General features: G+C 29.8%; 38 protein-coding genes and 2 CRISPR repeat arrays. Of the genes, 8 read left to right on the forward strand and 30 right to left on the reverse strand.

Features of this window, described 5'->3' with window-relative positions:
- Positions 1 to 232: 232 nt before the first annotated feature.
- Positions 233 to 1,519, forward strand: coding sequence for an O-acetylhomoserine aminocarboxypropyltransferase/cysteine synthase family protein (locus MRU_RS05760; protein ID WP_012955948.1), 1,287 nt, complete (start codon positions 233 to 235; stop codon positions 1,517 to 1,519).
- 187 nt (positions 1,520 to 1,706) lie between these two features.
- Here MRU_RS05760 and MRU_RS05765 read toward each other — a convergent pair whose 3' ends face one another.
- The 12 genes from MRU_RS05765 to MRU_RS05820 all read right to left on the reverse strand — a co-directional run bounded on the left by MRU_RS05765 (position 1,707) and on the right by MRU_RS05820 (position 14,353).
- The gene (locus tag MRU_RS05765; RefSeq protein ID WP_012955949.1) at positions 1,707 to 2,354 is read right to left on the reverse strand and encodes a hypothetical protein; all 648 of its coding nucleotides are present in this window, start codon (positions 2,352 to 2,354) and stop codon (positions 1,707 to 1,709) included.
- Between the two features lie 75 nt (positions 2,355 to 2,429).
- The gene (locus tag MRU_RS05770) at positions 2,430 to 4,664 is read right to left on the reverse strand and encodes a zinc ribbon domain-containing protein (protein ID WP_012955950.1); all 2,235 of its coding nucleotides are present in this window, start codon (positions 4,662 to 4,664) and stop codon (positions 2,430 to 2,432) included.
- Positions 4,665 to 4,830: 166 nt separating this feature from the next.
- Positions 4,831 to 5,577, reverse strand: a complete 747-nt coding sequence (locus MRU_RS05775; RefSeq protein ID WP_012955951.1) for a hypothetical protein — start codon at positions 5,575 to 5,577, stop codon at positions 4,831 to 4,833.
- A 134-nt stretch (positions 5,578 to 5,711) separates the two neighbouring features.
- Entirely contained in the window at positions 5,712 to 6,536 is an 825-nt protein-coding gene (locus tag MRU_RS05780) for a hypothetical protein (protein WP_143714316.1), read from the reverse strand.
- 12 nt (positions 6,537 to 6,548) lie between these two features.
- On the reverse strand, positions 6,549 to 6,995 hold the full coding sequence (locus MRU_RS05785) for a hypothetical protein (protein ID WP_012955953.1): 447 nt from the start codon (positions 6,993 to 6,995) through the stop codon (positions 6,549 to 6,551).
- A 16-nt stretch (positions 6,996 to 7,011) separates the two neighbouring features.
- Positions 7,012 to 7,371: a hypothetical protein gene (locus tag MRU_RS05790; RefSeq protein WP_012955954.1), complete on the reverse strand. Its 360-nt coding sequence runs from the start codon at positions 7,369 to 7,371 to the stop codon at positions 7,012 to 7,014.
- 274 nt (positions 7,372 to 7,645) lie between these two features.
- Positions 7,646 to 8,077, reverse strand: coding sequence for a hypothetical protein (locus MRU_RS05795; RefSeq protein ID WP_012955955.1), 432 nt, complete (start codon positions 8,075 to 8,077; stop codon positions 7,646 to 7,648).
- Between the two features lie 764 nt (positions 8,078 to 8,841).
- The gene (locus tag MRU_RS05800; protein WP_012955956.1) at positions 8,842 to 9,243 is read right to left on the reverse strand and encodes a hypothetical protein; all 402 of its coding nucleotides are present in this window, start codon (positions 9,241 to 9,243) and stop codon (positions 8,842 to 8,844) included.
- A 94-nt stretch (positions 9,244 to 9,337) separates the two neighbouring features.
- A complete protein-coding gene (locus MRU_RS05805) occupies positions 9,338 to 11,173 on the reverse strand; it encodes an ATP-dependent DNA helicase (protein WP_012955957.1) in 1,836 nt (611 codons plus the stop codon).
- A 109-nt stretch (positions 11,174 to 11,282) separates the two neighbouring features.
- A complete protein-coding gene (locus tag MRU_RS05810; RefSeq protein ID WP_012955958.1) occupies positions 11,283 to 12,983 on the reverse strand; it encodes an ATP-dependent nuclease in 1,701 nt (566 codons plus the stop codon).
- A 309-nt stretch (positions 12,984 to 13,292) separates the two neighbouring features.
- Positions 13,293 to 14,018 (reverse strand): ImmA/IrrE family metallo-endopeptidase, encoded by a 726-nt coding sequence (locus MRU_RS05815; RefSeq protein WP_012955959.1) that lies wholly within the window; start codon positions 14,016 to 14,018, stop codon positions 13,293 to 13,295.
- Positions 14,019 to 14,020: 2 nt separating this feature from the next.
- Entirely contained in the window at positions 14,021 to 14,353 is a 333-nt protein-coding gene (locus MRU_RS05820) for a helix-turn-helix domain-containing protein (RefSeq protein WP_048812439.1), read from the reverse strand.
- Between the two features lie 285 nt (positions 14,354 to 14,638).
- Between MRU_RS05820 and MRU_RS05825 the strand changes: the two genes are divergently transcribed.
- The 3 genes from MRU_RS05825 to MRU_RS05835 all read left to right on the forward strand — a co-directional run bounded on the left by MRU_RS05825 (position 14,639) and on the right by MRU_RS05835 (position 18,895).
- On the forward strand, positions 14,639 to 15,760 hold the full coding sequence (locus MRU_RS05825; RefSeq protein ID WP_012955961.1) for a hypothetical protein: 1,122 nt from the start codon (positions 14,639 to 14,641) through the stop codon (positions 15,758 to 15,760).
- A gap of 228 nt (positions 15,761 to 15,988) precedes the next feature.
- A complete protein-coding gene (locus tag MRU_RS05830; RefSeq protein ID WP_012954927.1) occupies positions 15,989 to 17,485 on the forward strand; it encodes a transposase in 1,497 nt (498 codons plus the stop codon).
- Positions 17,486 to 17,752: 267 nt separating this feature from the next.
- Positions 17,753 to 18,895, forward strand: coding sequence for a hypothetical protein (locus MRU_RS05835; protein ID WP_012955962.1), 1,143 nt, complete (start codon positions 17,753 to 17,755; stop codon positions 18,893 to 18,895).
- Between the two features lie 2 nt (positions 18,896 to 18,897).
- Here MRU_RS05835 and MRU_RS05840 read toward each other — a convergent pair whose 3' ends face one another.
- On the reverse strand, positions 18,898 to 20,268 hold the full coding sequence (locus MRU_RS05840) for a zinc ribbon domain-containing protein (RefSeq protein ID WP_012955963.1): 1,371 nt from the start codon (positions 20,266 to 20,268) through the stop codon (positions 18,898 to 18,900).
- A 326-nt stretch (positions 20,269 to 20,594) separates the two neighbouring features.
- On the opposite strand from MRU_RS05840, the gene MRU_RS05845 reads away from it, so the two are divergent.
- A complete protein-coding gene (locus MRU_RS05845) occupies positions 20,595 to 23,306 on the forward strand; it encodes a DNA methyltransferase (RefSeq protein ID WP_012955964.1) in 2,712 nt (903 codons plus the stop codon).
- An 86-nt stretch (positions 23,307 to 23,392) separates the two neighbouring features.
- Here MRU_RS05845 and MRU_RS05850 read toward each other — a convergent pair whose 3' ends face one another.
- The 5 genes from MRU_RS05850 to MRU_RS05870 all read right to left on the reverse strand — a co-directional run bounded on the left by MRU_RS05850 (position 23,393) and on the right by MRU_RS05870 (position 32,631).
- Positions 23,393 to 24,310: a BsuBI/PstI family type II restriction endonuclease gene (locus MRU_RS05850; protein WP_012955965.1), complete on the reverse strand. Its 918-nt coding sequence runs from the start codon at positions 24,308 to 24,310 to the stop codon at positions 23,393 to 23,395.
- Entirely contained in the window at positions 24,307 to 25,779 is a 1,473-nt protein-coding gene (locus MRU_RS05855) for an Eco57I restriction-modification methylase domain-containing protein (protein ID WP_012955966.1), read from the reverse strand. Before MRU_RS05855 ends, MRU_RS05850 begins: the two co-directional genes overlap by 4 nt.
- Positions 25,780 to 25,919: 140 nt before the next feature.
- Complete coding sequence (locus MRU_RS05860; protein ID WP_012955967.1) at positions 25,920 to 28,247, reverse strand: serine/threonine-protein kinase; 2,328 nt, start codon at positions 28,245 to 28,247, stop codon at positions 25,920 to 25,922.
- A gap of 13 nt (positions 28,248 to 28,260) precedes the next feature.
- The gene (locus MRU_RS05865) at positions 28,261 to 29,637 is read right to left on the reverse strand and encodes a hypothetical protein (RefSeq protein WP_012955968.1); all 1,377 of its coding nucleotides are present in this window, start codon (positions 29,635 to 29,637) and stop codon (positions 28,261 to 28,263) included.
- A 135-nt stretch (positions 29,638 to 29,772) separates the two neighbouring features.
- Complete coding sequence (locus tag MRU_RS05870) at positions 29,773 to 32,631, reverse strand: MrcB family domain-containing protein (RefSeq protein ID WP_012955969.1); 2,859 nt, start codon at positions 32,629 to 32,631, stop codon at positions 29,773 to 29,775.
- A gap of 151 nt (positions 32,632 to 32,782) precedes the next feature.
- Here MRU_RS05870 and MRU_RS11935 point away from each other — a divergent pair, with 151 nt between their 5' ends.
- From MRU_RS11935 to MRU_RS05880, 3 genes are read left to right on the forward strand one after another with little or no spacing between them, the layout of a single operon-like run.
- Positions 32,783 to 32,923, forward strand: a complete 141-nt coding sequence (locus MRU_RS11935; RefSeq protein ID WP_012955970.1) for a hypothetical protein — start codon at positions 32,783 to 32,785, stop codon at positions 32,921 to 32,923.
- 9 nt (positions 32,924 to 32,932) lie between these two features.
- A complete protein-coding gene (locus tag MRU_RS05875; protein ID WP_012955971.1) occupies positions 32,933 to 33,286 on the forward strand; it encodes an ATP-binding protein in 354 nt (117 codons plus the stop codon).
- Positions 33,283 to 35,172 carry a hypothetical protein gene (locus MRU_RS05880; protein ID WP_012955972.1) on the forward strand — a complete coding sequence of 630 codons (1,890 nt, stop codon included), beginning with the start codon at positions 33,283 to 33,285 and terminating at the stop codon, positions 35,170 to 35,172. The genes MRU_RS05875 and MRU_RS05880 overlap by 4 nt, the downstream gene beginning before the upstream one ends.
- A 634-nt stretch (positions 35,173 to 35,806) precedes the next feature.
- A CRISPR array of direct repeats spans positions 35,807 to 36,566; the repeat unit is 37 nt; unit sequence GTCGCAATCCTTGTTTTAGTAGATTAGCTTTTGCAAT.
- A gap of 327 nt (positions 36,567 to 36,893) precedes the next feature.
- Here MRU_RS05880 and cas1 read toward each other — a convergent pair.
- From cas1 to MRU_RS05935, 12 genes are all read right to left on the reverse strand, one after another.
- The gene (gene cas1 / locus MRU_RS05885) at positions 36,894 to 37,898 is read right to left on the reverse strand and encodes a CRISPR-associated endonuclease Cas1 (protein WP_012955973.1); all 1,005 of its coding nucleotides are present in this window, start codon (positions 37,896 to 37,898) and stop codon (positions 36,894 to 36,896) included.
- 143 nt (positions 37,899 to 38,041) lie between these two features.
- Complete coding sequence (locus MRU_RS12150; protein WP_012955974.1) at positions 38,042 to 38,167, reverse strand: hypothetical protein; 126 nt, start codon at positions 38,165 to 38,167, stop codon at positions 38,042 to 38,044.
- A 35-nt stretch (positions 38,168 to 38,202) separates the two neighbouring features.
- Positions 38,203 to 38,481: a CRISPR-associated endonuclease Cas2 gene (cas2, locus tag MRU_RS05890; RefSeq protein ID WP_012955975.1), complete on the reverse strand. Its 279-nt coding sequence runs from the start codon at positions 38,479 to 38,481 to the stop codon at positions 38,203 to 38,205.
- 1,111 nt (positions 38,482 to 39,592) lie between these two features.
- The gene (locus MRU_RS05895) at positions 39,593 to 40,267 is read right to left on the reverse strand and encodes a CRISPR-associated endonuclease Cas6 (RefSeq protein ID WP_048812440.1); all 675 of its coding nucleotides are present in this window, start codon (positions 40,265 to 40,267) and stop codon (positions 39,593 to 39,595) included.
- Positions 40,268 to 40,391: 124 nt separating this feature from the next.
- A complete protein-coding gene (locus tag MRU_RS05900; protein ID WP_012955977.1) occupies positions 40,392 to 41,759 on the reverse strand; it encodes a CRISPR-associated protein TIGR02710 family in 1,368 nt (455 codons plus the stop codon).
- Positions 41,760 to 41,851: 92 nt separating this feature from the next.
- Complete coding sequence (gene csm5, locus MRU_RS05905) at positions 41,852 to 43,054, reverse strand: type III-A CRISPR-associated RAMP protein Csm5 (RefSeq protein ID WP_012955978.1); 1,203 nt, start codon at positions 43,052 to 43,054, stop codon at positions 41,852 to 41,854.
- Entirely contained in the window at positions 43,051 to 44,046 is a 996-nt protein-coding gene (gene csm4, locus MRU_RS05910) for a type III-A CRISPR-associated RAMP protein Csm4 (protein WP_012955979.1), read from the reverse strand. The genes csm5 and csm4 overlap by 4 nt, the downstream gene beginning before the upstream one ends.
- Positions 44,047 to 44,136: 90 nt before the next feature.
- The gene (gene csm3 / locus MRU_RS05915) at positions 44,137 to 44,904 is read right to left on the reverse strand and encodes a type III-A CRISPR-associated RAMP protein Csm3 (RefSeq protein ID WP_012955980.1); all 768 of its coding nucleotides are present in this window, start codon (positions 44,902 to 44,904) and stop codon (positions 44,137 to 44,139) included.
- Between the two features lie 13 nt (positions 44,905 to 44,917).
- Entirely contained in the window at positions 44,918 to 45,349 is a 432-nt protein-coding gene (gene csm2, locus MRU_RS05920; RefSeq protein WP_012955981.1) for a type III-A CRISPR-associated protein Csm2, read from the reverse strand.
- Between the two features lie 4 nt (positions 45,350 to 45,353).
- Positions 45,354 to 48,011, reverse strand: a complete 2,658-nt coding sequence (cas10, locus tag MRU_RS05925; RefSeq protein ID WP_012955982.1) for a type III-A CRISPR-associated protein Cas10/Csm1 — start codon at positions 48,009 to 48,011, stop codon at positions 45,354 to 45,356.
- A gap of 299 nt (positions 48,012 to 48,310) precedes the next feature.
- The gene (locus MRU_RS05930) at positions 48,311 to 53,008 is read right to left on the reverse strand and encodes an ATP-dependent DNA helicase (RefSeq protein ID WP_012955983.1); all 4,698 of its coding nucleotides are present in this window, start codon (positions 53,006 to 53,008) and stop codon (positions 48,311 to 48,313) included.
- A gap of 304 nt (positions 53,009 to 53,312) precedes the next feature.
- Positions 53,313 to 54,509: a cold shock domain-containing protein gene (locus MRU_RS05935; RefSeq protein ID WP_012955984.1), complete on the reverse strand. Its 1,197-nt coding sequence runs from the start codon at positions 54,507 to 54,509 to the stop codon at positions 53,313 to 53,315.
- 154 nt (positions 54,510 to 54,663) lie between these two features.
- Positions 54,664 to 57,376: a CRISPR direct-repeat array (repeat unit 37 nt; unit sequence GTCACAATCCTTGTTTTAGTAGATTACTTTTTGCAAT).
- Positions 57,377 to 57,671 lie beyond the last annotated feature (295 nt).

Genomic DNA, 57,671 nt, shown 5'->3' on the forward strand with positions numbered 1-57,671 from the left:
TATTGCCAAATGTTTTTTTTATCATACAATGTTTGATTCAATAGTCTAATATTATAAAAAGGATGATTGATTCAACTGTCAAATAATTAAGATTATTAATGCCTAATTCAATTGTCCAAATAATTATGATTATTAATCAAAAGGAATATAATAATATTAGTTATACAAAATTAAATAAAACATTTTAGTATAATTAATTTACAATGATATAAAAATGATTAGGAGATAGAATATGACTAAAAAGTATGGAGATAGAACCTTAGAAGTGCATGCAGGTCAGGAAGAGGCAGATCCTTTTACCGGCGCAAGGGCTGCGCCTATCTATCAGACAAGCTCATATGTATTTGAAAGCGCTGAATATGCAGCAAACATATTTGCCCTTAAGGAGCCTGGAAACATCTATACAAGACTTAACAACCCTACCAATGAAGTCTTTGAAAAGAGGGTTGCAGCAATCGAAGGAGGCGTGGGAGCACTATCCCAAGCAAGCGGAATGGCAGCAATCACCCTTGCAATACTAAACATCGCTCAATGCGGAGATGAGATAGTTTCCGGAAACAACCTTTACGGAGGAACATTCAACCTATTTAAAAATACCTTAAGCAAGTTTGGAATAAAGGTAAACTTTGTAGATTCCCAAGACACCAAGGCCTTTGAGGATGCGATTAATGAGAATACAAAGGCACTTTACTGCGAATCAATCGGAAACCCTAAGCTGGATGTTCCGGACTTTGAAGTTCTAGCGGACATTGCACACAGGCATGGAATTCCTTTGATGGTGGACAATACCTCTGCAATAGGCATGGTAAAGCCAATAGAGCATGGAGCAGACATTGTAGTCCATTCAGCTACAAAGATCATTGGAGGACACGGAACTTCCCTTGGAGGAACAATTGTTGGATTCAGGGTAACTTTCGACTGGGACCAAACGGCAAGTTCCCCAGAGTTTACAGAGCCTGATGACAGCTATCATGGATTGATTTATACTGAAGCATTCGGCAATGCAGCATACATTACAAAGGCACGTGTTCAGATGATGAGAGACCTTGGTACATGCATAAGCCCATTTAACTCATTTCTACTTCTTCAAGGACTTGAAACCATGTCCCTTAGGGTTAAGCAACATACAGAGAATGCCCTTGAAGTTGCAAAGTTCTTAGACAATCATGAGCTTGTATCATGGGTCAACTATCCTGGCCTTGAAGACAATCCAAACCATGAGATTGCTAAAAAGTATTTAGGAGACAAATTCGGCTGCGTTCTTGGATTTGGAATAAAAGGAGGAATAGAGGAAGGCAAGAAGTTTATTGAAAGCGTTGAACTATTATCCCACCTTGCTAACATATGTGATGCTAAGACATTGGTTGTGCATCCTGCTTCCACAACACATTCCACATTAAGCCCTGAAGAGCAAATAGCAAATGGAGTGACTCCAGACTTTATTAGGATGTCTGTGGGAATTGAGAATGTGGAAGATATCATTGCTGATATTGATCAGGCGTTAAAAAAAAGCGGTTGAATAGTTTTAAGACTATTTAAGAACTAGTGATTTTTAAAAATAAATAATAGAGGATAAAACCTCTTTAAAAAATAATTTTCTTTTTTTTATATAAATAATGACTTTAAAAAGTAATTTTCTTTTTTTAATTAGAAAAATAATGACTTAAAAATTAGTTTTCTCTTTTTTATAATAATGATAAAGTCATCTAATATAATTGTGGCCCAGTATACTCATTTTCCTCTGTATATACTCTAATTAAGGTATCTACAGTATCAGCATACATCAACCTATATCCAATGGCCCCTCCAAACTTGCTTTCTAGATTATTTAAAGACTTGTTGGCAGCATCGCTTCCATTATTGATTACATACCACATTCCATGTGGGGTATAGATGAAAAGCTCTCCATAGCCATCTTCTGCTCCGTTTTTAAAGCTGTCTGCAGGGTCATAGATCTTTGTTGAATGGATTGCAAGTCTGGACAGGTCTTGTTTTGGCTGTGTTCCGCTTTTAAATAGCATATTCAACCAATTATAGCATTGGTCCTTAAACTGAACCTTTTTTATAGGGTCAGACATTTTCTCTTCAATATTTGCCCTTCTTTTTGCAAGAGTGTTTGTTATTCCAAGTATCTCTTCAACCTTGGCAACATCTTCCTCCAGGCACCTGTATCCTTCAGGCCTTCCTGTTACCTTGATATTGCCTTCTACAAAGTCCATTCTTTTCCATTTTCTCATATAGGGCTTTACCTTTTCCCAGTCTTCATCAGGTATCTTCTTATTCAATCCATAAAGGTAGCCATATTCACAGGCATCATAGCACTTTGTTTCCAGTTTCAATTCATTATCTGTCATTTTATCTCCTGCAAGTATGTTTATAAATTAAAAAATAATTTTAATTTTAAGAATTATTTATCTATATTAATCCATTTAATCAATATTAATGTTAATGCTTAGCTTTTCACCGCAATTGGTACAGTATTTAGCATCTTTTCTAATCTTAGCACCACAATAAGGACATTCTATCTTGTTTTTATCAACTATGCCCCTAATTAAGCCTTCTACGTGAAGCTTGCCCTCATAGAAAGCGATTCTTTTTCGAACTCTAATCAAGTCATAATTGATTAGAAGGTGATCGATCTGCTCTTCCTTAGTGGCATGGAGAGGCAATTTAAAGTATGTGGCTATCTCAAAGAAGACATCATCATCGGCTAATGATCTTTTTATCTCTCTAATGTCATCTAGAACCATCTCCAATCTGGATTCTATATAGCCATAGGAATAGTTGTTTATGATATAGTCTATCTTTTCAAAGCGATTGAATGAATTAGGAACAGTTGAAAACTCTTTCAAGAATATGTTGAATGTGGCATCATCCAAGGCATCTAAACGAACATAGTGGTCCTTTTTAAATGAGATAAGCTTGATTCTATCTTCTATTTCGTAGTAGTTGTAGTTAGATACGATATGGTCTATGATAGATACCTTATTGTTTTCTACAATTGCTAGCTTTTTAGTTAGAATCTTGAATACGTCCCCATCCAATTCATTTAGCATCTTTGTAAATTCTTCTTTAGATACTTCAGGACGTGAACTATCTTTTTCAGGTGCTTGTGAAGCTTGTGTTTCTTCTAAGTCTTCAGAAGAATTTGAATCTTTATCTGATTCATCTAAATTTTCAGTAGAATCTGAATCTTCATCATCTGAAATTTTTACTTCAACTTCATCTGATTTTCCATCATCTGCTCCTTCAATATTTACTTTTACAGTAGAATCATCATTAGAACTAATATTATCACTCTCTTTATTATCAGAATCATCTATATCATTAATATCACTATCAGCAGGATTATTAAGATTAGAATTTGATATGGAATCATTCATGCCCTCTACAAGATTGCCATCGCTGTCCACAATCACATTAGGGAATGAATTAAGCCCTTCTATTATGTCTTCCTCAGACTTGTTCTTATAGATATAATAGGCAATCTCTTCCTTTGGAGACAATTCCAATGGATTTATGTCAAAGTAATTGATACCAAAGAGATTGTTTCTTTTTACTTTAGGCTCTTCCTCTTTTTCTTCCTCTTCATCATCTATATAAAAGCTGATTATATGGTTCTTTGGGTTAACGTCATAGTCCTTGAAGATATTATTGTCAAAATCAGAGACCTTTATCCAGTTTTCTATCATTTCCTCTGGAGCATTGAGATAATTTGCAAGGAACAGCAGCTTAATGTCTTCCAGGTTTCTAAGCTCATCATAGGTCTTAAAGCTTTCCCTTGCCTTGTCCATTTCAATATAAATGATATAGTCTGAATAGTTGATCATAAGGTTATATATTATGTCAAGGCGGTCTAAAAAGAAGCTGTATGCATTCATGTTCTTTATAAGGATTCTAAATAAGACCTCATCCAATGAGTCCAGGCTGTTGAAGAGGTCTATCTTTGCAAAAAATTCACTGGCCTTTTGGTGTAGCTCAGTTGGAGAGTAGTTTGAAATAAGATAATATGCCTTATCCTTACGGCTCTCTTTATTTTCCAAAGCCTTGAGGTTATTATAGTCTAGAGAGGAATAGTTAAAGCATATGAATGAAAATACGTCATCATCAAATCCAAGCATATCATTATAGAAGACCATCTTCTTATCTGCTATCTCAATTGCAGTTTTCATTTGGCTTATTGAATAGTTATCAAAAATGCAGTTAATGAGGGTTTCCCTTTCCCCAATCTCATCAGATAGGTTGAAGTGGCAAACAATCAGATTGAAGTACTCATCATCCAATTCCTCCAGTTCAGCTATGATTTCCCTTTTCAATTCAGCTTCATATATGGCGTATTCTATCTTATCCTTGGAGTAATTTGTGATTATATAGCTAATCTGCTCCTCCTTGTCGTCCTCTGGAACGTCAAGGCCCATTGCAACTAGACCAAAGATATCATCTTCAAGAGAGTCTAAAGTTTCTGTTGCCTCTATTTCAAATGTATTGTATTCGTCTATCAGGTCATCTATTGTGTCCTGGCTGTAGTTGGATGTGATGAATTCTATCTGTTCCTTTTTTGATAGATCGGATGGAACTTCAGAGAGATTATCTAAAATAAAATTAAAAATATGTGGCTCTAGGTCATTCAAGAGCTCGTTGAATTCTAAATTATCATCTTCCATATTTTCCCCTTTATATAATTTTTAATAATTTTTCAATATAAGATTTTTTTTCTAATTAGTTGTTACTTTTTTAGTTCTTATATTTATATTTATATTAAAAACTAATAAATTTTGGTAATTTTAAAAACCAGGTTAAGGGTTAAATATTTATTCTATTAATCTTCAATCAATTTTTTAAAAGTTCATCCAATTCATCGCTATCTATCATTTCTATATAATAATTGAAATCACCATAGGACTTTCTTAATTTAACAAAGTCTGGAAAGAGTTTATATTTATAAATACTATAGTTTTCATCATTATTTCCGTCTTTTAGATAAATATTTCCACAGATTGAAGTTAAATCCCAATATTCATGATCCCAATTATATTTTAAATAAATTTTTGCCTTTGGAAAATGATTTTTTATAAGATTAACGCTTTCTATGATTAAATCAATGAATTCTTCTTTATAATCAATGAATTCAAATATTGAAGAAGGATTAATTAGTTCCATATCTTCAATTGACCCTATTTTCTCTCTTAGCCTTCTTCTTTCAAAGAAGCATTCCTCATTAAAGAAATATTCCCTATCGCATTTTCCTTTGCATCTTGGAATTTTAGATAGATCAATGCCATTTTCCAGCTTAATAGTATCTTCTGTAAATGAGCCTAGAACCCCAACATCCATTGAAGCATTGAATTTATTTATTACTCTAAGATCAGAATTTTCCTCTATCCATTTTGTAAATTCATTCCCTTCCAATTCGATGTTCCAGCAAATAAAACATGGTTCAAAATCATGACATGCCTGAAAACGTTTATTTTTGGTTTCAATCTCCTCACAGACATATTTATAAGCATTTATTATGATACTTTCAAATTCCTCTTGAGTATAGGGTTTTGAAGAATAATAAACGTCTTTTAAGTCCACATCATAAGTTCCGCCCTTTAAGATATAAAAATAGATATTATCACCCCTCTAATTCTTTAAGTTTCTATTTAAAATTAACTATTCGCTCTCTAAATTCTTTTACATTAATCTTTTATAATTAACTTTGAAATTAACTATTCGCTTTCTAAATTCTTTTCAATCAAACTTTTATAATATTCATCACTTTTTGTTAATTTAAGGATAAGGTCATGTATATCGTAATAATCAATCAAGGCCCAGTTTTCCTCTGTAAATTCCTCATTCTGGACTAAAAAAGAATAGTCATAGTCTCCATCGGCATCATATATTACAGCTGAAAGAATGTCATAGGTTTCGCATTCAGGGTCTGGACTAAACTGCAAAATAACTACAGCCATTGGAAAATGCTTTCTAATCAAATCCATAGTGCTTTCAATATAGTCAATGAAATTGTCCTTCTTAAGTACAAACCTGTAGATTTCATTTGGATTTACCAATATCAAACCTTCAATGGAGTTTAATCTTTCCTTGACCTTTTCTCTTTCCCAGTAGCAATGCTTTCTTCTCCAGATCTTTTCATAGTCCTCATTGTTTGGGCATTCCAACTTGCAATCAGGCATCTTTGCATAATCTATATTATCAAGAAGTTTATATGTATCATATTTCGGACTGAAGGGGTTTCCTATATCCATTGATATTTCAGTGCTTCTTAGAATTCTTAAATCAGAGTTTTCCTCAATCCATTTATTTAAATACCCATTGACTCCTTTGGCAAAGCAAATCCTTTCAAAATTCAAATCAAAGCCACAGCGAGTAAAGTTGGAAAGATTAGGAATAATCTCTTCACAGACATATCTGAATGCACCGATAATTATGCTTTCGAATTCATCCCTTGTATATTTGCTTTCGCTATAATATATGGCTCTTTTTTGGAGAGTCTTTATATCCACCTTCCAAACTGTAGAAATAGATGTTATCAACCCCTTTTCTAATCATCTTACTATCTTTAAAAACCCATCAAATTTATCATTTAGCCTATTTCTAAAAGGCTCATCAACAGACACCATATCTAAAAAATAATCCATTTTCCCATATTGCTTTTTTAATTCTCTAAATTCAAGGGATAAATCTTCAAATAAATCCATATTACAATCATAGGAATTTGTACCATCATAAATATTGGCAAAGATTGAATTCAATCCCTCATATTCAGGGTCTTGATTAAATTCCAAATATATGGTTGAATCTGGAAAATATTTTTTTATTAATGTGAAACTAATGTTAATTAATTCTATTAAACTATTATTTTCACCTATAAAATCATAGATTTCATTTGGATTTATCAAAAGAAAATTCTCATTGATCTTACAGTGAAAATTCAAGTCTTCGACTTTGCTTTTTGCAAAATGTCCTTTTAAAAAATTCTTTAATTTATACATAATATTGGCCCACCTATTATTTCAATTTGTCAAGCAAAGTAATAATGTCCTTATATCTTTTTTTGATGTCATTTAAATCAGCAAAACGGAATTCCTTATCATAATCCGCATTATTACGTCTTCTTCTTAAATTTCTCAATTTAGTGCCCAAATCTTTCTCAATATCCTTTTTTGACTTTTCAAAAAATGTTATTACAGATTCATGAGATACAAATGTTCCCTCAGGCACTTTGGCCATATCATAATAGATGTCTCTTGCTATTAAAAAACAAGTATAATAATAACGACCAACTGCTGTCCTTTGATACTCTTCCCTATTGGAATAGTTTCTTAAATGTTCAGCCACATCTATAAATCTTTCCCAATCAAAGCTCATAATTATCACTCCATATGAATGAACTTTAATCAAAGATTGCATTTATTATTTTATTTCAACCCTATATAAATATCTTTGCCTTATTTTTAAAAATAAGAACAATTCATAGGCTGATTTACTATACAACATATATAGTAAACTTTTTTGGTTATATATGGTAAACTATACATTAAAATCAAGAGATTTTTTATACATAGTAAACCATACATAAAAACCAAAATTTTTTACACCGATGAAAGGTGAAAAAATCCAATCTGTGATTAAAATTTCCAAATCAGTCTTTATGAGGTCCTATTTCCCCCTGCGTATATCTCTTAAATTCCAGAGGATCGCTCACTTCAACAAGATTTATCATAAAGGGAAGCTTTGAGCCATCATTGATCCTATCGGAAATCAGAGAGCGTATATGGGACTTGGACATCTCATGGCCATCATCCTTCTTCACAATGACTGTCACCAAAAAGCAGCAGCTTTCAAGATCGCTTTTTAGGGTAAGATTGAAGAAGTAGAATACCACATCATCATAGTGCTCAAGGACAAGATCCTTCAACTCTAAAAGCTTATCCACAAACCAGTCCTCTTCAAAGAGCATCATTAGCCCAGCAAAGCCTTCTTCAAAGAAGTAGTACTTTTCTACAATTTGATCCATCTCAGGACCTGTTCTTTTTGAGTGCCTACCAACCACCATTCTAGTTTTGTTATTCATGTTATCACCTACTTAAATGTCTTGTTTTTCTTTATATTTAAGTTTAATCTTAGTATGATAAGTAAAAATTGATGTGAGAGTGTAAAATTGCTTTTAGAGTAAAACAAAATTGATTTCATTTCGTAAAATTGATGTCATCTCGTAAAATTTACTTCAAAGTGTAAAATTGATGTCAAAGTGTTAAATTGATTTCATTTCGTAAAATTGTCGTGACCGTGGAATATCTATGGAGAGCTGACTAGAGCTTAAGATTTAATCTATGGATTGTTTTTATTAAAAAATAGTTGATGGTTGTTTATATATAGTTTTTAGTTATTATTAAAATTCCTTATATTAAAAATAAATTTTTAGATGATTAAAATAAGTTAAAATAACTGAATTTAGATTAAATTAAGAGAATTCAGTTTAATTATGAAGATTAAAAAATTGAAATTTTATAAAAAAGTAAAAATTGCTTTTTTATGATAAGTTAAAAATTGTAGAATTTCTTGAAAAAATAATTGAAATTAATGTAAAAATAGAATTTTTATTATAAAATTTTTAAAATGATGTAATCAAAATTGACTCTTGTTTACACCCTTGATTTTTGATATATTTTAAATTGATTTTTGATTGATTAAAATTAAGGTTCTATGTGTTGATATTAAAATAATTAATCAAACATTTAATTTTCCCATTTGTATTATAAAAATATTAAATTTTGATTAATGTATGGTAGATAATAGAAAATAAATTATATAAAATAGATGAAAATTGACATCTATTTATTTTTCTAAAAAAGACTCTATGAAAGACTTCATATAAGTCATTTCAATCGGATGGTATTCCTCTTTCATAGTCTCCCTATTGAAGACCACATCACATATCTCAAAGGATATTGTTATTTCCTCATCCTCATCCATAAGCTTGCCATCCTTCCAGGAAGCCCATGTTGAAAGCTCTACAAAGTAGTTGAGCTGAGGAACAAGCATCTCATCCTCACCTTCAAACTCATGCTGGCTGGTAAGCTTGCTGAACTCTCCAACTGTAGTCTTTAGAACGGACTTTGCATATATTGGATCAAGTTGGGTTAGGTTGTTTTCGTTTAGCCATAAGACAAATTGGTAGCTTATATCATCCAATTCCAATATTTCTCCATTTTCCTTTTTAGCTATTGCCACTTGCATATTATCACTTTTTATAAAATTAAATAATAGTTATTCTTTAAATTTAATCATTGCATTTAATAATTAAACATCCCATTTAAACTTAAATAATTAATTAATGAATCTTATCCACTACTATAGGGTTGGGATCATCATGTACCCTTTTATAGACATCATAAAGATTGAACAGTACTGAAGTACAGATAGATTCATCTATTTTATCATCAGACATAGTCTTAACTTTTTCAATAAACTCCATATCCTCTTGTGGAATGAGGAATTGGTTAGAAATAATTTGAGCTATCTTTTTTATCTCAAGTAAAATCATATCATATTCATCTACCTGATATAGGGCATAGGCATAATCAACCAGCCTATGGATTGTCCTATTCACCTCATTTTCAGCTTGGCTTTCTGTCTCATGCAAAAAGTCCTCAAACAAATCATTTAAAGGAGTCTTTTTAGAGATTAATACTTCTTGAGAGCCAATTGAAGAGCCATCCTCTGGAACATCAAATTCTCTATTCCTTAATGAATCCAAGAATTGAATTATCCTTTCATCTATAATAATATCACTAAAAGCGATAGGCTTTGTCAGATACAAGCCCTCCAATTTCTTCACACGACTTAAGGCAACATATAACTGTCCTGAAGCAAAAATATTGCTTTTCAAGTCCAAAACCATTTCAGGAAAGCTTTGGCCCTGTGACTTATGTATGGTGAATGCATAGCCTAGCTTTAATGGGTATTGTTTAACACGCTGAATATAAGGTGTCTTACGTCTTAAGCTATGGGATGTAGGATCATATTCCATTTCATACTTATAATCCACAGCGCTGAAAGCGTCAAGAGTTACAGAGACTACCTGATTATTCTTTTCCAATTTCACTTTAATGATTTCTGTTATGCTATCATCATAATCCCTGATTATCTCCCTATCCACTATAGTGCCGAAATCTCCATTTTTACCTCCGCCCATAACAGATCCGGTTAACATGACACGAGCCCCTATCTTATATCTTAAGAAGGCTTCGAATCTGGAAGGAACTTCAATTGGATAATATTTTTGCATGTCTATTTTCATAGGGTCTTCGCTGTAATAAAATTCCAAATAATCCTTTGAATCCAGCTCCTTAATTCTGAAATGAGCTCTTGAAGAGAATTCCTCTCCGGAAATCTTATCCAACTGCCTTCTGTTGATTCTGTTTGCTTCAGCATTGGAAGGAGTTATTGCAGTGATATTCTCTGGAATCTCATCGGGAGAAACGACACGGGTGTTGATCTTTTCTAAAATAGGAAGGACCCTTTCAAACTTAGGCACTTCACGTAACATATCTAACATATTTACCCAATCGGAGTCATCCTTATGTCGCACTGACTCGTTCAGCTCATAGAACTTGATTTGGGAAAGATTATTACGAATTACATGGCTGTCAAAGAAGTACAGCCCGCCATATTCATTTTTCAGATATTCATAGGTTTCCTCGGATTCTACAATCGGAGGCAGTTGGAACATGTCTCCAACAAGTATCATCTTTATTCCACCAAAGGGACTGTCGTTCTTAAGAGCAGTTGATAGAATCTTATGTATCATCTCCATAAGGTCGGATCTGACCATGGAAACTTCATCAATTACTATTATCTTTGTAAAGGCTATGTTTCTGAGGAAATAGTCATTTCGAACCCCATCATAAGCCTTAGGGTTCTGATAGCCTTCTTCAATTTTATCAAACTCATGAAAAAAGAAGGAATGTATTGTTCTTGCATTGCGCCCATATAACTGCTTTGCAAGATTTGTAGGGCACAATATCTCATCTATCTCCAATAGATTGATGAGCTCATTGATGAGGTGGGTCTTTCCGCTTCCCGCCTTTCCTTGTATGAATGTGATTGGTGCAAGCTCTCTGCACATATCATCTGCAATTCTTTGCTGTTCTGCTGTTAGTGTCATAATAAATCGTTTATTTTTTATATTAAAAATAATTTTTTATTGTTTAAATAATAAGGCCTATTATGAATAATTATTTATTGTTTTAATGATTAAGCTAAACAATTTTATGTTAATCGCTAATCAATTCAAACAATTTAATTATCTTCTCATCTATGTCCTCTTTCTCTGCAAACATAGCCAGATACTGTGCAAACAATGGCTTTTTAAAGTTTTTATATGTCCTCCTATTAAAGGCCTCTCCTAAAACCTTTGAAAACTTATCTGAATGTCTTGCATTTTGAATGTCCCTCATGCTTGCCTCAACAGCATATCCAAGGGTATCTGACATGTACTGGCTTAGGGCCTGCCTTAATATATCATCGCTGAAGGTGTCTTCAAACTCCACATCTCCTATTTCAAAAATATTGTCCCTATGTATCAGGTCACCTTCAACCATCTTCTCTATCCTTTCCTCGGTAAGCTCATCTGCATCATTGTCCATGAGGACAAATATGTCTGTCTTTGAAAAGGACTTCTTGATTACACGTATGAAATTAGGTATGTCCCTTATGCCATCTGCCTTGACTATCTTTATGAAATTCTGGCTTATAGGATAGCCATAGATCTTTTCATACATTATAGGTATAAAGTTCTGTTCGCTTTCCCCTTCAACAATAAGCAATTTGTTTGTAAAGAAGAGATCTATATTGTTTATTCCCAAATTGCTCAATGCGACTTGACTTTCTTCGCTGCTGTTAAGGGTAGATACCTTAGAGCCTGTCTCCTTGTCAATGCTCATGAGATGTATCTCGTTAAGGTTTACTTGGTTTATGAGGAATGGGGAGTGTGTGGTTATTATTATCTGCTTATTCTCTTTTGTAAGGTCCTTCAATAGTTTGAGAATGTCCAATTGGGCCTTTATGTGAAGGTGTGTTTCTATTTCATCAAATACATATACAAGGTCCTTTTTGTCCTTCTTATGCTTGAAGATGGCCATGGTTGTACGGCGGTTGGTTCCGTCTCCCATCTTCTCTATCATTATCCTCTGCCCTGAGCTGTTGAGGATTTCGACATCAACGTCCAGGCTAAGCTTGGCGCTTGGATTGACTATAGGGTTTATCTCCTTGAAATCGGGCATGAATTCCTTAAGTTGGGCATTGAGCTCCTCTGCATCCTGATTGGAAAGCTGTTCGTTTTTGAACTCTTCTATATAGTCATCTATATGCTGGTTGAGGGTCTTATCCCCAATATGTATGTTCCATATCTCCTCCTTCAGCTCCTTGAAGAAAGTGTTTTCAAAGAATGAGTCTATGTTTTCAAATTCGCGGCTTCCCAAGAAGCTTATTGGATAGCTAAAGCTTTTAACCTTGGTGTATTCATCAGATTCCATTGATTCAAGTATCTTTGACTTGAGGTTTTCCATAATACTGTTGGAGCGATAGCTGATGTCGAAGATGGAGCAGTACTCCTTAAGCATCTTTCTTGCCTCGGCTTCCTTCAGTTCATCCATCCCGTTTAGGCGGGTCTTCATTTCATTTATTTTATCTTCGGTGGGCTTGAGATAGAATGTGTTTACCACAGTGTCCTCCACTATCCTTGATTCAAGGCAGTAATGGAAGTTTGACTCATCAAGAGCTATTGTTATTGGACAGCCCACTTCGTTATAGTCATTTATATCTATCTTCTTCAGCCCAAATAGTATTTTTAGAGAGTCTATTAAGGATGTCTTGCCTGCATCGTTCTCTCCTATTATTACATTTAGGCCTGGATTGAAGTTCATTTCAAAGTCCTTGAGTGATCTGAAATTTTTAATTTTAATGTTTATTAGCATATTTTAGCCCCATTATTCTAATTAAAAAATTTAAACTTTCAATTTAAAAATAAATAAATTATTATTTTTTGACAATTTGAGTAAAATTATAATTTTCCCTTTTGATAAATAAATCTAATCATTTTATATTTCTAATATTTCTAGATTAAAATTTTTATCTTCCAATTAAATCCAGACCATTTATTATTATTTTTTAAATGTCAATGGTATTTTTAGTTAATATTCAAATAGCATCCATTCTAATCCTGTCCAAGTTAACAAAGTTGAACATTATAAAAAAAACCACTAATCCAAGTGTTATTGAAGTAATCATAGAATGATTTCTTCATTTAAATTATATACAATGTCTTCACGAAAAGCATCCAATAATAATTCCTCCTTTTTTCCTAGCGAAATTAATTCATTTTCAAATGCTTTTTCTGTTAATTGGATGTAATTTCCAATGGTTAAATAGTCCTTATTTAAATATGGAGCGTATAAGCTTGAATCATAACCTCTAATGGATGCATTACGATTAATATCTTCCTTAAATGCCCTATACTGTTCATAGGTTATTTCATTCAAGAAGTGTCTTAGTCTCCAGAGCAATGCTTGATGTGATATCTGGAAGTATTGCTCAGCATCAATTATTGAATCCAAATCCCATTTTTGAATATTATTATTTAATTTATAGGTTTCTAAAGCTCCATGAGGCATTAAAAGACATGATGCAAAAAGATCTGCCTTTTGCTCTGTTTCATCATCACTGTCTATTCCACATATATTGAAATTGTTTTCATCATATTTCAAGTGATACAATGCATGTGCTATTGTAAAGGCCTGTCTTCCTTTACTGTGTCTTGAGTTTACAAATATTATGTTTTCCTTATCCAATCTTAGACAGGCTCCGCTTATGTCATTATCCATTACTTTAAATACTATTGTCAAGTTCTTTATTTTATTTATGGCAAGTGAGAATATGTCAATGGATTCATTTACATCTATTTTCCATTGTCTTCTGCAAGCACAAGCCAATTCATTCATTTCCAAATACATGATTACTCCTGTTTGTCTGTAATTCTTGATAGGAATTCCAAATTATTGATTATCCTGTTCATCTCTGCAATATCGTCCAATGATAGATTTTTATTGTTTGATCTGAATGCCATATTAGTTTTGGAATACTCTCCAATACCTAATATTATATATTCTGGAGAGCATCTATAAAGATTAGATAGTTTGATTATAGAATCACTCCTTAATATTCTTTTATTACTTTCTAATTTAGCTATTTGTCCTTGTTTAAATCCAAGATATTCTGCTATTTGGTTTTGAGTGAAATCATGTTCTAATCTTATTCTTTTTAATCTATCACCTACTGTTTCTACCATATTTTTAAACCCCATAAGTCAGTTAATAATATATTGGAATATTTTATTATATAAATCTAACTAAAAAATATTCCAAATACTAATATTCAAATAACACTAATCTGATATAATCTAAACACAATATCAATTAGATTTTTTTTAATTAAAAAATATTTATAACACTTTTTAACAAAAAAAATAAGTTAATTTTCTAAAATTTATTATCTAAAAAATATAAATTAATAATTAAATATTTTATTATTTCAAAAAGAAGCATAGTAATTAAAAAGAGGATGGAGAATAAAAATGATTATTCAAGAAATTTTCTATGATTGTGAAAAATTTTTAACAATTGTTCATAATGGCATGGATAATGATATTAAAAAACGAGTTATCCAAAAATCAATAGATGTTTCAAGACATGAAATCCTATTAAAAGAGCGTTATATTGAAAAATATCAATTGGAAAATGATAATTATGAATTTTTTATTAAAGGATTTCTAGATTGTGAAAATGAGAAAAACCCTTATACGAACTATTCAACATATTTTAAGCAATATGTTTATCCTAATAAAAATGATGAAATTGATAATTTATCATTTAAAGATTTTAAAAAAGTATATGATTTTATTTATGAATATACAAATTTTAAATTTACAAAATTAAATATTAATAACATTTTCCTATTTTTTCCTACGGATATTTTAGTGAAAAGCATTAAATCTGAAACAACATCTTACTTAATTATCAAAAGTTCTGAGAATATTAGTAACATTTCAGTAAAATTCAAACTAAATGATATTATAAAAGAATCAATTAATTTAACTGAGATTCCTAATGATAATAAAATCAAATCAAGGGAAAATTGGAATAATTATGAAATAGAAATATTTGATAAAGATAAAATTATCTATAAATCCCATACTTATGTAATTATGTCCATAAATTTTAATATGGGAATAACTACAAAGATAAAAAAGATTAAATTAAATAAATTTGATAAAATGGTAAATTCTTCAAACTTAAAAACCGAAAAATTCACAATTTCAGAGGAAAATGGATTAATTAATATTTCTAATTATTTACTTGAAGAATCTAAAAATAGAAATGAACTTAATGATGTGACAAAAACAGAATGTATTTTTTTAAGAAAGAATGAACGGGAAAAAGCTTATGAAATCTTAGAAAAATTAGTGAAAAACGATGGAGAATTATTTATTTTTGATCCCTATTTTTTAAAACAAAGCGAAGGAAAAGATGTGTTAAAAGATTTGCTGAATACTATTTTAACTCATAATGATTTAGTTAATATTATCTTTTCAAAAGATATTGGAGAATCTTTTGAGAACTTTAAAAATAGTTTAACTGTTGATGAAAAACTTTTTTTTAAGAATATAGGAGGGTCCGCCAAAAAGCTATTTTTTTAAAAAAGTTTAAAATTTTCAATTTTTTAAGTTATTTATTTTAGTTATTTTTTTAAAATTCGATGTTTTTTCTATTGTTTTCTTTTAATTTTGGTGCTTGCACCTTGAAAAAATTTTTTACTTGTTAATTATTCTTTAAATATGAAATAAAGCAATAATATTATAGTAAACTTTATATACTACTTTAAACATAAATAATATCAACAAAGGGTTAATATTTTGGTGTTATTTATGGTTAAAAGAATTCCTGATGAAGAACAAATAAAATTAGGCATTAGAACTTTAGATTTTAACATTCCAGAGGATCATATTTCTCGTTTTGTTGTGGATTTCATTGACGAATATTATCCTCTTTTAGGAATCAAAGAAAATAAAAAGAAGAAAGGGCGTGACAGTTTTCCTGTGAAAGAGATGTTAAAATTGCTTATTTATGCTAAAATCGAGCATATTGATAGTATGAGATTCTTAGCAGACATGGTAAAATATCATGACGTATATAAATTCGTTGGAAATGGAATTTGTCCTTCAGAACGATCATTACAACGATACAGAGAAAAATACGGCAAATATTACAATGAATTGTTAAAAGCAACCTTAAAAAAAGCTTCAGATGTGGATTACACTGATTTCAACGAAGTTTCCATTGACGGAACCATCAAAAAAGCATACAATTCAAAAAATAAAGTGATCACAGAAAAAGAAACTGAAATATTAACCCGTTACTTCGAAGGAGGCCGTGTAAGTCAGGAAGAGCTAGATAAACTCCATAAACCGGCCCGAGAGATTCTTGAAAATAAAAAAATCAGCAACCAAGAAAAATTATACCTCTTGGATGACATTAAAACACAATTCACACTGTCTGGTCAAAAATCAGTGCCAGTAACCGACATAGAAGCACGTTGGATGAAAAGCAAGAAAGGAAACTCACAAATAAGCTATAATATCCAATCTGCAGTCGATTACGATACAAAAATGATTTGTGCAATAAACGTCGTACAAGCCCCTACAGACCATTACCAATTGCCAAAAATCGTAGATAAGGCAATAAACAACACAAACGTAATACCAAGATTCGTATTGGCAGATACAATCTATCTGAATGAAGAAAGCTTATCATATCTTGCAGATAATCAAATAAATGGAGTTATACCAGATAGAAAGCAATCCAAGGAAAAAATCGGAAGATTGAACAAGAACCCATATCACAAGGATCACTTCAAATACTTCCCTGAAATTGATGCATTTGAATGTCCAGAAGGCCAAATAATGTATTTTTTCAACAAATACACTGAAAAAAATGATGATTTGGACAAGCCAGACAAAATTAAGCGTTTATATTCCAATTATGGTGCTTGTAAGGCTTGCAATTGCCGTGAAAACTGCCTTTCATCCACCCAAACCCACAGAACAATCACCGAATATGGCGGAAGTTTAAAGAAAGCAATGTGGGAAAAAATGGAAACAGAGGAATATAAGGAAGAATATGCAAAAAGGTCATCTGTCGAAGGACCTTTTGGCATTTTAAAGGAACAATTCCATATAGAAAGCGAAGTAGTGATAGGAAAAACAAAGACAGAAGAAAGAATACTATTAGATGCCGTGGCTTATAATTTAATACGATTATTTAACTTAGAACAAGAAATAAAAAATGATAAAGAAGATATAGTTGATTTCTGTGAGAAAATTTCTGTCCAAGAGAAATTAGAGGTCAGAGCAACCATATTTTAACTGGTGTTGTCAAAATTTTATTTTGGCGGACACCCATAGGTATAGAAAAAATTAAATTCATAAATTCACAAGAAAGGTTCCATGATCGATTCATATTCCTACAAAATCAAGAAAAATTAATTGGATATCAGATAGGAACCTCATTAAATTCATTTGGAGAAAATTATTCTAACTTAATAAAATTAAGTGAAAAATGTTCTAAAGAGATTTTTAATATCCTGAAAAAGGATTTAATTTCCGAAGAAGTTTATAGGATGGATTATTAATATGAATTTTTATGATTTAAACAAAATTAGAATAAAAATTGCTGAAGATGAAATTGATATTAAAGAAAATGATTTTTTATACGAACTGTATGATTTAGATAATTTTGATTCTTTATTTGATGAATTGGATATATTAATTAATAAAATTGAATATCATCAATTTGAATTTACATTAATTTGGTATGTTGGATTTTTCAATATAATTAAGTATGAAGATATTGGGAATTTACCAAATATTAGTAAATTAAAGTCATATAATTATTTAAAAGGAGGGTTAATAAAATATTTTAGAGGGCATTTTCATTTAACTAATTATACAATGGAAATAAAACCTTATAGAAACTATTATTCATTTATAGAACATTATGTTTTAAGACCATTTCAATATAGGGCAATAACTAAATTGTTAAATTGGATTTATATTTATGATAAGAAATTCTTTTTTGAATTACACTATTTTGATAAAAGTAATTTTCATTTCTTAAGATTATTTAAACTGCATGAAATCAAAAATTTTGAATTAGAAGAGAAATATATTGATTTTAACTGTGAAGACGAATTAAAAAATTACATACTTTTTAATTACATTATTACGGAATATATTCATAGTGTAGATAAAAATTTGCCTAAGGATATAAAAACAAAAATTGAATCCGATTTTAAATTAATTGAAAAAATAGAAGTTAATATACTTATAAAAATTATATTAGACTATATTAGATTCGATGAAACAAAAAAAATACCTTGTTATTTTTTAGAAACTATAGAAGAAAATGAAGAAACTTTCTTTACAATATTTGAATCGTTAGAAATTTATAATATTAATGAATTAAATTCACTAGTTAACCCATTGAAAGAAATTCATATTAATCAGGACAGATTATTTCAACAAATGATAACAAAATTAGAAAAGTTATTAACAGAAGAAATCATTACTATTGATAATTATGAATGGGAACATTTTTTAAATATTATTCCTGAAAAATATGTTCTAATGATAAATGGTCTTCTTCGAAAAACAATTGGGGATTTAACTTTTATTTCAGAACTCGATAGAGAAATAAGAAGTAAAAGATATTTCTCAGAAAAAAATAAAGAAAAAAAATTAAAAGAATTAATAGACATTGCAAAAAATATAAATTAAAGTTATTCATTCAAAATACTTAATAATTCAACTCTTCTGTTAAGATCAGTTTTATTAAAATTGTCTAAAATAAATTTATATTCTTCATTATTATTCAATTCACCACTCCAATTCAATAAAAATAAAATTAAATAATCTACAACTAATTTAATTATATTCCTATCATTAATTGTTATTTCATCTTTAATTTCATGAACAAGCCTATTCCTTTTAATTCTTAAAAAAGGTATTCTATCTTGGATATAATTTGCAAAACCAAAATATTTTAAAATTTTTTTCATATATCTAACCATAGACTCATCATTCATTTGCCCAAAAGTTGCTTTTAAAATCTTTTCAGCAAGTGTCCAAAATTTAATAAATGAATTTTCCAAATCGGATTTAGTTGAAGCAATATAATACAATCGTAAATATTCTTCTATATTATGTAATACTACTTCATTTTTTACATCATTTTTAATTGATTCATATAAATTTGTTTTAAACGGAATATTGGTGAATTTAATCAAATCACTTTTGTCTAGTTTAATTTCTGTCCTTAAGATATCTAAAGATTCATGTATATCTAAAAAATTATTATTCTTATCTAACTCAATCATTGCCGAAGCATTTAAATCTGAGATTTGATGATTTAATGTGAATCTATTAACATGCCATTTTTCATTTAATCTACCAAATCGATGAATAAAAGTTAAATATCCAAATAATAAATACAATTGATTTAATGCTTTTTCTTCTTTATTTGATATATGATTCTCAGCTGAATTATACTCTAAAATTAAATATTTTGATTTGAATTTAGTTTTAAAATTTTCTGGAAATTCCGGAGGGAACTTAAAATCATCATAAGAAAAAACTTTAAAATCAAAATATTCTAAAATTTCTAAAAGAGTGTTTTCAATATATTCTCTATTATTAATATTTGTATAAAATAAATATTTTCTAGTATTATTATTATTTTTATTTTTTAAGTCTGAAAAAATCCGGTTTATTTCAAAAAGAAATTCATTTGATATAATTCCATTAGGATATTTGCTAACTCGATTAATAAACTCTAAAGAATGATAAACAAAATATTTTTCATTTAAATCATATTTCTTTAATACTTTCAAAAAATTTGTAGTTTCAACTAAATAAGAATAAATTGTATCATAAATTATTTGAATTTGAGTTTTTGCACTTAAATTACCATAATTATCTTCTTCTATCAGATTAGAAGCTTCTTTAATAGCTTTTTCTAGTAATCTAATTTTTTCATATTTTTTTGGATCAAATTGAATTTCTAAATTATTTAATTTCAGGTAAGAATTACAATTATCACAATATTTTGCTTTATTTCTAATTTTATTTCCACAATAACTACATGTTTGCATATATATAAATATGTTTTTAAAATATTTATTTTTAATTTTAATTAGCAGATAATTTAAAAAAATAATATCAAAAAATAAAAAAATGAATTCTTAAAATTTTCAAAAAAGGAATGAATCATAAAAAAGCACAAACAAGAAATCCGAGAAAAACTTTATAAAAAATAGCAAAAAAGTTTTTTCTACAATCTTTTATTAAATAAAATTAATCTATTGAGTACTTTTTCTATCTTCTCCAATCAATAAATGAAAATTAGAATATTTAAGTATACTACCATTTTTTATAGTTTTAAAATAAATATATAATTGAATAAAAAGGGGTTTTTCATATGGTACTAAGTCAAAGTGAAATGAGAAGAAGGGCTGAAAAATTTATTGAAACTTATAAGGAAGTGTCTGATGAAAGAAGTTATTCTCAAATGTTCTGGAGAGACTTCTTTGATATTTTTGGAATAAGCTTAAATGATGTCGCTGTTTTTGAACAAGCTGTAAAAAAATTTGATGGAACACAAGGTTTTATTGATTGCTTTTGGAAAGGAAAACTTGTAATTGAACATAAATCAGAGGGAAAAAATTTAAACAGCGCATTTCAACAGGCATTAGGTTATCTGGATACATTATCTTCATTGGAAAAACCTCGATATATAATTGTTTCTGATTTTAAAAGAATTCGTTTAATCGACTTGTTTGAAGACAAAAAGACAGAAATATCATTGTTTGATTTGAAAGACAACATTCAGATGTTCAACTTTATTTATTTAGATGGTGTGAAACATCATGAAAAACAAGAAGAACTGAATATTGAAGCTGCTGAACTAATGGGCAAATTGCATGACTCTCTCAAGGAGTCAGGATACGTTGGTCATGAACTGGAACTCCTTTTAATTAGATTGCTTTTCTGCGTTTATGCAGAGGATACTGGGATTTTTAACACTTATCAATTCTTTGATTATATTGGTGATGAAGAAGATCCAATTAGTGTTGGACCGAAAATTCAACAATTATTCAGAATCTTAAATCAGCCCGAATCTCAAAGACAGACTAATTTGCCGGAGGAGTTGGCTAATTTTCCATATGTGAACGGTAAACTCTTTGAAGAACCTATTGTCCCTCCATACTTTGATTATGAAATGTACAATCAATTAAAGGAAATCTGTAAATTCGATTGGAGCACTATATCTCCAGCTATTTTTGGCTCTATATTCCAGTCAATAATGAATGAAGATGAGAGACGACAATTAGGAGCTCATTATACAAGTGAATCAAACATTTTGAAGGTAATAAATTCTTTATTTATGAATGATTTATGGGAGGAGTTTAGAAAAGCTAAAAAGAATTCTAAAAAATTAGAACAGTTAAGAGATAAGATGGGAAAATTAAAATTCTTTGACCCTGCCTGTGGTTGTGGGAACTTTTTAATTATAGCTTACAGAGAATTAAGATTATTGGAATATGAAATCTTAAATATTTTACATAATATAAAAAGTGAACGAGATACTCAAGTCCTATTCGATTCCAAGGAGTTAAGTAACATTAAAATTGAAAATTTTTATGGAATTGAAATTGAAGAGTTTCCTTCCTTGATTGCTAAAGTTGCTATGTGGTTCATTGAGCACCAGATGGATTTAAAATATGAACAATTAAACATACATAAAAGCAATTTACCATTAATATCTTCCGCCAATATTATTCAAGGAAATGCTTTAAAAATAGATTGGACACAATTTTTACAGCCTACTAATGAAGTATTTGTTTTAGGAAATCCTCCTTTTGTTGGTTCAAGAGAACAAACTAAAGAACAGAAAAAGGAAATGAAAGAAGTATTTAAAGGTGTTAAAAGGAATGGTTTGCTTGATTATGTTTCTGCATGGTATCTTAAAGCAGCACAATACATCCAAAATACAAATATAAAAGTTTGCTTTGTTTCTACTAATAGTATTTGCCAAGGAGATCAAGTAGGAATATTGTGGGAAGTTTTGATGAAAAAATATGATATCCATATTAATTTTGCTCACCAATACTTTAAATGGAGTAATGAAGCTCGAAATGCTGCCAAAGTATATGTTGTAATTATTGGTTTTTCTACTGTTGACATATCTCCAAAACATATTTATACTTATGAAACACTTGATTCTAAACCAGATTTAGAAATAGCTACTCAAATTAATCAATATTTAATTGATTCAGAAATAGTTTTTATTAAATCTAGGAATAACCCTATTTCAAATGTTTCAAATATTATGAAAAAAGGGAGTAAAGCGTATGATTATGGGAATTTGACTCTAAGTTTAGAAGAGAAAAATGAGTTATTAGATGAATTTCCAGAAATGGAAAAATGGATAAAAACATTTTTAAATGCTCGTGATTTTTTAAAAAGCACTGAAAGATATTGCTTATGGTTTGCTGATATAACCCCTTGTGAACTTCAACAATTGCCTGCACCAATTAAGTTAAGAATAAATAATGTTAAAGAAAAAAGGGAAAATAGTAGTGATTCAGGTATAAATAATATTGTTAATGTTCCATGGTTATTTGAAAATAATCAGCCTAAAAATGATTTTTTAGCCATTCCTGTTGTTAGTGGTGAAAAAAGAGATTACATTCCTATGAAATTTTTATCTAAAGAAATCATTGTAACAAATGCAATATATACTTTTGAGTCTGCCACTTTATTGGATTTTGCATTTTTAACTTCTAAAATGCACATGGCTTGGATGAAGTATGTTTGTGGACGGCTAAAAGGAGATTATAGATATTCTAAGAAAATAGTTTATAATAATTTCCCTTTCCCTAATGAATTATCTGAAAAGGATAAAAATAATATCATTAAAAAAGCTCAAAAGATTTTAGATATTCGTGATGAATATAAAAACGAATCTTTAGAAGTTTTATATGGAGAATATATGCCTAACTCATTACAAAAAGCACATATCGAATTAGATAAAGCTATTGATAAAGCGTATAGTTCTAAAAAATTTAAAGATGATAATGATAGGATGAAATTCCTATTCAATCTTTATCTTGAATACACTTCAGATTAAAATTTTTATTTTAACTAAAATGTGAAAAAATATGATTAGAATATTTTTATTTCCTAATCCTTTTTTCTCATTAATTAATAAAATTATTACCTTGGACCTAAGAATTTATCTCCATTCATATGAATCATATGATCAGGAAAACTAGCTACCCATATCTCAGTTTCCCAAGCAATCTCTTCAGAGAACTTTTTAAAATCCTTCATATCTAAAAAAGCAGTCACAAAAATTTTCCCTGATTCAACTTCTTCAGTCATCTTTTCAATCTCATTCACTCTCTTTTGACTCATAGGACCTACACTTGTTACAGCTTCAACAAAGTAAATCCAATCATTCTCTTCTGAATACAATACGACATCAGGCATTTTATCATGCAAACTGATCTCAAACCCTAATTCCTGCAATTTTTCAGTGTTCTTTATCAAATCTTTTTTAGTTGTATCCCCAACATACAGACATTCTGAATTAGGAGCAAATCTTGGAGCAAACTCTTTAATGATTAATATTTGAAGTATATTGTGTTTTCCTGGTGAAAAGGTCAAATCTTGTCCATTAATCTTTACAGGCATTTTCCTCATCTCTTTCTTGGAGGAATAAATTTCAATTAGGGTTTCATGATTTTCCTTAAATGAACTTAAAGCAGAACCCCAGTTAGAAGTATTATAACTAATAACAACTTCCAATAATTCATCAGTTATCCTATATTTGTATCTTGGAGAGTTAGTAGGCACACCATTGTCTTCAATAAAAGCTGCATCTCTAAAAGGGTGCATTGCTGTCTTTCTAATAGTTTCTCTACTGTTTTCTGCATATACCACACCATAATTATTCTTTATGAATTGGATGACATCATGAATTCTGATCCATTCATTAGTTGAATCTTCCCACTTTGTATCTTCTGAAACAGACAGCAAAGATAAAAATGTATATACGCATATATCTGATTGTTGTTTATCAGGCACTTCCAAATTTTTTAAAATTGATTTAGCTTCATAAAATTTACTCATAAAATACTCTCCAATATTTCATCACAAGATTCTACAGAATAATCATTTTTATTAATTAAAATTCTTCCTAAATTTTCTAAACTAGTTCTAGAAGGAATATTCAATGAATTGATTTCATTAGCATTGACTTGTGTGCTTCCATTTAAAATCCTATAATATTTATCATACATTGTTGAATTGAAAATAACAAATAAGCCATAAATCTGCTCTTTTGACAAATCATCATCATTAGTGGACTCAATGAAATTAATTTTATTTTCAGTTGATATATAATCATAGTTTGGAAAATCTTCTTTAAGATAAATTGCTGGTTGCAATCTTCTTTTTTCTTCCTTTGAAGTAAACCGTTTAAGAAACAGATAATCTTTGTTTTCTTGAATTAAACCCTTTTTTGCCATATTAACATATTGTTTTTTATCATGTTCGACAGGAAAAGTAATGAAATTTTTGTTAAAATGGAAAGGATAAATTAAAGGAACATTATCTTTATTTGGTTTTTCTTCCAAATAGCTCTTATTTCTAAAATCTACAGTTAGTCCAGTACGTAATTTGATTTCTTCTGTTAAAAAAGAACTATCAAATTTATGAACATCATTTAAAACTTTTACCTCCCCCTTATTGGTAGGCAGATAAACAAAATGATTTTCATCATTGGAAATTGCTAAATCATAAGGGACTTCAAATTCATCAATATCACTAAAATCATTATTGGATGATGAAGAAATCTTTATAGATTCCAAAGGCTTTTTAGATTTTATTACATGAATAATTATTGTTTCCTGCAATACATTCTGCTTATTGAAAACATTATCTCTACTGACAAAAAGATGGACTTGATTAATTTTTCCAGCACTTAAGAGATATTCTCTAAATTTTTTAAAGTATGCTCCTGAAGTCCAACTTCTAGGAACAATGAATACCATTTCTGAATCTTTTGATAAGTGATGTAAAGACATTGCCATGAATAGGAAATAGATATTGGGCGCTCCATAACATATTGATTCCATCAATTGAGCTTCTGGTGCTTTTCTTGATATTTTAAAATAAGGTGGATTGGCAATAACAAAATCATACTCTTTTTTGCAAAACTCTTGAGATTCAATGCTGAATGAATTGTTAAGTATATAATTTTCTTCAATGATTTCATATTTTAAATTTATTGATGTGTTTTCTGAGATGAATTTTAAATTATTCTGAAGTAAAGGCAAGATGCGAGAATCATTTTCATATAAAGTTAAATTTATTGAATCAACATCAGTATTTTCTAATTGTGAGATAATGGCAGCAGAGAGTATGCCAGATCCTGCTCCAGGATCTAAAATATCTAAATGTTTTTTAGTAGGAACATATAATTGGGCCATAAACTTTGCTACATCAACATCTGTAAAGAATTGGCCTATTTTTTTCCTTTCTTCTTTAGAAATTGAATTAAGAAATGAATTAGTTTCGTTTGATACATAATTTAACACAGAAAATCACCATCATTTTAATATATTAATTTCATTATTTTTAATTATATTCTTAATTTTAAACTTTTATTTCTTTATAATGAAAAATATTTTATTTCGTATTTAAAGTTAATGCAGAAAAAAAGATTAAGTATAAATTCTTATCTTTCTAAAAAATTTTCTATAGTTACTTTAGTAACTAAAATCATCTCTTTTGTTTCTTCATCAATAACTAAAGATTGCGCTAATTCTAAAAAATTCAAAGATTCATTATAATCCTCTAACCCCATAAATCCTAATGCTTTAGATAAGTAAATTTCTGCCGATGGATAACCGATTTCCAAATATTTTTCACAACAGCCTATACATTTTTCACATTCCCCAAAAAGTAAATGCAATCTTGATTTTTCATACAAAAGTTCTTTATTATATTTATCTATAAACAAGCCTTCTTCAAATGTTTGCATGGCCAATTCATACTCTTCATTTTCATGACAAAAACAGCCTTTTAAATAATAAATTCTAATATTATATGGATTTAAACTCAAACCTTCATTAAAATATTCTAAAATTAAATCAAAATCTTCATAATCCTTTAAAAATAATGCTTTATCACAATATGCCTCAGATTTCAATTCATCATCTGCAGAAGAATAAATAATTTCATCTAAAATTGAAGTTGAATACTTCACATCAGAATCTTTAAAAATATTAAATTTTTGAAATAAAGCAAAAAATTTATTATTATCCTCACTAGTTTCTATAATTTCATCTAAAATTTCTAAAGATTCCTCTTGAAAACCATACTTAAAAAATTGTTTAGATAAATCAAGTTTATATGTAATATTATCTCCAAATAAATCTAAAGCTTTTCCAAAATATTCTTTTGCTTGATCCAAATTATCTAAAATTAAATAAGAAATTGTTATATTATAATAAGCATACATAGACTCATCATTGATTTTCAGAATTTCAAAAAATTTTGTTAATGCATAAGGTTCCCTATTTAATCGTCTTAAACTCTCTCCCCATAAAGAATATAAATCCTCATTGATATTTTGATATTTTGCTTTATAAAAACAATTCTCAGAATCTTCATAATTGCCTAAAAAACTATAAGCTTCACCCATATTAATCAAAGCCATGAAAAAATTAGGATTAATATCTAAAGCTAATTGATATTTTTCTAATGCTTTTTCATATAATTCTAATTCTTTATAAATATTTCCTAAATTAACATATGATTCTAAATAATTCTCATTAATTTCAATAGCATTTTCATAATTTTCAATTGCTTTATTTAAATAACCTTTTGATTGGTATGCATGTCCAAAATTAAAATATAATCTATCTAAACTAACAAAATTTTTATTATTTTCATCAAATATCTTTTTAGCTAGATTTAAATGATTTAAAGCTTCATCATAGTACCCATATTTTATCAAATTTATTGCATAATTTATCCTAATATCAGAGGAATTAGGATTAAGTTCTATAGCTTTATCATAATTTGAAATAAAATTTTCAATATCGCCAACATTTGCAAGAGAATTTCCTTTAAAATAATAGTAATTAGAATCTTTTTCAAAATCTTTTTCTTTTGGAACATATGGTTCTTCATCAAAAGTTTCTTTAAATATTGAAATTAATTCTCTTTTTAAATCTTTAAAAGAATCATATCTATCTTTTGGATTTTTTGATAAACACTTCAGAACTACATCATATAATATATGATCAAAATAAGGGATTTCAGCTTTTTTATGCAATTCTTCCCATTCATTATCAAAATTGTTTTCTGCTTCAAAAGGCAAATTACCCTTATTTATCATCTGATAAAGAACTATTCCAAAACTATAGATATCTGTTGAAATATTATTTATCCCCTCAAAAGATTCTGGAGCCATATAAGCATTAGTTCCACAAAGTTTTCCATTTGAAATATAATAATTTCCTACATTCTTATTTTTAAAAATTTTAGATTCATTAATAAAACTTGTTAAGCCAAAATCAGTAATCTTAATCTCATTATCCCAAACTAAAATATTTTGGGGCTTTATATCCCCATGATATTTAATACCCTGTTCCTCCATATATTCCATAGCATAACAAAATTGGATAGCCCAATCTAAAATTTTATAATCTGACAGACCTTCAAAAAAGTAATCATCTAATGATTGTTTACCCATAAAACTAAAAATAGGTTCCATTATAATAAATAATCTACCATCAATAATATCTAATCCCAATGCTTCAACAATATTTGGATGTTTCAGTTCTGTCCAAATTAAAGACTCTTTCTTAAAATCTCCTATAGTTTCTTCATCATTAAGATATTTATCTTGTAATGTTTTCAGTGCTAAAGCTTTTTTCAAATCATCATCATATACAATAAAGACAGTGCCAAATCCTGATTTTCCTTCTCCACCGTATTTATCAATGACAATGAATTCATTACCTAAAACTGTCCCTATATCAATCCTATCTATCACATAATCACATATCTTATAAATTTATCAATTTTTCCAAACTATCTAAAAACTCGTTCCTATTAAGAACAATAAGGCTATCCTTAAATGGATCATAATTATCCTTTATTCTTATTCCACCCCAAGTAACAAGAACAATAGGGCAGTTTTCAGTAAAAGTAGCCTCCTCATTATACAAAATCCTCTCAAAGTCTTTATAATATCCCATGACCTTATAAACGCTATCCCTTACATAATTAGCGCTACTACTGTTTTTAACTTCAACTATCCTGTAAGTGATTTTGCCCTCTTTTTCAAACTCTAAAATAATATCCGGAGCCCTATATGCCCATTGAATATTATAATTTCTTAAAATCTCTGCATACTCTGAAACCTCTTGAAGAGGCTTTGGAAGGTATTGATAGTGAACTGTCACTTTGGTTCCGTCTTCAAGCACATCAAAGGTAGAATAATCATTTCCACTATGCAATAATCTTAATTCAGGACTAGGAAGTGCTCTAACCAATGAATAGAATATATAAATCTCATACAGTTTATTTGGATTGGTAGCTTTAATCAATCTATGCTCTACCAATTCCTTCAATAATTCAATATCTTCATTAATGAATAGGTCTTCATAAAGGATATATGCTCTTGCTACCCTATGATAAAGAACATTCCTGTTTTTAAATGCTTTTCTAATATGCTTTGCCTTAATTATCCTAACATCTGAAATGTCATCAAAATAGACCTTTTTCAATGTTTTCTTTGCCATCTTGTAATTGTTTCCAACAATCTCATACCAATCTCTTTCATCAGACAAGCTTTCTATATCAAAAGGATTCTCTTCATCGTTTCTTATAAAATCCACAAAATCGAGATAATTGTTCTTCAAGCTGATTATCTTCCTTAATACAAACTTCAATAGCTGATTTTCTTCAAGATCATAGAACTTGGATGGAGGAGAGCAAACAAAAAGGCTAGGGTCATTGAATCCTTTGGCATACCTTGTCTTTAAAGTTGCATTCCAATCTATTCTTCCTCTAACAATTCCATTAAATTCCTCTTTTTCCTTTTGAGTAGAATGGGAAAGATTTCTAAGAAGGTATGGTAAAATCTGAATTAAGTCTCGGACTTCATCGCTCAGTAAGAAATGCACTGTCTTCAAGGTTCTTAAGTCATCATCATCCATTTCGAATAAATCTTGGACTTTTATAGTGAAATCAGTGCTGATTTCACCTGAAAATAAATAGTAATGAATGAATTCCTTGATTTCATTATAAATCAAATCAATATTGTATTCTGTGACTTTATAATGGTCATTGACATCCTTTGATTTGATTTCCCTATCGTTTGAAGTTCCAAGAGCTTTGTATTTATAAACAGAACTTTCTTTTTCACTAACTTGATACATATGAGTACTCAACCGTTTTATAAAATTTCATATAAAATTTATTTAATTAAAGATAGCTAAAGAATAATCAATGAAATTTAATAAACCATTGAAATTCTTATAGCTAAAACTAATTAAAACTATATCCATTTTAACCTAAAATTTAGGAATCAATTCCTTCAATTCCTCATCCAAATATTGGGACAGACCAATGTCTCCCATAAGTTTTCTGATTTGTTCAACCTTATTTCTATTAAGTCCTTCGAATTGAGGAACTATATAAGAACTGATGGCTTCTGCAAGAATTAAATCTGTGCTGTCGTCGCTTATTTCATCCCTGAATTTGATGTATTCAGTCATGTCCTTGAATATAGCAGGGCCTAATTTTCTGAATTTTATTACGTCATAAACCCTTAGGAGATTGTTAGTATATTCTTCAGAGAGATCATTGGACCACATTTTAATGAGTCGTTTATATTGGGTCTCCTCTGGCAAGTCCACTTCAATAAACATGAATCTTCTCATGAATGCATAAGAAAGGTCAAAAAGACTGTCCTTATCATCCACATTCATTGTTCCAATTATTCTCCAGTTGTTTCCGATGTAATATGTGGATTTCTCTTTATCATGCTTGGAATAGTTTTCATCCCATAGCTTGATTTTGATTGGCTTGCCGTTTTCCTTGTATGGCAACTCCACATCCTGCTTTGAAAGAACGGTAAACAATTGACCGAATGCCTTGTCTATGTCGGCCCTGTTGATTTCGTCAATTATCAGCCATTTGTTTTCTGCAATTGCATCCAGAAATTTGCCGGGATAGAAAAAGAGTTCTCCCTTTTCATTAGGCATCAGCCCTCCAATCGTATCAAAAGTGGACCAATCGGAAGTTGCCGTAGTCAAAATGTAACCGTCAATGAAGTTATTGTCGCTTGCTGCAGTTGCAAACTTGATTGCAAGTTCTGTTTTACCAGTTCCTGGAGTTCCGTCAAGTATTATGTTTTTGCCGGCATTAAGTGATGCGCACAATTGATTTACTGTAGTTTCAGCAATGGCAAATGATTGAAGCTTGGATTCCAATAATGGAGGATTGATGTTTAAAAGTTCATATTTTGTCTCTTCAATATAGACTTCAGTGATTTCCTCAATCTCCTCGTCATCCAAATCCATCTCATCAAACTCGCTTTCATCTATGCCCTCTAAAATCTCATCGGTATCCACATAGAATTCTATTGGAATTTTTTCAGCTTTATTTGTAGCAAAGTAGATTGGTGGAGTGGAGCATAGATAATGACAAATGGCATCAAATGCCCTAAATTCAAATACATCATATTTATCATAATAATAAGCGTTCCTTAAATTATGTATGAACTCTTTATACTTTGCATTGTTGCTTATATAGCGATCCAATTCATTTGACAAGAGGATTTCATCCCCTAGAATTAGAGACAGGAGTTTAACAGTATCAATGGTTTTTTGATTGATTACATAATAATAATCGTCCAGATAATAAAGAATTGAACTGAATCTGCCTGATTTGAATCCCTTGCTATATCCGCTGTCATTGAATTCCTTGATTATTCTCTTTTGATCTGCTTCATCCCTATTTCCTATCAATCCTTTCAATGTTTCAAATAATAAAATGGCAGTTTTGCTTAAGTCTTCATCGCTTATCTTTAATTTTCCCTTAATGGAGGCCTTGATATTCTTACTTCCGTCTCCATGAACCTTCATCTTGCGATTGACAAGTCTATCCCATACATCATCAACAATATCCTCATCATTTTCGTATTTTAACAATAAATCATTCCAAACATCATTTATCTCTTTGGATTCTGTTTTATAGCCTTCCATATGATGATAATCTTCTCTTTCAAACAAAAGCTTATATGATTCATCATATATCTTCTTCAAAATTCTCTCTTTAAGGACTTCATCGTTTCTTGCCAAAACGCACAAAAGCTGATTCCATTTATCCCCTTGCCATTCAACCAAGGTATGTCTTGCAAAGAAGTTTTTAGAAATTTCCAAATCGTCAGGGGTGTAAATCCATTTAACAGGGTAAATATTGTCCAATCCGAATTTGTTCCTGTTTTTATTCTTTGTCAAAGGAATGAAATCGCCAGTGACTACTCCAATGCCTGCTAATTTGCTCTTTCCCTTATTCGCTACGATAATATCTCCCTTTTCAACCCAATTGACGAATTTCCAAAGCATAGCCTTTGAAGGGTCTTTGACACCATCCTTATCTAAATATCTGTCCAAGGACCATTTGTTTTTAAATGTGGAATAATCAATTTCTCCATGATAAAAGCCTACGCCAATATATGATTCCTGCTTGAACTCTTCCCAAGCTTCATCATAAATATCTGAGCCTCCTGGAGAAATTCTCCAGACTTTGCTTCCGGAATTCTTTGGACGCACATCCTTTCTGGAAGGCTCTTCACCTGCTCTTAATTCATTGTAATGGGGAATTAAAGATTCGTATATTTTTATCATTTTCTCCAAATCATTGCAAAACTCTTCCAGATCCAATTCTTCCTTTTTATAGAATTTTCGAATGATTGATTCCCCAACATTGGCTTCATGCTTAAAACCATCAGGTATTTTCAATTCATTTTCTGTAATCATATAATTCAGGTATTCGGATCTCTTCACCAATTTCTTTTCAGCATCGTCGACACCCTGGCCAAGGGACAATGTAAAACCGGAACCGTCTCCCTCAAACAAGTAAATCAAGTAAAAACCAAATTTGAAAGTATTGGTAACATCCTTATGGTAAAATCCAGCCCATGGTTTTTTAGACCAATCCATCATTCCAGGAGAGATTTTTGAATGGTATTTCTCCTTATTGGAAACCATATCAAGAATAAACTTGTTGAAATCATCGGCTATATCATTTCTCATCTTAGCTGCAAATTCATTGTTTTTATATGGCTTTTTAGACTCGATTGGATAAATATCTAAGATTTCCTTAAAATCATCTAATATATAAGCATATTTTTCTATATTGGGCATAAAAACCCCTTATCATATTTTTTTATTAAATATTTCATTATGGTGTCTAATAATAAATATATTAACAAAAGATAATATATTTTTTGAAAAATATTAATATTCAAAAAACAAAAAATATTATATAAAAATATTATGCCACAGGATTGATTTCATGGAAGATGAACTTTTAAAAAAATACTTTAATGAACTTAGAAAGGAAGCAAACAATGAAGACTTTATAAACGAATTGGAAGGGTCTATAGAAACCATTTCAAGGGAAGAAATTGTGGAACTGATTAAAAAACATTATTAGGTGCTAGATATGGGTCAAAAATTCAACATCAAAGAGTTAGAGATTAGATCATTCAGAGGAATCAAGGATTTGAAATATGATTTTGAAGGAAAGTCCTTAGTGCTATGTGGCCCTAACGGATGTGGAAAAAGTTCAATTACACAGGCATTCGAATACCTCTTCACAGGCCAAGTCGCTTCCCTAAAGGGAATTCAGGGAGTAAAGCATGACGAATCACTTATCCATAAAGGGGATTCAAAGGAAGACCTATTGGTTAAAGCCAAGATAGGAGGCCAATACATTGAAAGATCATTCAATGAAGAATTCAATCCAGGGCGATTGAAGGATATCTATGAAGACTCAAGAATGGCTCTTTTTTATTGAATAGGAAAAAGCTTTTATCTTTCATTGAATCAAAGCCTAGAGAAAGATACAATCAAATCACAGGACTCATCTCCTATGAAAAATATGATGAAATAGAGACAAAGCTTCGACAGGCATCCAAAGACATTAATGATGAAATAAAAATTCTAAACAAAAGGAATGATGAAAAAATCAGTGAACTGACCCAATTTTATAGCTGCGAATCTGATGACCTATATGAAAAGATTAATGCTTCTCTAAAAAAGAATAATTTAAAGCAAATTGATGAAAATACTAATTTAACCCAATACATTGATGAAAACAAGCTTAGCAAACCACATAAACTATTAAACAAAAACATTGAAGAACTAAATCATGATTATTTAAGACTATTGGATAATTATGAAAATATCACCTTGACAGAACTGAAAACAACCAATTCATTAGTTTCATTGCTTGAAAAATCCAGGGAATACCTTTTATTGGAAAATCCAGATAAATGTCCCATTTGTCAAAAATACATTGACAGCGAAGAAATCATAAATGATTTAAGTCCAAAAATCGATAAAATCAATGAAAACTTGAAGTTGTTTAAAGATTGGAAAAATGACTGCAACATTATAATAAAGCAATTATCAGATTTAGATTATGAAATAAAGGATTTCAATGGTGAAAATCACAATTCATTGGACTATGATTTGAACGATTTGATAGAATCATTAAATGACTTGTCAAATTTCGATAAAGGACTATCTGAAATGGACAGGGAAATATTGGGCTCTCTAAATAAAGATATCATTTCCATAAAAGGTAAAATGCAAGCAAATACAGATGAGATAAACAGGAATTTAGACCATCTACAAATTCTTAAGAATATTAGGGAAAATGAAAAATATTTGGAAAAGATTCAAAAGCAATATGATGTTTCCAAAAAATCTCATGAATTGTTTAAAAAGATCAAAGAAGAAGAGCTTGCCAATATCTTAAAGCAAATAGAAGAATATACCATTGAATTCTACAATTATATACACTACGATGAAGACATAAACAGCCCTAAAATGAAAATCAAAGGTTCCAATAGCTTGACTTTGGCCCTATTCTTTGAAGATGACGAGTCAGAGCCAAGGTCATTTTCAAGCGAAGGGCATATTGATACCTTAGGATTATGTCTCTTTTTGGCATTTGTAAAGGAATTCAATAAATATGATTTCATCATTTTAGACGATATCATCTCTACCGTTGACTTGGAACATAAGGAACAGGTAATTAACCTTCTGTTTGAATACTTTGGAAACTATAAATTCATTATAACCACCCATAACAAGCTATGGTTTGAGCAATTGGCAAGGCTTGCCGATTACTATCAACAAGGCAGATTCCAATTTGTTGAAATTACTGACTGGGACAGGGAAATAGGACCGTCACTGTCACGTAAAAAAGATGAAAAAGAAAGGATTGAACAGTACATAAATGACAATGACACCTTTGCAGCAGGCAATGCAATCAGACGCCAGCTGGAATATGAATTGGATAAAATCTGCAAGGTAAATGAAATACCTCTGCCTCTTAAAAAGCATTATACTGTAGGGGACTACTACACTCCAACAAAGAAATTTGCTAAGGAAATGTTTAAGGACACTGATGTTGAAGAATATTACAAAAATGTATTCAAAGAACTGGATTTGTCTTTATACAAAGCAAATCTCACATCCCATAACAATGAAATGAACTATGACTTGAACATCAATGAAATTAAAAAATTAAGGGATGCCGTTTATGGTTTGGAAACAGCATTCAAGTGCAAGAATCATTCTGGAAACTATGTATTGAAGTTTGATATGGACAAATGTCTAGGACTTTGCAGCCATAAACGGTGCATAGACTTCTTTACATTTAATAGAATTTGATTGCTTTAGATGGTACTGGACATACAAGTGACTATGTTGATAAATATCGCTCAAATAAGAACCAAAAAGAAAAAGGATACAGTAAATCATATTGCTATCGATGTGTACAATGAATGATCCTTCATTATGGAGTCTCTAGATGTCCAAAACATGATTGCAATTTGCTTTTGCAGCCGTAAGGCAAATGAAAAAATATAAACCGCATTACTATTTATAGTGCTTATGACTTTGAAGAACTAAGGAAACGCATAAACAAAATAGTTTAGCTTTAGACCAAATACCACTTAAAACAAGAGCATGGCCATTATCGTTCGAACAGTGCAACAGTCTTCAGACCTAAAGTCTATGGCAGAAGAATGAATGTGGAAAGTGTTATTCTGTAGTTAAGAGAAAATTTTCTGGTGTAAACTTTTCATGAAGTGATCGATTGCGTAATGAAAAAACCAAGCTAAAAGATGTGTTATAAAATATTTACAGACACATACAAATCTTTTAGAAAGGGTTTCTACAAAGGCTGAAGAATCATTGCAATTTTATTTATAAGAAAACTGAAGGGATAAACATAGCAATCATTGTTTTGTTAGAATAATCAATGCAATAAAATTAAACAAAGGAAACAGATTCCAAAGAAGGTGTTGTAATCCTTATTTTAGTAGATTAGCTTTTGCAATTTTTTTCCAAATCTTATAAGCAGGAGGCCAGAAAGATCGCAACCCTTATTTTAGTAGATTAGCTTTTGCAATACATATAGATAAATCCTTATGGATAGAGAGGGTAGGTCGCAATCCTTATTTTAGTAGATTAGCTTTTGCAATAAACTACTACACAGGTGTTAAAATCGGAGAAATTTGTCGCAATCCTTGTTTTAGTAGATTAGCTTTTGCAATACTATAAAGAGTTAAAGGCCAAAGCCTTTAAAGATGTCGCAATCCTTGTTTTAGTAGATTAGCTTTTGCAATTCAATAGGAATGAAATAACAAATGACGCGCAGAAGGTCGCAATCCTTGTTTTAGTAGATTAGCTTTTGCAATATAAGGGTATGTTAAAAACCCTAAAAAACTATAAACGTCGCAATCCTTGTTTTAGTAGATTAGCTTTTGCAATTATGAAATATAAAGAGTTCTCAGATAAATGGGAGAAGTCGCAATCCTTGTTTTAGTAGATTAGCTTTTGCAATAGAACGGAGGAATTTCTTATGACTAATGAAAAATCTGTCGCAATCCTTGTTTTAGTAGATTAGCTTTTGCAATACATTGCTAGACACATAGGAATGGTGGAATATGATGTCGCAATCCTTGTTTTAGTAGATTAGCTTTTGCAATCGACTACGAAGCAACTATTAGCAGAATGACCAAATGTCGCAATCCTTGTTTTAGTAGATTAGCTTTTGCAATAGTCCAAAAATTTCCTCTAAACATATCAAAAACATATGGATATTGCTTCTTTTTATAGGGTTTTTGTGCAAATCTAAAAACTTAACCCTTATTTATATATATTTGCACAATTAAAATAAAAAGTTTTCTATTAATATTACCTAATATTAATCATTGAATAAATTATATTAATGTTTAAAATCAAAATATCAAAAAAATAAAGGTTAAGATATAATTAATTAAAAAAATAAGGAAAAAAAGAGAAATAAAAAAATATGGAAAAAATAGTGAAAAAATAAAAATTCATTAAAAATTGATAGGTTTGCACAAAATGGCTTTCTGGATTATTCACCATCTAAGAGAAAACCCTTCATATGGTACGCCATTTGTTAAATAATCAGCCATAAGCTTGCCTTGATATAAAATAATATCTGAATAACTAATATTCTTACTATGAAACATTATCTTGCTATTTAATTTATCCAATATTTTTGCAATCAAAAGTCGTCTAGCCCTCTCATGAATCTTAATATAATTGCCATCTTCTTCAAAGTCATCTGGTGTAATCTGATTCCTATTAACTATTGAGAGCACTGTCTTATCAACTATCTGCTGTCTAAATTCTTCAATAAGATCATAAACCAAACTAGCCCTTCCATAGCGCTCTGAATGTAGAAAACCACAATATGGATCAAGGCCTGCCAAATATATTGACTTCCAAATCTCACTTTCTATTACTGCATAACCATAATTTAACAATGAATTAACCGGATCTTTAGCACCTCTGCCACTTCTGCCAAAAAATTCCCATTTCTCATCAAGAACACTAGCAAAAGCTGACCAATATTCATGTGACGCTTGCCCTTCAATTCCCAGTATATTATTTCTAATATTATCTGAATTGATATTAGATAATTTTTCTATTTTACCAATATGTTCTGAAACCTTTTCTCTTTGTTCAATAATATAATCTTTCTCTTCCCTGCTTTTTGCAAGGGTTCCAAGCACTGCCTTTTGATTTTCAATCTTTGCTCTTACAAAAGCCTTAGCCAAATAGCCGCTTCTTGAGTCTGTAAGTGCAAAGTACTGTTCCTTTTTGACAATTGCGTTTTTCCTATCTGGAGCTGAGAGTCTGTAATCCACATGGCCTTTCCAATTGATTGATACGCAGTCCACATCATTTTCAGCAAGCAGGGTCAATGCATCAAAGGTAATTGATCCCTTGCCAGTTAATAGTATTTGGCTTATATCCTTTGCCAAATAATAGTTTATCTCTTTTCCGTTTTCCTTAATCACAATTTGATTGTCCCTTTTAGCAACTGATTTGCCAAATCCGTCTACAACTAATTTCATTTTAAAAACTCCTTGATAACTATTCTTTATTAAAGTCTTAAACTCTTTAATTTTCTTATTTTCATTTATTATTAAAATTAAATGCCCATTTTTTCTTTTTAAATCTTTAACTCTTTAATTATAGTTTTTAAGCTAATTAAAACTCACAAATCATATAAATCATCATCAAAGTAGGGATCGCAGTCATCCCCATCACAAGTTTCATAGTTTCTGCACTGACTGCAATAGGATATTTCATCATCTCCAGAAATTATATATCTCTCTATCATACCACCACATCCAAATAATGCACAAAATACATTGGCTATAAGAACTCATAAAGGGATTTCTTAGGCAAGTCCAGATTGCCCTCAATCAATATGGAATCAACACAGGATTCACATGTTGGGATAAGGATTATACTATCCCTCTCTGAAGACATGAAAAAATCAAACTCGCTTGCAAGATTCAATCTCTCATCAATAGATAAAAACCCACAGAATATGGATTTCTGAATTCTATGCAAGCCATAATGCTTTAATTTTTTAACCAAGCTTGTACGTGTTGGAGTATCAACTATATCATACATTACAAAAACTAACATATTTTCCTCCCAATAATAAAGAAAATTTATTAATTTTCATAGAAAACAGAGCTAAAATCAAACATGACTGATAATTAAAACCATTAAACTATAAAAAGAGTTTCCAAATATTAATATTCAATGATCAAATAAAATAGCCAAAACAGACTAGATATTTTTCTAATTGGATAATTAATATTTTAGAAAAATGCTAAATCTACCAATATTTATTTAGTGTTGTATGTGCATACAATAAATGTAGTTGGTTAAATATAAAGTTTTACATTATTTTTTCAAAAATCAAATCTTTTTAAATTACAAATTTTGGCTTTTATATAATTTAATCACCAATATTTGATACTTTTTTAATTTATTTAAAAAATCAATTGTTTTTTTAGGAGATGGGAATGAAAAATCTTGTTTTTTTTAAGGAAATATGGACATATAATTTTTATCCTATTGTGCAATAGTGAAAAACTTCCAGGAATTTTTTAATTTCATTAAATTTTATAATTTTTTTAAATGGACATATGGTTTTTATGGATTTATTATTTCTATTTCAAGTTGAATTTTATTTAATTGATTAATTTAGTCTTAAAATTTTAAATGGATATTTGTTAATTTTTATTTTAAATCCTCAGGTTTTTATTTAAGTTGTGCAAATATTATAAATGTGAATATATTTCACATACTTGCACATAATTCGCAGATACAAGTGTAATATTTCTCAATTTTTGCATATTATATGTGGATTTTAGGGGTTATTTCATTGAGTTTTCCAATAAAACAAGGATTGCGACACTTTGTCCAGTTCTGCAATAAAAGTTTTAAGTTCATTGCATTGAGTTTTCCAATAAAACAAGGACTCATTTAACCTATTTTATAATACATCAGAACAGTTTGCATTGAATATTCTAAAAACAAGGATTTAACTATTTTCCATAATAAAATATCAAAAATATTCTTTTAGAAAAATAGTTATTGAAACAAGCTAAAAATATAATCTAAAAAAAAGAATGCATTAAATGCAAAAAAAATAGAATAAAATAAATAAAAAGCTAAAAATATGATCTAAAAAAAAGAATGCATTAAATGCAAAAAAATAGAATAAATTAAATAAAAAAAGTAAAAATTAGTCTTCTTCTTGGTCTGTGACCTTAATTACCGTACCAAATCCTTGGCTTACACCTTTACCAAATCCAAAGAAGTCAGGAATATTGAAGTTAACCTTAAACTCTCCTGTGAAAGCATTCATCTGAACATTTTTATATTCGGCTATCTCATCATCCAAAAGAGAGCTGACATGCAGCCTTTTGTTAACTATTATACCTAATCCCTTTGACATGGAAAGAATATTTCCAACCATAATATTATTCAAAAAGCTCTTTTTTTCTTTCCAATCCTTAATATTCTTAAAGGATTGATAATTTTTAGTATTCAATGCCAGCCAAGGGCTTAAGAACTTATATTGATGATATTTCCTAGTGGCCCTAACATCATACTCCTTATAATATAAGTAATGATCCTCCACCCTATAATAGCTGTCTCCCATCTTAAGCGCTTTAATTTTAGAGGATATGTCAACCAATATGTCTGCACCCTCTTCAATCCCTAGAATAGATGGCTGCCCATCTATGATTTGATACTGAACAAGAGGATAAGAGTATAGGAATTTATTATTTCCATAATGATTATGGAGAATAGGATACTTGTCAAATTCCCTTCCTATATATCCCCTGAACTTTGAAGGATTCTGCTTGACTTTCTTATTAGTCTTTAAAACTAAATGACATGTATTTATTTTCATAGTGCACCTAAATAAAAGTGATTTTATCAAACGTTTTTTTAAAATTTTAAATCTTATTAATGAAACATAATAAATTCGTTTAACCCACATATAATAAGTGGGCTAAACTAAAAATAGGAATATGTTAAAACTTTGGAAACTTAGCCAAATCCATATCCTCATCTAAAAATGAGAAATAGTCCTTAGCATAATCAAGTGTCTTATCATATAACTCTTCTGCCTTTTTCTTATTCATCGGCTTTAGGCCATGAGCTAGAATAGAGCCATTTCTTTCCTTTAATTTGGAATTCAACTTATCGAACTTAGGGCTTTGCTTAATGCCAAACAAGTCTAAAAGCTCATAGCTCTTATCATTTGCAATGCCAAAATAACCTTTGTTCTTTTCCTTAAGGCTGGAGTTATAATCAATGAAATCTAATATTTCATCATAGTTGTCCCTTGCATGTGCTTTGGATTTTGTGCTTGAGATATTTACCTTAAACTCCTTTTGAGTCTGCAATTGGTCATCGTCAATCAGGCCCTTTTGGGTAAGCTGAACCTGTGCAATCAGCTCATTGATCCTATACAATCTGGCAACAGCATCATCATACTTGCCCTCTTCGATTCTTCGGTAGGCATTATTGAATAAATCTGAAAGGTAATAGGAAATTCTGAACTTTAAATGGCCCTTTATGGAAGGGTCTTCGCTATCATATGAAACTCCCCTAATTTTGAAACTCAAAAATTCATAATTTCTCTTCATTTGGATAAAGAAGTCTATATTTTCAAATTCATTTAATATGAATTCATCCTTTTCAATATCATTTATTATAAAGCCCAGATATTTAAATAAATCTGTGTTTTTTGAAACCTTATCTTCAAATAGGTCCCATTTTTGATAAAGTATGACAATCCTTTCATAGATTTCAGATATCCTTCTTTGCTCAGTTCCCTTAATGAATCTGGATTTGGCGCTTTGGAAATTTTCCAAGGCCGCTTCAAACTGATATGTGTTAAAGAAGTTCTTTCCTCTCTTAAATTCGGTTATTGCATATTTCTTATATGGATTTATCTGCATCTTTGTAATTTCAGAGCCATCCTTAACTACGCCGACACCATTTTTGGTTCTGCTCTGGCTGTCCTTTTGGCCCACATAGCTGAATTTGAAATTAGAATAATTCCCTTCGATTACTGCAAGGACAAGACCTGAAACCATAGGCTTTGTTCCTCCAGTGAAATCCACACGAACCTCAAAGCCATCATCTGCAAATTTGGATAAGACCTTCTTTGAAGTGGAAAATGAATCATCCAAGCTTTCAGCATCAGGTATCTCGTATATTTCCACATTTTCCTCATTGAAAGCAGTCTCTTCAAGAATGCCATCGCATTCCTTAAGTGTCTGAGGAGAACATAAGAAGACTACTTTATCTGGCTTGAATTCTTTAATGGAATAAATGAGAGGTTCTGGAGAACCTCCTAAACTTAAAATTAAAATTTGCTCTTTTTTAGACATAAAATCACTTAAAATAAAAAAAATGGATTAAATTTTACTTAACTTAACCCATCCTAAAGGTTCAAAGCTATTTTTAAAATAAAAAAAATGGATTAAATTTTACTTAACTTAACCCATCCTAAAGGTTCAAAGCTATTTACTATCAATTTTCTTGTTTTAGGGAAATCATAATGATTTTTATGACCTAAACGATTGAATTTTCTAAAAGTGGTGAATTCCGTTGGAGACCTGGAATTTTTAACTTCCAATAATTGACTGACACCTAAAGCTCCACTGCCTTGACCTAATCTCAACAATGGAGACTCTTCAGTATTTTTATCCTTCAAATCATCGAAATATTTATATAACTTTCCAGAGTCAACATCGGAATACACATAATCAAAGTTAACTGTATCTTCAATAAAACGTATTTCCTCATCCAATATATCATTAGAAAATTCATAAATATGCTTAAATATTGATTCAACAGATAAATCGAAGTTATTTAACATTCTAGGATTATGCACCTTAGAATTGAAAGTATTGCGATATTCAAATTCAAAAACATTGCCCCTATCAATTGTTTCAAAGAATGAAAAAGTGTTCCTTTTTGTCCCAATTGATTCGACCCCATAAAGGCTTGGCTCTTCGATTGTATTAAAAGTGTCTGAAAATTGAACATATGTCATAATATTCTTAATATCCCTATTATTCTTATTATTAATCTCTCTAGCTACATCACGATTAGATTTGCTAGATAAATTTAATCTAGAATATAATAAGGCATTTCTAACTGCACCTTTAATTGAAGAACCTGAGATATATGGCTCATTATTTGTTTTTAAATTCTCCTTAATTAGACCAATATCGGCAGTGCTTTCCCCTTTTCTTGTAACTGAAACCTTTTTGCCATTTTTCTCTTTAATGGATTCTGGAGCATACTGCAGAGAAACTTTATAAGATGAGCAACTTGATAAAATTTTCTTAAATAAATCTTTATCATAAGGCCTAATTGTATCATACAAGAATTTTTGCATCCCCTTAATTGCAATCCTCTCATTTTTATTAAATTGACTATTATCTTTTTTGGTTTTAATATTTTTAAAGGATTTTGTATCTGAAAGAACCTTTAGAAATTCCTTAAAGAGTTTTTCATCCCTTTGATACAGTTCTTTAGCCACCAAATCTAAATTTAATCTGACTAATTTCTTCTTGCCGCTAAATTTAGCAAAAGCAAATTCAGAACGGGAATACTCGTTTCCAGTGTTTCCAATATAAACTGGAGAAATTGTTTCCAATTGCAATCTAACCATCATAATTCCTCCACGTTATATGGTATATTAAAGGAATATCCATATTCAATTGACCTATCAGAAGTTTCAACCAAACAACCGCAATTAACATCATATTTGACAGTGTAATCCGGGAAAACAGAACCTTCCTTAAAGAACCTTGTTTTCTTTCTCAAACCAAATGAATCCCGAGATCTCTTATCTCCAATTTCATAAAGAGCATCATCATCAGATAATTCCTCAATAAAAGAAATATCCTTCTCATCTGGAATGAAACGAGACAATGATAGGAAATATTGGCTTTTATTTAAATTATCAAACTTATCAAAATCATCTATTTCAAAATCAAATTGTCCTTTTCCAGAGGAAATGTCATGGCCAAAACCCTTATCTCTTAAAAATCTCAAAAGGGAAATGAAAATTTCTTCAAATGAAGAGTCCTTAAAGTCCACTAAGAAAAACAAGCCTTTATTTTCTCTGAACCTATAATCCTCTGAATAAAAGATATTTATGGAATTATTCTTTACCCTATCTATAACATTGTGGGGAGAGATTTCCTTTGAAAATAAACTTCCATCGATAATTTCTGAATTTTCTTTTTTTACTAAGAAAGATTCATTAAATTCATTCACAAGGAATAAATCATCTTTAAAATTATCAAAGATCCCATCATTTGAAATATTGCCTGAAACCAATTCCAAGAAAATATCCTCTTCAATAAATTTAATTTTTTTGAATTTTTTAGATAATTTCATGTCTTTAGATTGGAATTTTGTAATTGGCTTTGGATAGAATCTAAAATAATTGTTTTCATTTTTAATGAATGGAAAAGCTGATGAAATTAAAAATGGAATGTCATTTTTATTCTTAAAGCTTTCTATAAATGAATCAAGTTTTTCTGGAAATAATTCTGCCATCCCATAGGTTAATGCTCCGAAAATGCTATCTGAAGATAAAAAAGGAAAAGTTGATTTAGGTTTTAAATAAACTATTTTCATTTTATCACAAACATACATTACTTAAATAAAAAATTTTAATTATAATTACAAATTATATTTCAAATAAAAATCTAACTATAATTCACTTTTTAATTTTCATCTACAAATTTATAATTCGATTTTTAAATTTTCATCTTCTAAATTAGACAAAACGCCAAGTTCAATTACCTTTTCTTCAGCATTATCAGTATAGAAAGACCTGTTTCTAATCAAATAGGATAAATCCTCAAAATGGATTTTACCATATCCTCTAGAACCATTTCCACCTAAATAATTATTTTCAAGCAATTTCAATGCAGTGAAAATTTCCTTAAAGTTTTCCTTATCATCATCATGATATATTCCAAATACAATTTCAAAATCAAATTTTGAATCCTTTGGAATTCTTTCAGTAGGTCTAGGGTGCATTGCAGTTGATTTTACTCTATCAATAACATTTTCTGTCTTTAATTCTGCTCCTCTGGATACGCCTTCTGAACTTTCCCAAAATTCCTTTGTTTCATCATCTGGAAATGCATCCCTAACGATTATTCTAGTAGGGCCTACATAAGTTCCATCCTCATCATTGGTAAAACCAAATATCTTGCAAACAGAACATTTTCCACAGTTGCAAGGAGCATATTCCCTATTTCTTCCTTTTGGATTGTCAAGAATATATCTTACAGAATCCTTATTGAACAATTCCATTTGGTGTCTGAGCTTACCTTTTAAAGAAGAACCTGGGATATATGGCAAATTGGATTTCTTATCCCTCATGACCATATTGTCTATTCCGCCAATTTCTAAAGTTTCATTGGATTCGCCAATATGCAAACCAGTATCACAAACGATTTTTCCTTTAATTATAACATTTCCTTGAAATTCTAAATTTTCCATAAAAAACATCCCCTTATAAAGATCCTGGATTGTTAACTTTAAAGAATGCAACAATAGCTTCTAAAAATTGCACAAATCTTAAGAAATCATCTAAAGTATCTTCTTTATTTCCAGAACCAACTTTTTCCATAGTAATTTTCATTAAATTAAAAAATCTTTCACTAATGACTTTTCTTCCTTTAGCATAAGCTAATTTAGGCATCAGCAAGTAGAAATCCACTTTTGCCTTGTCATCCCAAACTCTTTTATCTTTTACATACATTTCGATTTCCTTAACTGCAGCAAAAAACTTTCTTAATTGGGAAGTCTTAATGTCATCATTTCGTAATTGTTTAGTAATCTTATCTGCATCACCATCAAATTTGACAAACTCTTCAATTTCATAATATTTTAAGCTTTTCAAACCTTTAATTTTGTTTTCAACATCTTTCAAATCATTTGGCATCTTTTCACCTCATTCTTAAACTAACCCATGAAACAGGTATTTTAATCCAAGGCATATATTTAATACCTTCTTTTAAAACAACATCATATTCTTTACTATTTTGATTCATACCTCTTAACCTATAAGCAAATTTAGGAACAAATCTATTGTTATTGCATTTCGCAAAATTCTCCTTTTCCCATTTTTCTTCATTGAAAAATATTCCTGAATGCTCTTCAAAATTATCTTTCCATAAATATAACATGGAATAAACTATGCTTTTTGATAGTTTATTTTGAGAATTATATTCCTCTAATTTTAGGCCAAATTCATGTAATTGATTGAAATCTTTAAATTTAGAGCCTTTAGCATCCCAAGGAACAACTTCATTAAATACTGTAAGCTTATCTTTACCGCAGGATTTTGAAGCCTCAAGATAATTTTCAGCCATAATCACAGCTTTGCCTATAGGGAATTTTGAAGAGACAATGTTAATTCCACCGGATAAATTAATGGAATCATTATTGCAAGTCCATTGCTTGAATCTTGTTCTTAATTCTTGTGAAAATTCAATGATATCATCATATGGACCTAACACTAATAAATCATCCCCTCCAGAGTAATTTATATGAATAGTTGGAATACTATACTCCTTTATGGATTCCTTGATTTCGTCGTCAAGTTCCATTCCATACTTTTCTTTATAAACAATGATGGATTCATCTTCATTTTTAGAGCCATCATCATTTTGAAGTTTCAATTCTACCTCTTTAAAGTTTAATTCAAAGAAAGAAGGGTCATTTTTGAAATATTCCTTGATTCCATCATCATAAACACAGAATTCTGATGCAATCTTATTAATAAACCCTGAGAAGAATAGATCCAATTGAGAGCTTAGTGTGGAAATTCTGGAAATGCTGCTTATAGACTCATCTGAATCTTTAAAGGCATGATTAAATCCTTCGCCAAATATCATTCCCAAATCATCTACATCCATCTTTAGAACACCTAATTTATTTGCCCCTTTACTGATTTGGGCTAAATGTTCAAAGTATAATGGATTTCTGTTATGATATTTTGGAATAGTATTTCCTAAGAAACTAAAACTAAATGAGATTTTATCTAATTCCTCTAAACTAAATTTATTTTCAATTTCCAAGAAATCAGTGTCATTTAACTTTATTATTTCAAATCTATCGACAAATTCATCATATTCAGAAAGAATATCTTTTATTTCTTTAAAAGTCTTGTCAACAGACTTCTTACTGGTATTGCTAGTAAAAATATAAGCTATGTTTAAAGGCTTTTCATAGAAAGAGACTTTTTTAAATTTATTTTTATCATAAATATTTTTAAACTCTTCATTAAAGAAACACTTAATCATATAACTTGCATTAGTTACTTTTGAACCCAGTTTTATATGTTCTTCACAGTCATCACAAAACTTATCCTCCTCATCTTTTGGTTTGAAGAGATTTCCGCAAACGGCACAAGTAGATTTTCCATCCAAATCTTCTTCAAAATCAAATAAATCATCCAGATTGTCAATAAATTTATGCTTTTTATCCTGTGCAATCTTATATGATAAAATGGATGTAATATCACTGAAGTTTTCAAGTCCATTTCCACTGCATTCTTCACTTGCAATAGCCAAATATAATTCTGCATTAAACTTTTCTATGAAAAAGGCATTTATTTCCTTTTGTATTTCATTTAAAGATTTTTTAGCCTTTTCAGTATTTGGAGCAAGAATTGTGAATCTTCCTCCGCCACAGAATAAAATATTTGCTTGAGTCAGGTCTAAATCTTGAACTATCTTATTTGCAATCGCATCTGTCAATAAAGTCAGATACAATGATCTTCCCCTTAAACGTTTACTCATTGCACTTTGAGCCTTTTGAGGTGAAGAAATTTTAAAGATAAAATTCTGAATCCCTGAAATATCTCCGCTGATAACTGAATAAACTTCTTGAGTTGATGAAGTGTGTTTCAACTCTGTTTCTTCATTAAACAGATATCTGCACACTGCAATGGCTGCAGTTGTCTTTGAATGGTCATACAAAGATATGTCAGGTTTAGACCCCCATGTTGCAGAGGGCATACAAGAAGTGTATTTTTTTAACAAAGCCAAAATAGTATTAAAATCATCCGTATTTTCTAAATGCTTCACTTCACTTTCAAATTTCTCCCATAAAGCAGAATAACACTTTTTCAATGAATTATGACCCTTTTTAGCATTATCGATGGAAGTTGGAATAGAATTTTTCCACTTTCTATTCAAATCAAATTCTTCCAATGGAACATATAACTCATCGCATTTCTTATTTTTTTCAGGCTTAATTAAAATATCTGAAAAGATAGAAAGCAATGGAGTTTTAAATGGATCATTTTTAATAGAATCTATGCGCTCACCAGAAGAATGATGGTCTGCTTTTTGAATAATTAAACCTATTTCTTCATTTATACCAGATTTAGGATTATGATGATATAATGCTAAATTAGTAATATCTGAATTCCAATAATGCTTAATAAAGCTAGCAGACCATTTAGAATGTGCACCATGATAACCAAAATCATCTTTATCAAGATTTTTGTATTCAGATGAAAAATTATTTTCCGCACGGTAAGAAAATTTTCCAATATCATGAAGTAAGGAAGCAAATTCTAAATTTTTTCTATCCATAATTTTTCTCCAATAATAGATAAATTCAACAACAAGTTACAAAATAAGATTTAATTTTTAATTTAATTGACAAATAACCTATAATCACTTAAATTTAATTAAATTAAATAAAATAAGTTAAAAAAGTATTAAACGCAAAAAGAGTAAATTATTTAATTAAACCTTATTATTTTATATAAAAAATATCCATAACCCCAAATATCACCCAAAATTTATATATAAACTTATTATATTTTTACTACATAATAAATATTTATATATTTTTATTAAAAATTTTTAAACAATTATTCCTCCTATTTTTATTTCTTTTTATGAAGTGTAAAAATGTCCTCATTGCTTGAAATAATATAATTTAATTCCTTATCTAAATTTTTCAAACAGTAATATTCATCCAAATCATGATTTAAATAATTTAAAGCATAATCTGCTTTTAGATTGTATCCTTTTTTGCAAACAATATTTTCAATCTGCCTAATTGCATTCTCATCCCCAATTAGTTGTTTAGTGGAATATAAACGTTGCTTAAACCATTTGTCGCTGCTTTTTGTTCTATGGATCTTATTGCTTTTATTAAAATATTCCATAATAACCAGCAACTCATGTTTATAATTATTAGTGCGCCTATAAATACTAGCCAATCTTTGATAATATCTGAAACTCTTTTCTTTGTACTTATAAATTGCCATAGCATATAAGTCAAAAGCTTCCTGATTGAGCTTTTCTTCATATAATCCATCGGCAATATTGGTATAATAGGACCTTTTATGATTATAGAATTCCTCTTCATCTGATAGGATTTTTAGTCTGTTCTTATCTTTTTTCAATCTATCAGCATTAGGAATAGAATTATTAGATAAATCAGAATCTTTTAATAGATTTACATAATTTTTAATTAAATCTTTTAGTTCATTATGCTTTATTCTAGCTCTTTTAGGCAATTTCCTATTCTTATATTTGAAATATAAGAATTGATATTTATTGGCATAAACGCTTGATTTGAAGAAATCTCTTATAATATCAGCTTCTTTATCATATTTTTTAGTCTTATGATAGACTTTCATTAATTGCTTATATGGATAGTAATCTTCTTTAAAATAGGAATTGTGTATTAATTTTTTATAATAATCTTCAGATTCATCATATAGTTCTTTTTTAAGCAATTTCAATCCTTTTTTCTTTAGGATATATTTTCTTAAAATGTTCTCTTCAAGAGACAAATCATCATCATATTCAAAAAGATCAATGTCCTTGGAATAATCATTTTTAAGGAAATTCTTATATTTTTTAGGAATGGACTTTAAATCCAAATATTTTGAATAAGAACTAATAAATGGTTCTTTTGAAGATTTAGAGGATTCCTTAGATTTATAAGATTTCTTTTTGGATTTAGATGAATCTTTTTTAGAACTAGGAGATTTCATTTCTGATTTAAATGAATCTTTTTTAGATTTGAAATCCGCACCAAGATGTTTATCATCAGATGAATTATTTAAATTTTTAATTTGATTAGCAGATACAGACAAATCATTATCCTTATCAGATACAGAAACACCCTCTTTAGCAGATATAGGAATACCTTCATTAGCAGATACAGAAACACCCTCTCTTGCAGATATAGGAATACCTTCATTAGCAGATACAGAAACACCCTCTTTAGCAGAGATTGAAGCTAAATCATCTGCACTAATATCAACATCAAACTTAGTTTCATCATCTGAATCAAAATCAATATCTTTCCAATATCTGTCTTTTAAATCAATTATTTCATAATCTGGCAAGTTCTGATAGAACTTATTTCTAAAAGATAAAGTGTCCTCATTATTAAAGTCAAAAACAGAAACGTCATCATTATTTGCCTTAACGCATATCTTTGAGAAACTGCATTTTAAGCAGCCCTCTCCAAAATTACATTCGAATACTTCTTTTTTAATATTCAATGAAACATTATCAAGCTCTTCTAAAAGAATATCAAGGGACTTCTGATTTATATCAACAGATATCATCTTTCTTGCTTTTATTGCATATATCCGAAGCTCATCGATTTCAAAACTATCCTTTAATGCAATCATATAGGTATAGACCTGCTTAATATAATTTTGAACATAATGCCTTGATATGCGTTCAGTGTTCTTATAATCCAAAATGCCCATCTTTCCATCTTTGGTCTTATAGATTAGGTCAATAATGCCTGACAATCCATAATATTCCTTTTTAATGCTAAATGAAAGCTCTGTGTTTAATATATTGAAATCCTTTCCAAAGGTATTGTAATAATAAAGAACATCATTTTTTATAATATCATATTCCTTCTTTGACAATCTTAAGTTTTCAAAGCGGAAGGAGTCTTGAAACCTTTCAAAGATAGCCAAGACCTCATCATCTCCAATATATCTGTTTCCGTTGGACCTGATTCTATTGTTGATCGTTTCAAGCAAATTATGTACAAACAAGCCTCTTAGCTTATTGAATTCCATTGTGGATTCGCTGAAATTAATGTCATGCATCAGTTTATACTTGAAAGGACAGGCAACATAATTCTCAAGGGAATAAAAGCTTAAATTAAGGAAATCCTCCTTTTTAACTTGAGGCTTTTCACAAACCGTCTTTGGAAGCTGGCTAAAGTCATCTTCCAAAAACTTGCAGCTTGAGAGATTCCTATTGATCAAGTCATGAATCTTAATATGCCCTTTAGGAATGTCCTTGATTATTTCTATCTTTTCAATTTGAGAAAGATTGTCATTCAATTCTGCTTTTAACCCTTCTAATTCAGGAGTTTCCTTGATTAGATTAGATAGAACTAAAATATCCTGAGCCCTTGTCATAGCCACATAGACTATTCTATCCTCTTCCTCTAGATAGTCTTGAATTTCCTCTTCCTTGGAATCGTAATTCTTATATTCCAAACAGGAGTTTGGAGTGTAAAACCTATCATATTCATCCTTATATTGGCTTGGGAACTTCTTATGATTCAATGACAGTAAAATGACTACAGGAAATTCCAATCCTTTAGACTTATGGACTGTCATAAGCTGAACCCCTTCGGATTCATCATTATCTGTGCTGTAGCCAGCTATGTTATATCTTAAGAAATAGTATGCTCCCTTCAAATTCTTATTGTCTACAATCAACTCATAATTATGGAAAGTGTTGCTTAGGATTGCCAGATTTTTAAGCTCATCCCTATTAATAGGGTCATTAATGAAATCTTCAGTCAAATAATTGCAGACATCTGTCAGCAATTTCATATAGATATCCAAAATAGTGTCTTCGGAGTCCATATACTCTTCACTGTTGAAGTAAGCTTTCAAGTCATTCAATCTTCTAAAGAACTCCAAATCCTGCTTATTTTTTACCCCGTATCTAATCAGATTCTCATTGCTTAGGATAGGCCTTTCAATGTTTTTAAATAATTCAATTAAAACCTTCTCATCCCTTTCAAAGACTCTTTTAAAGACATATTTATGAGACTTCTTGCCTGTAACTTTTAAATAAGCTCTTTTTTCTTCCTTTAAGACATTCTCTTCAAATTCTTCTTGTATACTATTTAAGATATTTTTAGTTTCATCAGATAGGTTAAATAAAACCTGATTGAAGCTTTCTCCAGTATATGCCTTAAGATTTAGCCATTCCAATTCCCACAGGTCAAATTTATGGTTATGGGGATTTGTATCCTCTATAAGATGGTGAATCAATGTGATCACTGACCTTATTTCAGGCCGGTCAAAGAGATCTGGAACCCCCCTGACATGATAAGGGATGTTGTTATCAATAAATAATTGGATTAGGTCTTGGGCAGTGTTGCTAAACCTTATGGAACGGGATAAGATAGCAATCTCATTATAATTTTCAATCTTCCCGCTGTCATGGAGATATCGAATCATTTCAAAAATGGCCTTTGCTTCGCTTTCGCTGTTTTCATTTACAAGAAAATAAGTGTTTCTATCCAAATCCCGTGCGCCAAGAGCCTTGTCCTGCTTTGCTCCCTCAGCCCTTTGAGACTTGATGAAATCCTCGCTTATGTCAATGATTTGATTTGCTGAACGGTAGTTTACATTTAAGTTCACCTTGTAGACCCTATCGTCATAATTATTGTATAGATATTCAAAATAATTCTTATTGGCTCCCCGGAATCCATATATGCTTTGGTCTATATCTCCCACAACAGTAAAGGAATCTGCATTTTTCATTAGAATTTCAAATATCTTCATTTGGACAGGATCTGTATCCTGAAACTCGTCAACCAAAACATTCTTGTAGATGGTGTTTGGATTGGTTTTCAAATAGTTTAAGGTTTTGATTTGCATCTGATCAAAATCGCTGAATCCCTTTTCATCCAAAAGCTCCAGATATTTAGGATATGACTTTGCTATTTGCAGATACAATGCATTTGTACGGGATTTCTTATAGGCATCATTAGCCATTACCTCATCAAAAGGATATCTTCCATCATTCTCCTTCATATATTCATTTACAAAATCTATATATTCAGGGTCAATTTTAGTATTCCTTTCTATATAGTCAACCAATTTTTTACTATCTACCTTAAAGGTGGCGTATTCGCCATATTTATCTATTAGGTTAAATATTTCATTCTGGCGGATGTGACACTCATTAACAAAGCCTAAGTCTTTCTTATATTTGTTTAAAAACATTTTCTGTTTTTCGTTAACGCTATCTCCCAAGACACGAGTATTGTATTCCCCAATCTCTGAGAGAATCACTCTGCAAAAAGCATGTATGGTTGATATTTGCATCATGCTTACTACAGATTCATCAATATCCTTATATAAACGTTCTTTAAGCTCTTCTGCAGCTTTGCGTGTGAATGTAATAACTAAAAGGCTTGAAGGCTCTACCTTCTCTTCATTTATGAGAAACTTGATTCTTTCTATTAAAACACGTGTTTTCCCAGCGCCTGGACCTGCTTCTATGACCAAGTACTTGTCTCCATTGTAATAGGCAGCCCTTTTTTGGTTTTTATTTAAATCAATTGACATATTTCCCCTCAAAGAAAAAGAATAAAATCATAAAAATCAAAGTTATTTTATATTTATGTGCATTTTATATAATAAAATATATGCATTTAATGTTTAGTAAGTATGATTTTGATATTATTTTAATAAGTTGGAACAAAAGAAATTTCGATTTTTCTTTTTAAGTTAAAACAATTATTAAATGTTCAAAATAGCCAATAAACAAAAAACGAAAATCATAATGATGTATGTGGCAAATGAGATAAATATATGCTTATTCATTTATAAAACTCCTTTTATGATGATAGGTTTAATGAAATAAACCTATCTAAATTAATTCAACATTAACTGCCCTAGTGGACTCCTTATTTTTAGAATAATCAATGCTATCCCCAAGATAATATGAAACCCTCATATTATTCCAAATATAATCATGATCATCCTTAAAGTCCTTGAATAGGAAGAATTGGTTTTTTCCTCCATCATCTGGCTTAATAAAACCAAATCCCCTTTCTTGTTTTATGGCACTTATGGTTCCTGTAAACTGCTTTTTATTTCTGTATAAACATTCTCTCCAGAAAGGTTTAAGCTCATTAGCTATCTTATTATAATTGGTATTTTCCAAATCAAAGCCTAAATCTCTGATTTTCTCTTCCAAATAATCTGGAATGAAATTGCCATAGGATTTTTTGATAGCGTAGCTGAGATAATAATGTTTATTGGATTCCTCAGTAAGACCCAATTGGCTTAAGATATATCCGAGTTCTGTGTAATAATTTACACAGGATTTGATATCCTTTTTTAAAATAATATAATGGACCCCACTGACTAATGCATTATCATAATCATCTAATTTTAGATAGTTATCTGCTAAAAGTTTATAGAAATAGTTTTCACTCCTTTTAAGCAATAATTCATTGATATATTCAATTGAAAGTTCATAATCTCCAGTCAGATTATATATTTTAGCTATGCTCCATTTAATCCAATACTTAGCTTCACTGGCAGTGTCTGGAAGGTCATTGATTAATCTAATGGAATATTGCAAAGCAGCATCATATTTTCCTATGCCAATCAATGCCTTAACCATATTTGAAAGATATTTCTCATGATGGGAGAATCTATAATAGCCATTGGAATTATGTCTTGAAACATCAGATAGGAAAGACTCATCTAATCTTATCAGGTATTTAATTGCATCCAAATAGTATTCTTCCTTGATTAGAACAGTGCTAAGATTTAAAATAAAATCAGCATATGGATCTTCAAAATTTCTATTGGAGCAATCCTCTTGATTAAAGTTTTCTACTACAAAATCAGCATAGTGCCTTAAATCACCTATAGATTGGCAGTTATCAATATGGGATTCTTGTATTGCACGGATAAAATAAATTTCATCCAAATCATTAAAGAGCTCTCTATTTGTATTGAAAACTTTTAAAAAATTAGTTTCTGCTTCTTTCATATTCTTTTTCATATAAAGTCTGCGTGCATGTATTAGTTCATTTGAAGTGGTTTCATTCATGGTATCTTATAATTTAATCTAGTTCAACTGCGATTATACAAAAAATAGAATTGAACAAAATATTTAATGTATGGTACAAGTCTTTTGTGATGTATCTTTTGGTGTTCAATTACATAGTATAAGTTTATAATAATATTTAAAGGTTTGGTTTTTTGTTGCTATCCTTGTTTTAATAGATTACTTTTTGCAATTTGTATACCATGACAGTAAAATTGTAACTTTTGCATCACAATCCTTGTTTTAAAAGATTACTTTTTGCTATTCAGTAACAATTTTTCTCGAAAAACAAGAAGGCAATCACAATCCTTGTTTTAGTAGATTACTTTTTGCAATAAAAAGACACTTAAAAATTATGGAACAAAAAAAGGAGTCACAATCCTTGTTTTAAAAGATTACTTTTTGCAATTCTGATTCCCTTAACAAACTCACAATAAGGGAAAAAGTCACAATCCTTGTTTTAGTAGATTACTTTTTGCAATATTAACAAGGAAACAGAAATGGAGATTAAGACACTGTCACAATCATTGTTTTAGTAGATTACTTTTTGCAATATTTCATTTTTGGACTGATGTTGTTCTTGAAGAAAGTCACAATCCTTGTTTTAGTAGATTACTTTTTGCAATGTAGGTATATTTCTTATAGAATAAATAAAATTTATGTCACAATCCTTGTTTTAGTAGATTACTTTTTGCAATACAATAACAGAGACAACAGTACTGAAGAAACAGTAAGTCACAATCCTTGTTTTAGTAGATTACTTTTTGCAATATGAAATCATTGAAACACTTGTTGAAATTCATGCAGTCACAATCCTTGTTTTAGTAGATTACTTTTTGCAATTATGGTAGTTGAGAAAGTTACAAAAGTTAGGGCTAAGTCACAATCCTTGTTTTAGTAGATTACTTTTTGCAATCCTTATTGAATGATACCAAAGACAAAGTGGACGAATGTCACAATCCTTGTTTTAGTAGATTACTTTTTGCAATAGAGTTAAAAGAGAGTTTAGCTATAGCAAGAGTTTGTCACAATCCTTGTTTTAGTAGATTACTTTTTGCAATAAGAGCTAATAAACAAACTAAAGAATATATGCTTAAGCTGTCACAATCCTTGTTTTAGTAGATTACTTTTTGCAATATAAGATTAGTTTTGATATTATTAGATTTTTTTCTGTCACAATCCTTGTTTTAGTAGATTACTTTTTGCAATTCGGTTCTTCCGTCTCTCGTGTGTCCGTCGCGGGTGCGTCACAATCCTTGTTTTAGTAGATTACTTTTTGCAATCCTAATACCTATTGTAAATCTTTTCAATTTAAAAGAGTCACAATCCTTGTTTTAGTAGATTACTTTTTGCAATGACAAACTTTATACCTTAAGAAAGGTTCAAGGTGTGTCACAATCCTTGTTTTAGTAGATTACTTTTTGCAATCAATCATTCAGTATACGATAAAGAGTGTAACGACTGTCACAATCCTTGTTTTAGTAGATTACTTTTTGCAATAGATAATAGATAAATTGAGGTGTTAAATATGTTATGTCACAATCCTTGTTTTAGTAGATTACTTTTTGCAATATATCATTATAGACAAATATAGACAAAAAGAAATTGTCACAATCCTTGTTTTAGTAGATTACTTTTTGCAATATATCATTATAGACAAATATGACAAAAAGAAATTGTCACAATCCTTGTTTTAGTAGATTACTTTTTGCAATGGCAAAATTGAACGATTTAAGCCAATACGACACTTGTCACAATCCTTGTTTTAGTAGATTACTTTTTGCAATAATTAATGAAAATTATATAGGTGATTATTTATGTGTCACAATCCTTGTTTTAGTAGATTACTTTTTGCAATATGAATTTGACTTAAGAAGCCAACTCTTAAGAAGAGTCACAATCCTTGTTTTAGTAGATTACTTTTTGCAATATCAAAATGTAATGATGCCATACCATTATCATTTAGTCACAATCCTTGTTTTAGTAGATTACTTTTTGCAATATTATTGTGACACAAAAAAGAAATTTCCTTGACAAAGTCACAATCCTTGTTTTAGTAGATTACTTTTTGCAATCAAAAATACATTTTACAAAGATATGCTTAAAGTCTTGTCACAATCCTTGTTTTAGTAGATTACTTTTTGCAATCCCATATGGAAGTCGCGAGGGAATCAAAGAAGAGGTCACAATCCTTGTTTTAGTAGATTACTTTTTGCAATAAAGTTCAAGGGGTAACAAGACAAGCATACTTCGGTCACAATCCTTGTTTTAGTAGATTACTTTTTGCAATATCAAAAAACTTTTATATTTTTTATTGGTGATAAAATGTCACAATCCTTGTTTTAGTAGATTACTTTTTGCAATATATACAAGTTATAAAAACTTGAGAGTTATAAAAAGCGTCACAATCCTTGTTTTAGTAGATTACTTTTTGCAATAGAGTATGGTTGTCACTTTAGGGAGGATTTCTAAGTCACAATCCTTGTTTTAGTAGATTACTTTTTGCAATACCTTAGAACTCTTAAAACAAGTAAAACATCGAGCGTCACAATCCTTGTTTTAGTAGATTACTTTTTGCAATGAAATACAGATTAAGCAATCAGGCATATAGACAAGTCACAATCCTTGTTTTAGTAGATTACTTTTTGCAATAAAGACACTTTAGATGTAATTGTTCGCTATAATGAAGTCACAATCCTTGTTTTAGTAGATTACTTTTTGCAATATTATATTAAAACTCAAATAACTATAGATAGATTTGTCACAATCCTTGTTTTAGTAGATTACTTTTTGCAATTTAATGGACTTATAGTTAGTTATGACTTAAAAGCACGTCACAATCCTTGTTTTAGTAGATTACTTTTTGCAATATGACATGAGTTGTGATTTAAACGGCATCGTAAGCGAGTCACAATCTTGTTTTAGTAGATTACTTTTTGCAATAGTCCAAAAATTTTCTCAAAATGTATGAAAAAATAATGGAAATTGCTTCTTTTTATAGTGTTTTTGTGCAAATCTAAAAACTTAACCCTTATTTATATATATTTGCACAATTTAAATAAAAAGTTTTCTATCAATATTAACAAATAATAATCATTGAATCAATTATATCAATGTTTAAAATTAAATATTTTAAAAAATACTAAACAATATGTAATTAATTAA

This window comes from Methanobrevibacter ruminantium M1 (genome assembly GCF_000024185.1).
GTDB lineage: Archaea > Methanobacteriota > Methanobacteria > Methanobacteriales > Methanobacteriaceae > Methanobrevibacter > Methanobrevibacter ruminantium.

Bases quoted from the DNA above. Each gene is read 5' to 3' on its own strand.
- cas2 (WP_012955975.1), bottom strand. From the start codon at position 38,481: ATGTTAGTTTTTGTAATGTATGATATAGTTGATACTCCAACACGTACA.
- MRU_RS05765 (WP_012955949.1), bottom strand. From the start codon at position 2,354: ATGACAGATAATGAATTGAAACTGGAAACAAAGTGCTATGATGCCTGT.
- MRU_RS05875 (WP_012955971.1), top strand. From the start codon at position 32,933: ATGGGTCAAAAATTCAACATCAAAGAGTTAGAGATTAGATCATTCAGA.
- csm4 (WP_012955979.1), bottom strand. From the start codon at position 44,046: ATGTATGTTTGTGATAAAATGAAAATAGTTTATTTAAAACCTAAATCA.
- csm2 (WP_012955981.1), bottom strand. From the start codon at position 45,349: ATGCCAAATGATTTGAAAGATGTTGAAAACAAAATTAAAGGTTTGAAA.
- MRU_RS05790 (WP_012955954.1), bottom strand. From the start codon at position 7,371: ATGAGCTTTGATTGGGAAAGATTTATAGATGTGGCTGAACATTTAAGA.
- MRU_RS05805 (WP_012955957.1), bottom strand. From the start codon at position 11,173: ATGACACTAACAGCAGAACAGCAAAGAATTGCAGATGATATGTGCAGA.
- MRU_RS05930 (WP_012955983.1), bottom strand. From the start codon at position 53,008: ATGTCAATTGATTTAAATAAAAACCAAAAAAGGGCTGCCTATTACAAT.
- MRU_RS05810 (WP_012955958.1), bottom strand. From the start codon at position 12,983: ATGCTAATAAACATTAAAATTAAAAATTTCAGATCACTCAAGGACTTT.
- MRU_RS05870 (WP_012955969.1), bottom strand. From the start codon at position 32,631: ATGCCCAATATAGAAAAATATGCTTATATATTAGATGATTTTAAGGAA.
- MRU_RS05865 (WP_012955968.1), bottom strand. From the start codon at position 29,637: ATGTATCAAGTTAGTGAAAAAGAAAGTTCTGTTTATAAATACAAAGCT.
- MRU_RS05840 (WP_012955963.1), bottom strand. From the start codon at position 20,268: ATGCAAACATGTAGTTATTGTGGAAATAAAATTAGAAATAAAGCAAAA.
- MRU_RS05830 (WP_012954927.1), top strand. From the start codon at position 15,989: ATGGTTAAAAGAATTCCTGATGAAGAACAAATAAAATTAGGCATTAGA.
- MRU_RS05935 (WP_012955984.1), bottom strand. From the start codon at position 54,509: ATGAATGAAACCACTTCAAATGAACTAATACATGCACGCAGACTTTAT.
- cas1 (WP_012955973.1), bottom strand. From the start codon at position 37,898: ATGAAATTAGTTGTAGACGGATTTGGCAAATCAGTTGCTAAAAGGGAC.
- MRU_RS05825 (WP_012955961.1), top strand. From the start codon at position 14,639: ATGATTATTCAAGAAATTTTCTATGATTGTGAAAAATTTTTAACAATT.
- csm5 (WP_012955978.1), bottom strand. From the start codon at position 43,054: ATGATGGTTAGATTGCAATTGGAAACAATTTCTCCAGTTTATATTGGA.
- MRU_RS05820 (WP_048812439.1), bottom strand. From the start codon at position 14,353: ATGGTAGAAACAGTAGGTGATAGATTAAAAAGAATAAGATTAGAACAT.
- MRU_RS05785 (WP_012955953.1), bottom strand. From the start codon at position 6,995: ATGTATAAATTAAAGAATTTTTTAAAAGGACATTTTGCAAAAAGCAAA.
- MRU_RS05800 (WP_012955956.1), bottom strand. From the start codon at position 9,243: ATGCAAGTGGCAATAGCTAAAAAGGAAAATGGAGAAATATTGGAATTG.
- MRU_RS05795 (WP_012955955.1), bottom strand. From the start codon at position 8,077: ATGAATAACAAAACTAGAATGGTGGTTGGTAGGCACTCAAAAAGAACA.
- MRU_RS05835 (WP_012955962.1), top strand. From the start codon at position 17,753: ATGAATTTTTATGATTTAAACAAAATTAGAATAAAAATTGCTGAAGAT.
- MRU_RS11935 (WP_012955970.1), top strand. From the start codon at position 32,783: ATGGAAGATGAACTTTTAAAAAAATACTTTAATGAACTTAGAAAGGAA.
- MRU_RS05895 (WP_048812440.1), bottom strand. From the start codon at position 40,267: ATGAAAATAAATACATGTCATTTAGTTTTAAAGACTAATAAGAAAGTC.
- MRU_RS05845 (WP_012955964.1), top strand. From the start codon at position 20,595: ATGGTACTAAGTCAAAGTGAAATGAGAAGAAGGGCTGAAAAATTTATT.
- MRU_RS05900 (WP_012955977.1), bottom strand. From the start codon at position 41,759: ATGTCTAAAAAAGAGCAAATTTTAATTTTAAGTTTAGGAGGTTCTCCA.
- csm3 (WP_012955980.1), bottom strand. From the start codon at position 44,904: ATGGAAAATTTAGAATTTCAAGGAAATGTTATAATTAAAGGAAAAATC.
- MRU_RS05770 (WP_012955950.1), bottom strand. From the start codon at position 4,664: ATGGAAGATGATAATTTAGAATTCAACGAGCTCTTGAATGACCTAGAG.
- MRU_RS12150 (WP_012955974.1), bottom strand. From the start codon at position 38,167: ATGATAGAGAGATATATAATTTCTGGAGATGATGAAATATCCTATTGC.
- MRU_RS05815 (WP_012955959.1), bottom strand. From the start codon at position 14,018: ATGTATTTGGAAATGAATGAATTGGCTTGTGCTTGCAGAAGACAATGG.
- MRU_RS05760 (WP_012955948.1), top strand. From the start codon at position 233: ATGACTAAAAAGTATGGAGATAGAACCTTAGAAGTGCATGCAGGTCAG.
- MRU_RS05850 (WP_012955965.1), bottom strand. From the start codon at position 24,310: ATGAGTAAATTTTATGAAGCTAAATCAATTTTAAAAAATTTGGAAGTG.
- cas10 (WP_012955982.1), bottom strand. From the start codon at position 48,011: ATGGATAGAAAAAATTTAGAATTTGCTTCCTTACTTCATGATATTGGA.